At 27.0% G+C, this 57,671-nt stretch carries 58 protein-coding genes (1 of these 58 running past the window's edge); 34 read left to right on the forward strand and 24 right to left on the reverse strand.

Features of this window, described 5'->3' with window-relative positions; translation table 11 throughout:
* A partial coding sequence (gene fliS / locus GBG18_RS05150) for a flagellar export chaperone FliS (protein ID WP_152189014.1) occupies positions 1 to 296 on the forward strand: 296 nt, incomplete at its 5' end.
* Positions 272 to 541, forward strand: a complete 270-nt coding sequence (locus GBG18_RS05155) for a hypothetical protein (protein ID WP_152189016.1) — start codon at positions 272 to 274, stop codon at positions 539 to 541. The genes fliS and GBG18_RS05155, both read left to right, overlap by 25 nt.
* Here GBG18_RS05155 and tilS read toward each other — a convergent pair.
* From tilS to GBG18_RS05170, 3 genes are all read right to left on the reverse strand, one after another.
* Positions 530 to 1,510: a tRNA lysidine(34) synthetase TilS gene (gene tilS / locus GBG18_RS05160; protein WP_152189018.1), complete on the reverse strand. Its 981-nt coding sequence runs from the start codon at positions 1,508 to 1,510 to the stop codon at positions 530 to 532. The genes GBG18_RS05155 and tilS overlap by 12 nt on opposite strands.
* A gap of 11 nt (positions 1,511 to 1,521) precedes the next feature.
* Positions 1,522 to 2,871, reverse strand: a complete 1,350-nt coding sequence (gene rimO, locus GBG18_RS05165) for a 30S ribosomal protein S12 methylthiotransferase RimO (RefSeq protein WP_152189020.1) — start codon at positions 2,869 to 2,871, stop codon at positions 1,522 to 1,524.
* 99 nt (positions 2,872 to 2,970) lie between these two features.
* Positions 2,971 to 3,537: a YceI family protein gene (locus GBG18_RS05170; RefSeq protein ID WP_152189022.1), complete on the reverse strand. Its 567-nt coding sequence runs from the start codon at positions 3,535 to 3,537 to the stop codon at positions 2,971 to 2,973.
* A 112-nt stretch (positions 3,538 to 3,649) separates the two neighbouring features.
* Between GBG18_RS05170 and GBG18_RS05175 the strand changes: the two genes are divergently transcribed.
* Complete coding sequence (locus GBG18_RS05175) at positions 3,650 to 4,138, forward strand: MarR family winged helix-turn-helix transcriptional regulator (RefSeq protein WP_193311076.1); 489 nt, start codon at positions 3,650 to 3,652, stop codon at positions 4,136 to 4,138.
* Between the two features lie 16 nt (positions 4,139 to 4,154).
* Here GBG18_RS05175 and panC read toward each other — a convergent pair whose 3' ends face one another.
* The 6 genes from panC to GBG18_RS05205 form a co-directional block, all read right to left on the reverse strand.
* Complete coding sequence (gene panC / locus GBG18_RS05180; protein WP_152189024.1) at positions 4,155 to 4,973, reverse strand: pantoate--beta-alanine ligase; 819 nt, start codon at positions 4,971 to 4,973, stop codon at positions 4,155 to 4,157.
* A 32-nt stretch (positions 4,974 to 5,005) separates the two neighbouring features.
* Entirely contained in the window at positions 5,006 to 5,566 is a 561-nt protein-coding gene (locus tag GBG18_RS05185; protein WP_152189026.1) for a hypothetical protein, read from the reverse strand.
* Positions 5,553 to 6,512, reverse strand: coding sequence for an ABC transporter permease (locus GBG18_RS05190; protein ID WP_152189028.1), 960 nt, complete (start codon positions 6,510 to 6,512; stop codon positions 5,553 to 5,555). Before GBG18_RS05190 ends, GBG18_RS05185 begins: the two co-directional genes overlap by 14 nt.
* Positions 6,513 to 6,593: 81 nt before the next feature.
* Entirely contained in the window at positions 6,594 to 10,217 is a 3,624-nt protein-coding gene (locus GBG18_RS05195) for an ATP-binding protein (RefSeq protein WP_152189030.1), read from the reverse strand.
* A gap of 21 nt (positions 10,218 to 10,238) precedes the next feature.
* Positions 10,239 to 11,039 (reverse strand): HD-GYP domain-containing protein, encoded by an 801-nt coding sequence (locus GBG18_RS05200; RefSeq protein ID WP_152189032.1) that lies wholly within the window; start codon positions 11,037 to 11,039, stop codon positions 10,239 to 10,241.
* A 2-nt stretch (positions 11,040 to 11,041) separates the two neighbouring features.
* Complete coding sequence (locus tag GBG18_RS05205; RefSeq protein ID WP_152189034.1) at positions 11,042 to 11,281, reverse strand: response regulator; 240 nt, start codon at positions 11,279 to 11,281, stop codon at positions 11,042 to 11,044.
* A 121-nt stretch (positions 11,282 to 11,402) separates the two neighbouring features.
* Between GBG18_RS05205 and modA the strand changes: the two genes are divergently transcribed.
* The 3 genes from modA to acpS are packed head-to-tail and all read left to right on the forward strand — an operon-like array spanning position 11,403 to position 15,214.
* Entirely contained in the window at positions 11,403 to 12,206 is an 804-nt protein-coding gene (gene modA / locus GBG18_RS05210; protein WP_152189036.1) for a molybdate ABC transporter substrate-binding protein, read from the forward strand.
* Positions 12,193 to 14,850, forward strand: coding sequence for an ATP-binding protein (locus tag GBG18_RS05215; RefSeq protein WP_152189037.1), 2,658 nt, complete (start codon positions 12,193 to 12,195; stop codon positions 14,848 to 14,850). The genes modA and GBG18_RS05215 overlap by 14 nt, the downstream gene beginning before the upstream one ends.
* A gap of 13 nt (positions 14,851 to 14,863) precedes the next feature.
* On the forward strand, positions 14,864 to 15,214 hold the full coding sequence (gene acpS, locus GBG18_RS05220) for a holo-ACP synthase (protein WP_152189039.1): 351 nt from the start codon (positions 14,864 to 14,866) through the stop codon (positions 15,212 to 15,214).
* Between the two features lie 22 nt (positions 15,215 to 15,236).
* Here the strand turns inward: acpS and GBG18_RS05225 are convergent, their stop codons facing one another.
* On the reverse strand, positions 15,237 to 17,294 hold the full coding sequence (locus tag GBG18_RS05225; protein ID WP_152189041.1) for a TonB-dependent receptor plug domain-containing protein: 2,058 nt from the start codon (positions 17,292 to 17,294) through the stop codon (positions 15,237 to 15,239).
* Between the two features lie 145 nt (positions 17,295 to 17,439).
* Here GBG18_RS05225 and GBG18_RS05230 point away from each other — a divergent pair, with 145 nt between their 5' ends.
* From GBG18_RS05230 to GBG18_RS05250, 5 genes are all read left to right on the forward strand, one after another.
* Entirely contained in the window at positions 17,440 to 18,417 is a 978-nt protein-coding gene (locus tag GBG18_RS05230; RefSeq protein ID WP_152189043.1) for an ABC transporter substrate-binding protein, read from the forward strand.
* Positions 18,418 to 18,485: 68 nt separating this feature from the next.
* On the forward strand, positions 18,486 to 18,836 hold the full coding sequence (locus tag GBG18_RS05235) for a hypothetical protein (RefSeq protein ID WP_152189045.1): 351 nt from the start codon (positions 18,486 to 18,488) through the stop codon (positions 18,834 to 18,836).
* A gap of 117 nt (positions 18,837 to 18,953) precedes the next feature.
* The gene (locus GBG18_RS05240; protein ID WP_152189047.1) at positions 18,954 to 19,736 is read left to right on the forward strand and encodes an ABC transporter permease; all 783 of its coding nucleotides are present in this window, start codon (positions 18,954 to 18,956) and stop codon (positions 19,734 to 19,736) included.
* Entirely contained in the window at positions 19,724 to 20,521 is a 798-nt protein-coding gene (locus GBG18_RS05245; RefSeq protein WP_152189049.1) for an ATP-binding cassette domain-containing protein, read from the forward strand. Before GBG18_RS05240 ends, GBG18_RS05245 begins: the two co-directional genes overlap by 13 nt.
* Complete coding sequence (locus GBG18_RS05250) at positions 20,521 to 21,786, forward strand: NnrS family protein (protein ID WP_152189050.1); 1,266 nt, start codon at positions 20,521 to 20,523, stop codon at positions 21,784 to 21,786. Before GBG18_RS05245 ends, GBG18_RS05250 begins: the two co-directional genes overlap by 1 nt.
* An 8-nt stretch (positions 21,787 to 21,794) precedes the next feature.
* Here GBG18_RS05250 and ruvX read toward each other — a convergent pair whose 3' ends face one another.
* On the reverse strand, positions 21,795 to 22,175 hold the full coding sequence (gene ruvX, locus GBG18_RS05255; protein WP_152189052.1) for a Holliday junction resolvase RuvX: 381 nt from the start codon (positions 22,173 to 22,175) through the stop codon (positions 21,795 to 21,797).
* Positions 22,172 to 23,083: a methylenetetrahydrofolate reductase gene (locus GBG18_RS05260; protein ID WP_152189054.1), complete on the reverse strand. Its 912-nt coding sequence runs from the start codon at positions 23,081 to 23,083 to the stop codon at positions 22,172 to 22,174. Before GBG18_RS05260 ends, ruvX begins: the two co-directional genes overlap by 4 nt.
* A gap of 81 nt (positions 23,084 to 23,164) precedes the next feature.
* On the opposite strand from GBG18_RS05260, the gene serB reads away from it, so the two are divergent.
* The 3 genes from serB to GBG18_RS05275 all read left to right on the forward strand — a co-directional run bounded on the left by serB (position 23,165) and on the right by GBG18_RS05275 (position 26,256).
* Entirely contained in the window at positions 23,165 to 23,785 is a 621-nt protein-coding gene (serB, locus tag GBG18_RS05265; RefSeq protein WP_152189056.1) for a phosphoserine phosphatase SerB, read from the forward strand.
* 9 nt (positions 23,786 to 23,794) lie between these two features.
* Positions 23,795 to 24,787 carry a transaldolase gene (locus GBG18_RS05270; RefSeq protein WP_152189058.1) on the forward strand — a complete coding sequence of 331 codons (993 nt, stop codon included), beginning with the start codon at positions 23,795 to 23,797 and terminating at the stop codon, positions 24,785 to 24,787.
* A 104-nt stretch (positions 24,788 to 24,891) separates the two neighbouring features.
* Positions 24,892 to 26,256 (forward strand): class II 3-deoxy-7-phosphoheptulonate synthase, encoded by a 1,365-nt coding sequence (locus GBG18_RS05275; protein ID WP_152189060.1) that lies wholly within the window; start codon positions 24,892 to 24,894, stop codon positions 26,254 to 26,256.
* Positions 26,257 to 26,324: 68 nt separating this feature from the next.
* On the opposite strand, the gene GBG18_RS05280 is transcribed toward GBG18_RS05275, so the two are convergent.
* From GBG18_RS05280 to tgt, 3 genes are all read right to left on the reverse strand, one after another.
* Entirely contained in the window at positions 26,325 to 26,666 is a 342-nt protein-coding gene (locus GBG18_RS05280; protein WP_152189062.1) for an arsenate reductase family protein, read from the reverse strand.
* Positions 26,667 to 26,674: 8 nt separating this feature from the next.
* On the reverse strand, positions 26,675 to 26,965 hold the full coding sequence (gatC, locus tag GBG18_RS05285) for an Asp-tRNA(Asn)/Glu-tRNA(Gln) amidotransferase subunit GatC (protein ID WP_152189064.1): 291 nt from the start codon (positions 26,963 to 26,965) through the stop codon (positions 26,675 to 26,677).
* A gap of 64 nt (positions 26,966 to 27,029) precedes the next feature.
* The gene (tgt, locus tag GBG18_RS05290; protein ID WP_152189065.1) at positions 27,030 to 28,151 is read right to left on the reverse strand and encodes a tRNA guanosine(34) transglycosylase Tgt; all 1,122 of its coding nucleotides are present in this window, start codon (positions 28,149 to 28,151) and stop codon (positions 27,030 to 27,032) included.
* 324 nt (positions 28,152 to 28,475) lie between these two features.
* Between tgt and GBG18_RS05295 the strand changes: the two genes are divergently transcribed.
* The 7 genes from GBG18_RS05295 to nhaA all read left to right on the forward strand — a co-directional run bounded on the left by GBG18_RS05295 (position 28,476) and on the right by nhaA (position 36,981).
* The gene (locus GBG18_RS05295; RefSeq protein ID WP_079580386.1) at positions 28,476 to 29,651 is read left to right on the forward strand and encodes a transposase; all 1,176 of its coding nucleotides are present in this window, start codon (positions 28,476 to 28,478) and stop codon (positions 29,649 to 29,651) included.
* Positions 29,652 to 29,833: 182 nt separating this feature from the next.
* Positions 29,834 to 31,204, forward strand: a complete 1,371-nt coding sequence (locus GBG18_RS05300) for a TolC family protein (RefSeq protein WP_226898691.1) — start codon at positions 29,834 to 29,836, stop codon at positions 31,202 to 31,204.
* A 52-nt stretch (positions 31,205 to 31,256) separates the two neighbouring features.
* Positions 31,257 to 32,687, forward strand: a complete 1,431-nt coding sequence (locus GBG18_RS05305; RefSeq protein ID WP_152189068.1) for a COG3400 family protein — start codon at positions 31,257 to 31,259, stop codon at positions 32,685 to 32,687.
* 18 nt (positions 32,688 to 32,705) lie between these two features.
* Entirely contained in the window at positions 32,706 to 33,836 is a 1,131-nt protein-coding gene (locus tag GBG18_RS05310; protein ID WP_152189070.1) for a succinyldiaminopimelate transaminase, read from the forward strand.
* Entirely contained in the window at positions 33,829 to 34,410 is a 582-nt protein-coding gene (locus GBG18_RS05315) for a hypothetical protein (protein WP_152189072.1), read from the forward strand. Before GBG18_RS05310 ends, GBG18_RS05315 begins: the two co-directional genes overlap by 8 nt.
* On the forward strand, positions 34,410 to 35,714 hold the full coding sequence (murC, locus tag GBG18_RS05320) for a UDP-N-acetylmuramate--L-alanine ligase (protein ID WP_152189074.1): 1,305 nt from the start codon (positions 34,410 to 34,412) through the stop codon (positions 35,712 to 35,714). Before GBG18_RS05315 ends, murC begins: the two co-directional genes overlap by 1 nt.
* A 76-nt stretch (positions 35,715 to 35,790) precedes the next feature.
* Positions 35,791 to 36,981, forward strand: coding sequence for a Na+/H+ antiporter NhaA (gene nhaA / locus GBG18_RS05325; RefSeq protein ID WP_152189076.1), 1,191 nt, complete (start codon positions 35,791 to 35,793; stop codon positions 36,979 to 36,981).
* On the opposite strand, the gene GBG18_RS05330 is transcribed toward nhaA, so the two are convergent.
* A complete protein-coding gene (locus GBG18_RS05330) occupies positions 36,978 to 37,754 on the reverse strand; it encodes a DNA-processing protein DprA (RefSeq protein WP_152189078.1) in 777 nt (258 codons plus the stop codon). The two genes, nhaA and GBG18_RS05330, sit on opposite strands and share 4 nt — an antisense overlap.
* A 103-nt stretch (positions 37,755 to 37,857) precedes the next feature.
* Here GBG18_RS05330 and GBG18_RS05335 point away from each other — a divergent pair, with 103 nt between their 5' ends.
* From GBG18_RS05335 to GBG18_RS05345, 3 genes are read left to right on the forward strand one after another with little or no spacing between them, the layout of a single operon-like run.
* Positions 37,858 to 38,493, forward strand: coding sequence for an FIST N-terminal domain-containing protein (locus tag GBG18_RS05335; RefSeq protein ID WP_152189079.1), 636 nt, complete (start codon positions 37,858 to 37,860; stop codon positions 38,491 to 38,493).
* Complete coding sequence (locus GBG18_RS05340) at positions 38,493 to 38,969, forward strand: FIST C-terminal domain-containing protein (RefSeq protein WP_152189081.1); 477 nt, start codon at positions 38,493 to 38,495, stop codon at positions 38,967 to 38,969. Before GBG18_RS05335 ends, GBG18_RS05340 begins: the two co-directional genes overlap by 1 nt.
* Positions 38,959 to 40,137, forward strand: a complete 1,179-nt coding sequence (locus GBG18_RS05345; protein WP_152189082.1) for a sensor histidine kinase — start codon at positions 38,959 to 38,961, stop codon at positions 40,135 to 40,137. Before GBG18_RS05340 ends, GBG18_RS05345 begins: the two co-directional genes overlap by 11 nt.
* 3 nt (positions 40,138 to 40,140) lie before the next feature.
* Here GBG18_RS05345 and GBG18_RS05350 read toward each other — a convergent pair whose 3' ends face one another.
* Together GBG18_RS05350 and ilvC are read right to left on the reverse strand one after the other, a co-directional pair.
* On the reverse strand, positions 40,141 to 41,256 hold the full coding sequence (locus GBG18_RS05350; protein WP_193311078.1) for a divergent polysaccharide deacetylase family protein: 1,116 nt from the start codon (positions 41,254 to 41,256) through the stop codon (positions 40,141 to 40,143).
* A gap of 45 nt (positions 41,257 to 41,301) precedes the next feature.
* Positions 41,302 to 42,324 (reverse strand): ketol-acid reductoisomerase, encoded by a 1,023-nt coding sequence (gene ilvC, locus GBG18_RS05355; RefSeq protein ID WP_152189084.1) that lies wholly within the window; start codon positions 42,322 to 42,324, stop codon positions 41,302 to 41,304.
* Positions 42,325 to 42,457: 133 nt separating this feature from the next.
* On the opposite strand from ilvC, the gene GBG18_RS05360 reads away from it, so the two are divergent.
* Entirely contained in the window at positions 42,458 to 44,311 is a 1,854-nt protein-coding gene (locus GBG18_RS05360; RefSeq protein WP_152189086.1) for an RNB domain-containing ribonuclease, read from the forward strand.
* Between the two features lie 56 nt (positions 44,312 to 44,367).
* Here the strand turns inward: GBG18_RS05360 and GBG18_RS05365 are convergent, their stop codons facing one another.
* Together GBG18_RS05365 and fliW are read right to left on the reverse strand one after the other, a co-directional pair.
* On the reverse strand, positions 44,368 to 44,724 hold the full coding sequence (locus GBG18_RS05365) for a hypothetical protein (protein ID WP_152189088.1): 357 nt from the start codon (positions 44,722 to 44,724) through the stop codon (positions 44,368 to 44,370).
* Between the two features lie 123 nt (positions 44,725 to 44,847).
* Positions 44,848 to 45,225, reverse strand: a complete 378-nt coding sequence (gene fliW / locus GBG18_RS05370; RefSeq protein ID WP_152189090.1) for a flagellar assembly protein FliW — start codon at positions 45,223 to 45,225, stop codon at positions 44,848 to 44,850.
* A 61-nt stretch (positions 45,226 to 45,286) separates the two neighbouring features.
* On the opposite strand from fliW, the gene holA reads away from it, so the two are divergent.
* Positions 45,287 to 46,267 (forward strand): DNA polymerase III subunit delta, encoded by a 981-nt coding sequence (holA, locus tag GBG18_RS05375; protein WP_152189092.1) that lies wholly within the window; start codon positions 45,287 to 45,289, stop codon positions 46,265 to 46,267.
* A 6-nt stretch (positions 46,268 to 46,273) separates the two neighbouring features.
* Here the strand turns inward: holA and GBG18_RS05380 are convergent, their stop codons facing one another.
* Positions 46,274 to 47,371, reverse strand: coding sequence for an alkene reductase (locus tag GBG18_RS05380; RefSeq protein WP_152189094.1), 1,098 nt, complete (start codon positions 47,369 to 47,371; stop codon positions 46,274 to 46,276).
* A gap of 175 nt (positions 47,372 to 47,546) precedes the next feature.
* Between GBG18_RS05380 and GBG18_RS05385 the strand changes: the two genes are divergently transcribed.
* The 4 genes from GBG18_RS05385 to rpsR all read left to right on the forward strand — a co-directional run bounded on the left by GBG18_RS05385 (position 47,547) and on the right by rpsR (position 49,759).
* Positions 47,547 to 48,425 (forward strand): AraC family transcriptional regulator, encoded by an 879-nt coding sequence (locus tag GBG18_RS05385; protein ID WP_152189096.1) that lies wholly within the window; start codon positions 47,547 to 47,549, stop codon positions 48,423 to 48,425.
* A gap of 156 nt (positions 48,426 to 48,581) precedes the next feature.
* Positions 48,582 to 48,935, forward strand: coding sequence for a 30S ribosomal protein S6 (gene rpsF, locus GBG18_RS05390; RefSeq protein ID WP_152189097.1), 354 nt, complete (start codon positions 48,582 to 48,584; stop codon positions 48,933 to 48,935).
* Positions 48,936 to 48,956: 21 nt separating this feature from the next.
* Positions 48,957 to 49,484 (forward strand): single-stranded DNA-binding protein, encoded by a 528-nt coding sequence (locus GBG18_RS05395; protein WP_152189098.1) that lies wholly within the window; start codon positions 48,957 to 48,959, stop codon positions 49,482 to 49,484.
* A 17-nt stretch (positions 49,485 to 49,501) separates the two neighbouring features.
* Positions 49,502 to 49,759 carry a 30S ribosomal protein S18 gene (gene rpsR / locus GBG18_RS05400; protein WP_152189100.1) on the forward strand — a complete coding sequence of 86 codons (258 nt, stop codon included), beginning with the start codon at positions 49,502 to 49,504 and terminating at the stop codon, positions 49,757 to 49,759.
* Between the two features lie 52 nt (positions 49,760 to 49,811).
* On the opposite strand, the gene GBG18_RS05405 is transcribed toward rpsR, so the two are convergent.
* From GBG18_RS05405 to nusA, 3 genes are all read right to left on the reverse strand, one after another.
* Positions 49,812 to 51,542, reverse strand: coding sequence for a nitrite/sulfite reductase (locus GBG18_RS05405; RefSeq protein WP_152189102.1), 1,731 nt, complete (start codon positions 51,540 to 51,542; stop codon positions 49,812 to 49,814).
* An 87-nt stretch (positions 51,543 to 51,629) separates the two neighbouring features.
* Positions 51,630 to 53,033, reverse strand: a complete 1,404-nt coding sequence (gene cysS, locus GBG18_RS05410; RefSeq protein WP_152189103.1) for a cysteine--tRNA ligase — start codon at positions 53,031 to 53,033, stop codon at positions 51,630 to 51,632.
* Position 53,034: 1 nt separating this feature from the next.
* Positions 53,035 to 54,207: a transcription termination factor NusA gene (nusA, locus tag GBG18_RS05415; protein ID WP_152189105.1), complete on the reverse strand. Its 1,173-nt coding sequence runs from the start codon at positions 54,205 to 54,207 to the stop codon at positions 53,035 to 53,037.
* A 157-nt stretch (positions 54,208 to 54,364) separates the two neighbouring features.
* Here nusA and GBG18_RS05420 point away from each other — a divergent pair, with 157 nt between their 5' ends.
* The 4 genes in view from GBG18_RS05420 to GBG18_RS05435 are tightly spaced (at most 20 nt apart) and all read left to right on the forward strand, a layout consistent with a single transcriptional unit that may run on beyond the window.
* A complete protein-coding gene (locus GBG18_RS05420; RefSeq protein WP_152189107.1) occupies positions 54,365 to 54,610 on the forward strand; it encodes an HP0268 family nuclease in 246 nt (81 codons plus the stop codon).
* A 15-nt stretch (positions 54,611 to 54,625) separates the two neighbouring features.
* On the forward strand, positions 54,626 to 55,936 hold the full coding sequence (gene miaB, locus GBG18_RS05425) for a tRNA (N6-isopentenyl adenosine(37)-C2)-methylthiotransferase MiaB (RefSeq protein ID WP_152189109.1): 1,311 nt from the start codon (positions 54,626 to 54,628) through the stop codon (positions 55,934 to 55,936).
* Positions 55,936 to 56,550: a lysophospholipid acyltransferase family protein gene (locus GBG18_RS05430; protein ID WP_152189111.1), complete on the forward strand. Its 615-nt coding sequence runs from the start codon at positions 55,936 to 55,938 to the stop codon at positions 56,548 to 56,550. Before miaB ends, GBG18_RS05430 begins: the two co-directional genes overlap by 1 nt.
* Positions 56,551 to 56,570: 20 nt before the next feature.
* Positions 56,571 to 57,671: the 5' portion of a DUF8569 domain-containing protein gene (locus GBG18_RS05435; RefSeq protein ID WP_152189113.1), read on the forward strand. It continues 453 nt past the right edge of the window; only the first 1,101 of its 1,554 coding nucleotides appear in the window; the start codon lies at positions 56,571 to 56,573; the stop codon falls past the right edge of the window.

A 57,671-nucleotide genomic window follows, 5' to 3' on the forward strand; every position in this document is an offset into this window, starting at 1 on the left:
AAAAGCTTTACGAGGGAGTTATTAAATATTTATCTTTTGTAAAAAGTGCAATTGAAGATGAAAATATTGAAGCAAAATTTACATATATCAATAAAGCAATTGCAATATTTGATGAATTAAGAAATGTTCTTGATTTTGATGGTGGAGATGTTGCTTATTATTTAGATGGTTTATATTTATATCAAATAGAAACACTATTCTCTGCAGGAGTTGATGATAATGTTAACTCAATAAATCAAGTAATAAAAGTTACTCAAGGACTAATAGACGCATGGAAAGACGAGACTGGTCTGTAAAAGCTCTTAAAGAATTAATTTATATTGATTCTTTAGACTCTAAAGATAAAGCTGATTCTTTAGTAAGATGGCATACTAAGCACCTAGAAGAAAACACAATTGAAGATTTCGATTTAGAAATTGAAGATTTAAAATACTTAAAAGAACTTTTTTTTAAAAATATTAATTTTTTAAAAAACTATAAAGAAGAATCTAGATTAGAACTTATTAAAATGAAAAAAATAAAGAGATTTCTAAAGAACTAAATCTTTTAGCTCAATTTCTTTTTCTTTTATATACGCTCTAATATTTTTAGGTATTTTTTGTACTCTACACTTTTCCTTAAATTTTTTATCCATAATCTGCTGTGATTTTGGAGATATCCAAAGAAAATCTTTTTTTATACTAATACAAACTTTATCAGATATAGTAATTTCTTTTTGTCTTAAAACTTCATATCTTTGAGCTTGTGAAAGTAAAATTCCTCTTTTCTTTAAAGATAAATCAATAAGTCTTATATTTAAATTTTCATCATTTAAATTTTTATATATTTCTAATTGAAATATTTTATAAAGAGGTTTAATTGAAATATTTAATGAGTTTACATCTTTTTCTAAGTATTTAAAGGAATTTTTTACACCCTCTTTATACTCATCTAAAAATCTGTCTGAAAAATTATGTCTAAAATAGTTTCTTTTATATTTTTCATCATAATTACTTTTATCTATGAAATACTTAATGCTATTTTCTTTAAGAAAACTCTTTAGTTCATCTTTTGAAACATCAAGTAAGGGTTTGTATGAAATATAAGATTCTAGCTCTTCATATTCCTTAAAAGCAATAAGTTCAACTAATCCTGCACCTTTGCTTAGTTGCATTAAAAACCATTCTAGTTTATCATTGAGTTGATGAGCTGTTATTAAAGTGTTATAAGAGTTTGCCTTGATTACTTCTTTAAAGAAATTATATCGGATATCTCTTGCAGTTTTTTCAAAATTGGATTTTGATTCTAAGTGTACTTCCTTGTAAAATATTTCTTTATTATATTTTAAAGCTAAATCTTTTGCGTATTGAAGTTCTTCTTTTGATTCTTCTCTTAAGTTATAATTTACAATTACAATATCAAAATCAATATTTTCTTTTAATAGTAAAAAAAATAGTGCAGTAGAATCAATACCAGCAGAAAATGCTAGTAAATTTTTTGACTCTTTTATTACAGAAAAATCTAAGTTCATAAATCTATAATCTATTTAATTACTGTTGCTAGTAATTTATCTCCAGATAGCTCAGTAACTCTTACTGAATAAATTTTCCCAAACTCAAGTTGTTTAGGATTATTTTCATCATATAATTCATTATCATTTATATAAATCTCACCATCAATATCAGGAGCCCAAGTAGTTTTTCTAGCACTTAGTAAAAATTCATGCTCATCGCTTTCTCCATCAATATAAACTTCAAAAGTTTTTCCAACTTCAGCTTCAAGTGATTCTTGTGTAGTTTGTGCAATAATTTCACCAATTTCATCTGCTCTATTATCTATTACTTCTTGCTCAATTAGCATATCTGATTTAGCAGCTGTTGTTCCTTCTTCAGTTGAGTAAGAAAATACATTAGCTCTATCAAATTTATAGTTTTTAATATATTCACATAAAGCTTCATGGTCTTCTATTGTCTCTCCTGGGTGACCTGCAATAAATGTTGTTCTTACAAAAGAGTTTGGTTTTGATTTCATATGATCCATTAATTCAATTAACTTTTCAACACCTTTTCCTCTTTTCATGATTTTAAGCATTGAAGGAGTTATATGTTGAAGTGGCATATCAAAATAATTTTGGAAAACTTTTGAATCTGCAATTTTATCAATTAAATCTAAAGTTGTAGTTGATGGATAAAGATATAAAATTCTTGCAGTTTTAATACCTTCGATTTTTTCAACTTCAGATATAAGTTGTTCTAAGCCATCTTTTTGGTCTTGGTCTCTTAAAAACGATGAAGAGTCTTGAGAAATAAAAGTAAAGTCAGTATAACCTTTTGATACTAGTGAACTTACCTCTTTTACAAGTGATTGAAGTGTTCTAGAGTGAAGTTTACCTTTAAAACTAGGAATTGCACAGAATGAACATGCTTGATTACATCCTTCACTTAATTTTACATAAGCATGATAAGAAGAACCTGTTATTACTCTTTCATTTGTATCTGATGCTAAAAATACTTGATTTGTAAAAGCACTTCTTTTTTCATTTACAAGCTCATCAATTTTGTCATAATCCCCAACACCTGTAAAAATATCAACTTCAGGTATCTCTTTTTGTAACTCTTCTTGATATCTTTGTGTTAAACAACCAGCAACAACAAGAACTGATTCTTCTTTTCTTTGGTCATGTAAATCTAAAATAGTATTAATACTCTCTTCTTTAGCAGAGTCAATAAAACCACAAGTATTAACAATTAATACATCAGCACTTGTTGCATCATCGCTTATTTTATACTCTTTTAGTTTTCCTAGCATAATTTCAGAATCAACAAGATTTTTCGTACATCCAAGAGATACTAAATGTAAAGATTTTTCAGGATTTTGTGTAGTAAATTTCATATAAAGTAGTTACCTTAGTTTTTATGCAATTTTAACATAAAACTAATAATATAAGATAAAATAAAGAATAGAGCTTATCTATTCTTTATTTATAAAGTGTTATTTAGCTTGAATACCTTCAATTTCAATATCAAGTTTGATTTCGTTTCCAACAGTTAATCCACCAGCTTCTAATACTTTATTCCAAGTAATACCAAAGTCTGTTCTGTCTATTTTTCCACTTAAAGCAAATCCTGCTCTATTATTTCCCCATGGATCTTTAATCGTTCCACCATTATCAAACTCTAACTTGATGTTTTTTGTAACACCTTTCATTGTAAAGTCACCATAAACATCATCTCCATCAACTTTTGTTAATTTAAATGTAATTAATGGGAATTTAGCTGCATCAAATAATTCTGGTTCTTTTAAGTGTGCATCTCTTTTTGCATTGTCAGTATTAATTGAAGCTGTTTGAATCTCTCCATTTAAAGATACTAATTTTTTTGTTTTTTCATCATATTCAAATGAACCAGTAAAGTCATTGAAGTTTCCTTTTACATTTGAAATCATTAAGTGTTTAACTTTAAATCCCATATTTGAATGACTTTTATCTACATTATAAGTACCTGCAAATAATGTTGAAACTAATAGTGCTGAAACAAGTGTTAATTTTTTTAAATTCATATTTTTATCCTTAATTAAATTATTATAATTAAAAATATATCATAGAAAAACTTAAAAATATCTTTCTAGAAAGACACTTGTTATAATCTTATTTTTTATGTATAATAAATTTATGAAAATAGAAGAATTAGATAGTGATATTAAAAGACACAAAATTAAATCTCCAAATACTTATCATGATATTATAAATGTAACGGTTCCTTTTTATATGTTATATGGGAAACTTTTAAATGCAATTACATCAGTACAAGAACAGAAATTTAATATCTCAAATAGTGAATTAGATGTTTTAGGTTCTTTAAAAATGTCTGGAGGAGTTGATTGTACTTTAAGTCCTACTGCACTGTATGAAAGATTATTATTCTCTTCTGGTGGGATGACAAAGGTTCTAAAAAAGCTTGAAGAAAAAGGGTTTATTGAAAGAGTACATAACAGTAATGATAAAAGAAGCAAATTAGTTAAATTAACACAAAAAGGTGCTCTGATTTTAGATAAAACATTAAAAGCAGTTATTCAAGAAGAAAATAAAGTTTTTGCAAATTTAAATGATGAAGATAGAATAGTTTTCAAAAACCTTTTAGTAAAAGCACTAAAAGATTAAAAGAAAATATTGAAAACTAAAGCCAAATATTATCTAATAGTCTTGTTTTCCCAAATCTTACTACTATTAGAATAATACTATTTTTTAATTCAATTTCATTTATTTCATTAAACTCTCTATCTACGATAGCTACATATTCTACATCTAAGTTTTTCATAATCTCAAGTATTTTATTTTTTATAATAGTTGTATTTAATTCACCTTTAGCTACTAAAGCTCCTGCTGAATATAAAGATTTTGAGATTAATAATGCTTCACTTCTTTGTTCAGTACTTAAGTATACATTTCTAGAACTAAGTGCTAATCCGTCATTTTCTCTTACTATTTCACAAGGAACAATATTGATTGGAAGAAATAAATTTTTTACCATTTGAGAAATCAATGAAAGTTGTTGCGCATCTTTTTTACCAAAATATGCATTTGTAGCTTGAACAATTCCAAATAGTTTTAAAACAACTTGTAAGACACCATCAAAATGTCCAGGTCTAGTAAGTCCTTCTAAAATATAGCTTTTATTTGGAGCTTTAATTAAAACTTCTTCTTTTGAATACATAGTTGAAATTTCAGGCATAAATAAATAATCAACTTTACAAAGTTCACATATTCTTTTATCTGCTTCATCACGTCTAGGATATGCATCTAAATCTTCTCCTGGAAGAAACTGTGTAGGATTTACAAAAATTGAAACAATTACGATTTCATTTTCTAATCGGGCTTTTTTTATAAGTGAAATATGTCCATCATGTAAAGCTCCCATAGTTGGAACAAAACCAACATTTGAACTTATTGTTTTTCGTATATTTTGTAATTGTTCAATAGTTTTTAATATTTGCAAAAAATCATCCTTATTTTAGAATTGAGATTATATCAATTTTGAGTTTTACTTTCAATATTTTTTAATATACCTATTAATATGTATCCAAAACCAATTTCTATAATACAAAGTGTTTGACTAAAAAATCTAAGTTGTTCTGAATTTAGAAACATTGATAGAAACAATAAAAATATAGAAGTTAAAAATAATACATTTGCGTGTAGTTCATAAATTTTTGTTTTTATTAAGTACGAAAGAATTAATGAGAATATGGAAATTATAAAAATCCATAAAGTATAAACAAAACTATATTCATCAATTTTTAAAGATAAGATACTAAAAATACTCATAAAAATAAAAATACTAATAGCTATTTTAAAAATAAATATTTGCATGGAAGTAAAGTTTTTAATTTGCATTAATAGGTTTTGTTTTTTTGTTAATCTGTAATCAATAAAGAGTCCAAGAAAGATAAAAAGAGTTATAAATACAATACCAAAAACTAAAGAATAAGATAAAAGAGTTTGAGAAAATGTAAATAAAAAACTAGCAATTACTCCCCAAGTAATTAAAGCCCTATAATCATAGGGAATAAGATTCTTATTTCCCATCATAGTTTGGATTTAATTTAAGTAGAACTAAATCCGCAATCATATTTCCAATTAATGTTAAAAATGCTCCAATAATTAATATTCCCATAATGACTGGATAATCATGACTTAAGGCACTTTGAAAAAATAATAATCCCATTCCATCTATTGAAAAAATAGTTTCAAGTATTACTGAACCTCCAATAATTCCTGGAAGTGAAAGTCCTAAAAGTGTAATAACAGGAGGATATAAATTTGGTAAAATATAATATCTTAAAATTTGTTTATTGCTTAGACCACGAGAACGTGCAAAAAATATGTAATCAGATTTTAGTATTTCAATTGTAAGTGAACGAATATACAGAGTCAAACTACCAATTCCTCCAAAAACAATAATTGTAATTGGCAAAATTAAATGCCAAGCATAATCTAAATAGTAATTTAAACTTCCATCATCTGGAACTGAATGTAATCCTGCAATTGGTAAAACCTCAAAAGTTATTGAAAATATTAAAACAGCTAAAAGTGCAAGATAAAAAGAGGGCATTGAAAAACTAATAAGTGATAATTGACCTGTAAATTTATCAAAAAAACTGTTTTTATTTAAAGCTGCTTTAATTCCTAGGTATAAAGATAAGACAAAGATTAGAAGCATTGATATTATATTAATAATTAAAGTTATTGGTATTCGTGTTAATATCTCATCTTTTACCATTGAACCACTAGCAAAAGATATCCCAAAATCTAATTGGATTATTGCTATAACCCATGAGTAAAATTGCATATACAAGGGTTTATCAAGACCATAAATTGCTTTTAATTGTGCTACAGATTCTTCTGTTATGTTAGGGTTTAATGCACCACTTGCAAAAAAAGAGTTAGGAGCTAAATTAATTGCTAAAAAAGATATTAGGCTAATAATAAAAAGCATAACAAGTAAATATAAAATCTTTTTAAAAAATAATTTCAAGTACTTTTACTCTCCTGTAATATCTAGACTATATAAATATATATTTATAAGAAAGAGTATTCTACCATTTGTTATGTTATTTTATTCTAATAGGCTTTTTATTGAAGCTTTAATATATTTAAATAAAAGTTCTTTTTCTTTATGTTCTAACTTTTTATTCTCTAGTTTTTCTAAGGATTTACAAATATCATCTAATGATACATTTAAACAAGAGTTTTTAATATAGTGAGCTTTAAAAGATATATTCTCTACATCTTTTTTTTGTATATTCTCTTCTAATTCTTTAATATCTTTTTCAATATTCTCTTTGAATTTATTAATAATCAAACCAACAATACTTTCACTAATCCCAAGTTTATTGATAATTTTATTTTTATCAAAGGATGTTTTTTTAGTCAGTTTTGCTGATTCTTGCTTTAAGAATTTTTCAAATATATTTTTAAGCTCTTTTATCTTTATAGGTTTACTTAAATAATCATCCATCCCAATATTAAGAAACTTCTCTTTGTCTCCTTTAATTGCATTTGCAGTTAATGCAATTATTGGTGTAGTTTCAAGATTATTCTCTTTTTCATATAGTCTAATTTGTTTGAATGCTTCTATCCCATCCATAATTGGCATATTTATATCAGTTAATATAAGACTGTATTTACTTTTTTTGTACTCTTCTAAAGCTTCTAGTCCATTATCTTTTATATTAAATTCTAAACCAAAATCTTCAAGAATATATTTTATTAGTTCTTGATTTGCCAAATTATCTTCAGCAACAAGTATCTTTCCTTTGTACTGTTGTTTTTCAATAATTTCTTTATTTTCTAACTGTACTTTATTTTTTTTGCTAAGTAAATTTTGTAAGCAATCATTTAATTTTGATGGATAAAAAGGTAGTGATATAATCTCTTCATTTCTTAGTTTATTGATTTTTTGAATGCTATTTTCATTTTCTACAAGAATTAATAATGTATTATTTGGATGTTTTTCTCTAAGAGTATTTAACTTCTCTTCAGAAGTAAAGCAAGTAAGTAAGACATCAAAGTTTTTATCTTCATTATTTATGTTGCCAAATAAATCTATATATCTTTTTATATACTCAAATAACTTATCTTCTTTATTATCAATTTTAAATTTAATATTAGAGATAAACTCTTTTTGTGATAAATCACTATCTTCACAAACTTCAAAAGCTAAGGTGAAACTAAAAATTGAACCTTCATTTATTCTACTTTGAACTTCTATTTTTGAACCTAAAGAGTTAATAATATGATTAGAAATACTTAGTCCTAAGCCTGTTCCTGAGAATTTTTTATTTGAGTTATTATCTAATTGTATAAATGGATCAAAAATTGACTGTAGTTTTTCTTCTTTAATCCCAATTCCAGAGTCTTCAATTTTAAATTTTAAAGTAGCTATATTTTCTTCAAGTTTTTCTAGTAAAATACTAATATGTACAGTTCCTTCTTCAGGAGTAAATTTAATAGCATTACTAATTAAATTTGATAAAACTTGCTTTAATCTTAAGCCATCTGTCTTAATATATAAAGGAACCTCTTTATCTATATCAAAAACTAATTTAATATTTTTTTCATTAGCTCTTCTAGAAAACAACTCTATTACATGCTCACTAATAAAATAAATATCACTTTTTTCATAAGTAAGATTAAAATTACCACTTTTTATTTTTGATACATCTAAAATATCATTAATTATTACAAGCAGTGAATTTGCACTACTATTTATAATATCTGCTTGTTTCTGATTTTGATTGGCTAGTTGTTTTGAATTACTTAATAAATCAGAAAAACCAATTATTGCATTTAAAGGAGTTCTTATTTCATGTGACATATTAGCCAAGAAAGTTGATTTTGCCTCATCTGCTCTTTGTGCTTTTTCTAAGGCATTGTATTGAGTTTGTAATAAGGATTTTATACTACTTGCCATCTTATTAAAAGAGTTTTCTAGTTTTCCTATTTCATCATTTGAAGTTATAGGAATTCTATATTCAAAATCATTTTCTGAAAATTTCTTAGTACCTAGTAAAATATTTTCTAATTTTGAAGTAATATAATTAGAAATCCAAAGTGCAATTATAATTATTAGAATTATCATTATAAATGTAACTACTGATAATTCATTAATTAATGATTTAATAAATTGTTCAATTTCAATTTTATTATCATTTACAATCTCTTGCATTTGATTAGTTTGCTTATGTAAAATCTTTGTTACATTACTTTTTGTTTTATTTGCTGCTGCATGAAACTCATCAACATTCGCCCCAATTGTAACAAAACCAAAACCTCTTTTTGTTTTTCCATATTTGCCTGTATAGTATGGAATAGAAGCTGCAGTTGATAGTTTCCAAACTTTACTCCAATAGATAATAAAAGAGCCATATCCTCCATTTTGTGTTAATTCCATCCAGCCTTTACACTGAGGTGCAAAGTTTAAATAACGACAATCCAAGCCAACATTTCCATCTTTTAATAGTTGAGAAATATTTGGCTTTTTCTTTAAACTTTGTTCTTCAAATGTAGGATAGTCTTTTAGAAAATCATTTATCTCTTTATTAGAGTTTTCAAATTTTAAAGCTAAATCAGAACTTAGCCAAGGCATTTGTCTTTTTCCTGTTTCTTTATCAAACCCAGCTATAAAATAATCTCTTGGATGTGAAATATTTCTACCTTCAAAATCCCACATAAAAGCATAATTTCCTTTACTTGCATCAGAAATATTTTGTGTTGGATCTGCAGTTGTTGGATCTTTTGTATCTGTAAATTGCATTAAGTGTTCATGATCTAAGGCAAGTGAAATATATCCTACTTTTTTGTTCTCTTTAAATACTGGTGTAATAAATCTTACTATTGCTTCAAATTTTTTTCCATTAGGGTTTTCTTTTCCTGCGTAAGCATGATTCTGTGGATTAAAATCAATATTTAGTTTTTTTGCTTTTTCTTTTGTAAAGCTACCAATTACATTTGATTTTACATACTCTCCAATTACTTCAGAAACATATATTTCATCTTTTTTTAGTTTTTTAATTTCTTTAAAATAAGTCTCTGAATTAATATAAGTATTGTTTTTATTTGAAATATCTTTTAAGTTGTTATCAATTTGAGATATTTTATAAAGCTCTTTTCCTCTTAAATTAAAATATGAAACTTCTTTATAAATAGGAATTGATTTTTTTTGTAAAATAAGAGGATCTGTGAAGTTAAACTCTTTTTCATTATCTTTTAATACGGATTTTTCATTTTCTCTTTTTACCTTTTTAGGTACTTTTGAACTTATCCATTTACTATTTTTTTCATCATAAATATAATCTTCATGAATTATTATATCTCTATTTTTTGTTGTATAAAAGCTCTTAAGAATTTCATTATTTAGAGGGATTTTTGATAAAAATAGTATATCTTTATCTCTTTCATATAAAAAATCTGCAACTTTACTTGCAATTTCAAAGGATATTTTTTCTATAGCATATTGAGATTTTTTGTCTAAGTTTTTTATACTATCTTCAATAGATGCATTTGCAGTATTTAAAACAATTTCTTTATTTTTATTAAAAAGATAACGTGTACTATTTTGTACATATTTTTCAAGGTTAAGCACTCCAATATAAGCAATATATGCAATGAGAAGTAAAGGAATTATTTTTATAACAATAAAAAGTAAAATTAGCTTTATTTTAATACTTAAATTTTTCAAATAATATCCTAGTATATTTATTTATGCTTCTATAAATGAGTTATAAATTTTGCTAACTTCCTCTATGTTCTTTACAAATAAATCTACTAAATCAGGATCAAAATGCTTTGAACTCTCTTCTTGTAGAAACTCTAAGGCTTTTTCGAAATCCCAAGCTTTTTTATATGGTCTATGTGATGTTAGTGCATCAAAAACATCAGCAATCGCAACAATTCTTCCATAAATATGAATATCATCTGCTTTAGAACCTTTTGGATAACCTGAACCATCAAATTTTTCATGATGATGTAATGCAATAGTTGCACCTGCTTTTAAATAATCACTTTTAGAATCTTTTAAAATCTCATATCCGATTAAAGCATGAGTTTTCATTATTTCAAATTCATCTTCATCTAATCTACCAGGTTTTAAAAGAATTTTATCTTCAATTCCTACTTTTCCTAAATCATGAAATGGAGCTGCATGAAATATCAAATCTTGCTCTTTTTCGCTAAGTCCATACTCTTTTGCTAAAAGTTTTGAATAATGAGATACTCTAGCAACATGAGATGCAGTTTCTGGATCTTTATATTCAGCAGTTTTTCCTAAAATTTTTAGTGTTTCATGTTCTCTTTTTATAAGATCTTTTGTGGCTTTTTCAACTTCACTTTCTAAGAGTTTTGCTTTTGATTCTAATAATATTTTGTTTTGATAGTTTGATAATAAGTTTTCTACTCTTGCTTCAAAAACTAGAGCATTTACAGGTTTACTTAAAAAATCACTAACTCCTAAATCAAAAGCTTTTTTATGAATATTCTCGTCATCTCCTGCTGCTGTAATCATTATTATTGGTATATTTTTTTGTTTTTTCTAAACTCTTCAATAAATTCTAAACCATTAATATTTGGCATCATGTAATCTATCAATATCATGTCTACATTATTTTGTAAACAGTACATTAAAGCTTCAAGAGGTTCCATAAAACTTTTTACATTTAAATTCATATCATTACATATTATTTCAATAGAAAAAAGATTATTTTCATTATCATCGATTGAAACAATATTCATATTTTCAAAACTCACAAGAAAGCCTTTGTAGGTTATTTTTTATATATAATATAGTTTTTTCTTTTAAAATACAATATAACAACTGTTAACTTAACCTATAATTTGGTATAATTAGTTAAAAACTAAGGTTACATGTATGAGCTCATTTAAAGTTATTTTTGTTTTTATGATATTAATTTCTTCTTTTTCTTATGCAAAAGCAAAAACTGAACTTCTCTTTTATATAGGGATTACAATGGTTAATCCAATTAAAGAGTTATCAAATAATTTTGAAAAAAAATATGATTGTAAAATTAATATTCTTCAAGGTGGAAGTGAAGATTTATATAATAGTATAAAATCAAGTAATCAAGGTGATTTATATCTTCCTGGTTCTTTGTCATATAGAACTAAATATTTAAAAGAAAAGCTTTTATTAGATTCAAAATTTGTAGGTTTTAATAAACTTTCATTACTTGTAAAAAAAGGTAATCCAAAAAATATAAAAGCATCACTTAGTGAACTTACGAATGAAAATTTAAATGTAGTCTTAGGAAATGACCAAAGTAGCAGTGTAGGAAAAGCTTCTAAAAAAGTTTTAGTAAAAAATAAATTATATAAAAAAGCAATTTTAAATACTCTATTTTTGGCTTCTGATTCAAGAAATTTGATAAATTCTATTAAAGAAGGAAAAGCTGATTTAATTTTAAATTGGCATGCTACTACATTTTGGGATGGAAATAAAAACTTTGTTGAACCTTTAGTACTAGAAGATAAATATACAAATAAATCTGCACTTGTATTGAATCTTTTAGAAACTTCTACAAATAAAGAATTAACAAGAAAATTTATGGATTATGCTTCTTCACTTGAGGGAAGAAAAGTTTTTGAAAAATACGGTTTTCTTGATATTAATGATATAAATAACTTTGAAAAGATAGCTTTAGATGTTGAAAAATAATACAATATATCAAGGTTTAACGGCTTTAATAATAACTTTCTTTTTAGGGTATGTTGGAATTATCATAATTCATAATGTATTCTCAGATATTGTAAAAACACTTGATTATAATGTGAAAAATGAGTATTCAAGATATAAAATAGGTGAGTATGTTTTAAAAGAAATTGCTTCAATTGAAACTAATTATTATAAGATGGGACTTATTACAAAAATTAGAGCAATTAAGCCTATTCAAGAAAAAATTAATGATGAAATTGAAGATATAAAAAATGCAATAAGAGTTTTAGAAGTTGGTGGTACTCTTAATAATCATATAAAATTAAATCTACTAGAAGCCGAAATAGTTACAGATAGAGTATATTTTAATGTAGATAATTCAATAAAACATTATACTTTTGAATCAATAGATCTTCTTCCTAAACTTGATGAGCTAACTCTTAAACTTTCAAAAATGGAAGATATTATGAAGATCAAACTTGCATATACTTCAAATAAAAATATAGAAATATCAGAAGATGAGATATTTAAAGTAAAACTTTTTTTTAAACAATTACCTACTTTGTTTATTAGAATGAAAGAGAATGCAAGTAGACTTTTACATGATAGTAAAAAAAATATTGACCTACTTGAAAAAAATATAACTGAGGAAAAAGTTTATTATAGAAAGCTTGAATACTTATTTACTTTTTTTGTAATGACAATTGTTTTATTACTTGGAATTTTTGTTATAAAGCAAATTCTTAATAAAAGTAAAGAGTTAGAAGAAATTACAAAAAAGGCAAAATTATCAGAGCAAGAAGCTTTAAAAGCAAACCAATCAAAATCTCAATTTCTTGCAAATATGTCACATGAAATACGAACACCACTAAATGCGATTATAGGTTTTTCAAATATATTAGCAAAATCAGAATTAGAAAAAAAAGATAAAGAAAAAGCAAATATTATTTCAAAGAGTGCAACTGCATTATTAAATATAATAAATGATATTTTAGATATTTCAAAAGTTGAAAGTGGAAAATTTGAGATTTCAAAAACAGAATTTAATCTTAGAGATTTTTTAGAACAAATAGTACATTTATACTCTATTACTACAAAAGAAAAAAATATCAGATTTGTATATTTATTTGATAGTAAAATACCAAATTTTATAACAAGTGATGAAACAAAATTAAAGCAAGTACTTTCAAATATTTTAAGTAATGCAATAAAATTCACACCAAAAGATGGAAAAGTCTTATTTGAAGTAAAATTAATAAAATTAGAAGATGATATTGCAAAAATAGAATTTTCTGTTAAAGATGAGGGAATTGGTATATCTTTAGATGATCAAAAGAAAATTTTTGAGCCTTTTTCTCAAGCAGATGGATCAATTTCAAGAAAATTTGGTGGTACTGGTTTAGGTTTAGCAATTAGTTTAAGTATTGTAAAAATGCTTGGTTCTGAAATCAAACTTGAAAGCCAAATAGATGAAGGTAGTAGATTCTATTTTGATTTAGATCTTCAAGTATCAAAAGAAAATTTAGAAGAGAAAAAGTTAAAATATCATTTTGCACTATGTAATATTATTAACGATAAAGAAAATATTAGAAATCATTTAAAAGATGTTCTTAAAGAGTTTGGAGTAATTCATGATAATGATGAAGATATTGAAAAGAGTGAATATATTGATTTAATCTTTTGTTTTGGAGACCCACAGTTTTTTGAAAAACTTTCAAGAAGAAAAAAAAGATTTAATTGTCCTGTAGTATATGTAGGAAATATGGAAAAAATAGACAATAACAATATAATGAAACCTTTGATGGATTATTATTTAGATGTACCTATTTATGGCTCAAAAGTATTTAATATTTTAGCTGAAGCTAAATCAATAGAAAAAACAAAAGAGAAAGAAAATCAAGAGTATATTTTTAATGCAAAGGTTTTAGTTGCAGAAGATAATACAAATAATCAGTTATTAATAGAGTTGATACTTAAAGATTTAGGTTTAGATGTTTGTATTGTAGAAAATGGTAAGTTAGCTTATGAAAAATATAAAGAAGAAAAGTTTGACTTAGTTTTCTTAGATATAAATATGCCAATAATGGATGGCTTAGAATCTCTAAAATTAATAAGAGAGTATGAAAAAATCAATAAGAACTATACACCAATAATTGCACTAACTGCTAACTCAATAAAAGGTGATAAGCAAAAATACTTAAAAGCAGGAATGGATTTTTATTTAAGTAAGCCTATTGTAAATGAAGAACTTGTAAAGATTTTATCTACTTATTTAGAAAAAAAAGTGATTAAAGAAACAAAGGTGATAAGCAATGATATTGTAGAATATGCTATTACAGACATTAATATAGAACTTGTTGCAAAAAAGATTGGAATGAGTGAAAATATAGCAATAAAAATAATAGATAAATTCAAATCAAATATTGTAAAAGATATGAAGGATTTTGAAAATATTATTAAAAATGAAGATAAAAATGAGATATCACAAAAAGCACATTATTTAAAAAACTCATGTCTTAATGTTGCTTTAGATAATGCTTGTAAAATACTAGAGGAACTAGAAGCAGTAGAAATATCAAACTTATCAGTTATTCAAATAGAAGAGAAGTTTGAAAATTTAAAGACATTGCTTTTTAGCAATAAATAAAATTAGGTTAAAAATGACAGGTATCGATATAACTTCAATAAATAGAATTAAGAAAATGTATGAAAAGTTTGGTAGACGAGCTTATGAAAAATTTTTAAGTGAAGAAGAAATAGAATTAGTAAAAAGACCCGAAACTGCTGCTGGTTTTTGGGCTGCGAAAGAGGCTGCTAGTAAAGCAATTGGTACAGGAATTGGAGCTGATTGTTCTTTTCATGATATAAAAATTACAAAGACAGCTAAAGGTGCTCCAAAACTAAAGTATAAAAAAAAGGTACGTAAAAAGTTTAATATTAAAGAATCTCATGTTTCAATAACACATGATGAAGGATTTGCAATAGCTGTTGTAAATAACATCTTGAAATAATTCATCATGCTTTTTGGGAGTGTTAGAAAGTAGCTTTTAAACCTGTATAGAAATATGTTCCAATATTTGTACCTAAATCTTCATCAATTTGTTCATCAAAGATATTATCAATTCCTCCATATACTTGAACATGCTTATTGATTTTATAACTAGCACCTAGATCAACAAGATTATATGAATCTGCTTTTGTAGTATTTAAAGTATCAGTATATTGCTCCCCTATATATCTAAGCATTAAATTTGTTGCTAAGTTTTGAGTAATTTTATAGTTTGAATTTAAAGATGCAGAAATGTCTGGCGTGTATGTAAGCTCTTTAGAATTACTTTCATTTTCTGTTTTTAAATAAGTTAGATTAAATCCTATATCAAAATTATCACTAAAATCATATCCTAAAGCTAATTCTGTTCCTTTTATATCCACTTGTGAAAGATTCTCAGAAGTATAATATTTAGCTGCTCCTGAACCATAAGAAACTAATGAAATTTTGTCTTTTATTTTATTGTTAAATAATGTAAGCTCCGATGTGAATGAATTAAATCTATTAGATAATGAAACTTCAAAAGTCTCTGATTGCTCTGGTTTTAAATCATAAGCTGTAGTTTTTGGTCCAAAGATAACATCCGAACCAAATCTTTTACCGTCTTTAAACAAAGGAGAAACAACATATAGCTCCGCAATATCAGGTGATCTATATCCTTGTGCATAATTAACTCTTAAGTTTGTATTATCGTTTAAGTTTTTTATAATTCCTGCTTGGAACGTGATTTTATTTTCAGCATTTGAAATATTGTCATATCTTGCACCAATTGTGGCATTTAATGTATCAGAAAATTCAATTTCATCTTGTACAAAAAGAGATTTATACTCAATAGTTTTTGTAATAAATTCACTTGAAGCAGGATTTGGATTTATTGCTCCTGATTCTCTCTTTTCTTTTCTATATTCAATTCCTGATGTAATAAAGTTTGAATCATTTAAAGCATATTTTAAATTTGAATCAAGTGTATCTATTGTTACATTTGCACTAAACTTTTTATTTGTTGGACCAGAAAAATTAATAGGATCAGTTTCATTTCTTTTTTTATAATAAGATCTATATACTTTGGTATCTATAGATAAATCATCATTTATAATATAATCTAAATCAAAAGAAGCATCAATTCTTCTATTTTTATCTTTTGAATTTACAGGAGTATTTTTAATTAAAGCAAGACCACCACTTGTAGTTTTTGCATTTCCCATATATTGTCCTTCAGTATTTTCAATAAAATAGTTTAAATCCATTCCTATTTTTAAATCATCACTTAAATCTTTTTCTAATCTTGTACCAATTGTTTTAACAGTAGATTCATCTCTATAAGTGACAGCTTGTTTTCCTGCTATATTATCCAAAGCATGAGCATTATTAGCTGCACCACTTGTAGGATCTGTTGCTTGTTGTGAATAAGATTTTGATACTGTAAATGGACTTGTATCATTTATAGAACCATAAACTTTATATTTTATGCTTTCATTTTTACCCATCGTGTTAAAATTAATATTTTTATTTCTAGCTTCATTATTTTTATTTGCACCATATTTCATATCTATTGATGTAGTATTATGATCTATTTTCTTTGTGATGATATTTATTACACCACCAATTGCATCAGAACCATATAAAGTTGACATAGAACCTTTTACAATCTCAATTCTCTCTATCATAGAAGCAGAAATTCTTGTCATTTCATAAGGACTTTCAGTCTCTGCTGATAACCTTTTCCCATCAATTAAGATAAGTGTTCCATTAGCACCAACACCTCTTAGTGAAATAGAAGCTTTTGATTTTGCACTTGGATGTGGAAAGTTTCCAAATTGGGCATTTATAGAAGGTATTTTTTTAAGTACAGTATCTAGTGTTGAAGCACCTGTTTTTTCTATATCTTCTTTACTTATAACTATAATAGAAGCACTAACCCCATCTATAGATTTTTCTGTTTTTGTTGCAGTTGTAACTTTGATTTCTTCTAATTGTGCAGCGTAGGTATTAGTAAGTAAACTAAGACAAGTGATTGTTGAAAGTAATATTTTCTTATGCATTTTTTTCCTTTAATGTGATATTGATTATCAATGATGAATACTAGCAATAGTTTTCTTAAATTAATATAATTTCGATAATCATTATTATAATTAAATGTAATTTAAGATGTTTTGTATTAGTATTCAAAAAAACAAAGGATTGAAAATGTTAAAAAAGATAATTATATCATTTGCTTTACTTCTTGTAGTAAATATAAATGCAGACGAAAAACTAGAAAAAATAGTTTTAAGTGGTCCAGTTGCTTCTGTTTCTCATCCACTTATCCATATGGTAAAAACAGGTGCGTTAAATGACATTGCAAAAAATGTTGAATTTAAACTTTGGAAAAATCCAGATGAATTAAGAGCTTTAACTTTAAGAAATAGAGCAGACTTTATTGCAGTTCCTATAAATGTAGCAGCAAATCTTCATAATAAAGGTGTAGATATAAAACTTCTGAATGTTTCAGTTTGGGGGATATTAGGAATGATTACAAGAGATAAAACACTTAAAACTCTTGCAGACTTTAAAGGAAAAGAAATAGCAATGCCTTTTAGAGCTGATATGCCTGATATTATTTTTGAAGAACTTGTAAGAGCTCAAGGAATGGATCCTAAAAAAGATTTTAAACTCAAATATATGAGTAATCCTTTTGATGCTATGCAAAATTTAATTTTAAGACAAGTTGATCATGCACTTTTAGCAGAACCTGCAATTTCAATTGCTTTAAAGAAAACAGGTTCATTTCCTTTAAAACTAATTGCACCTGATTTATACAGAAGTGCTGATTTACAAGATGAGTGGGGGAAAGTTTTTAATGTAGAAGCAAAAGTTCCACAAGCGGGTATGTCTGTTATTGGAGATATGATTTTAAATAAAAAGGTAATAAAAAGATTTAATGAAGAGTATGAAAAATCATTAAACTGGTATAAAAACAATCCAAAAGAAGCTGCAAAAATGGTTGTTGAAGAAATGCCAATGCTTGATGAATTAGGAGTTGAAGAGAGTATTAAACATGTGCAACTAAATACAGTAAGCGCACAAGATTCAAAAGCTGATTTAGAGTTTTTCTATAAATTATTAGAAAAAAACAATCCTAAGACAATAGGTGGAAAACTACCTAGTGATAGTTTTTACTTCTAGTAATCATGACATTATTTATCACAGCAAAAATTATACATATTTTATCAGCGATTTTTTTTATAGGTGTTGTGAGTTTTAGAACATTCATAATGCCTGTATTAAAAAATACATATGATAAAAGTGCTTATCAAAAGATTGATATGATGATAGGAATAAGAGCTAGAAATATTATAAAAATTAATAATATATTTCTTATTATTAGTGGGCTTTACTTACTTAGTTTTCATTTAGATGCTTTTACAATATTATTATTTTTTAAAGCTCTTGTAGGTTTAATAGTAGCACTTGGCTTTTATTTTGTGCCTGTTATTATGAAGAGGTTTACGCATATAGTTTGGTTTTCTCCTTTCTTTCATTATCTATATTTTAGTTTGATGATTTGTGTTGTTATAATTTCTCAAATTGTGTTTTATATATAAACAATGTAAATATTGATATTAATCAAGGAAAGAATAAATATCTTTAGATAAGATTTTAAGAATGATTATCATTAACATATTTATCGTAATGATAAAACTACAGATTAAGGACTTTTAGTGAAATTTATTATAAAAATATTAAAAGATTTTCCCGCATATTTATGGAGTGGTTGGGGAGCAATTGCTGCAATATTTCTTTTCATTGCTTCATGGGATGTCGGAAATCAAGTTTATGGAAATCTTGTACTTCCCTCACCACTAGAAACTTTTCAAACTTTATATTTAATGCTTCAAGATGAATTAGTAATCCAAGAGATAAAAACTACTTTATATCGAGCAGGAGTTGGTTTTGGAAGTTCTTTAATTTTTGGTTCTATTTTAGGACTTCTTGCAGGTTTCTTTGCAACAGCTTCTATGATGAGTCGACCTATTGTTACTATTTTAATGGGAATGCCTCCAATTGCTTGGATTGTTTTAGCAATGATTTGGTTTGGAATGGGTGATGAAACGGTTATCTTTACAGTTATCATAGCTTCTTTTCCTATTATTTTTGTTGGAGCCTTACAAGGAACTAGAACTTTAGAGGGTGATTTAAAAGAGATGGCGGATAGCTTTAATCTGCCTTGGCATATGAAGTTTATGGATATTTATTTTCCACATATCTTTTCTTATATTTTCCCAGCTTGGGTAAGTGGTCTTGGAATGGCTTGGAAGATAGTTATTATGGCTGAATTACTTGCAACTTCAGATGGTATTGGAGCTTCACTTGCAGTTGCTAGAAGCCAACTTGACACTCCAACAGCTTTAGCACTGGTTACTATTATGATTAGCTCACTGATGTTTATTGAATATATTATTTTAGAACCAATTAAAAGAGAGGTTGAGTTATGGCGAAGCTAGAAGAAGCAAATAATCTAAATAATGCAATTAATAAAGAAGTGGAAAGCCTAGAAGTAGAAAGATTAAATCATAACTTTGGTTTTACACAAATACTAAAAGATATAAACTTTTCTATAAAAAAAGGCGAGGTTTTATCTGTAGTTGGACCCTCAGGTGGTGGAAAAACTACTTTGATGCACTTATGTGCAAATCTTCTTGATGTTGAAGAAGGAAGTATTAAAAACTCTTTTACAAGTTCAGCTTTTGCTTTTCAAGAGGCAAGACTGCTACCATGGAAAAATGTTATTGATAATATTTCACTTGGACTAATTGCAAAAGGTACTAAAGCCAATATTGCAAAGAAAATGTCTGAAGAAATAGCTTTAAAGTTTGGTTTAGAAGAAGAAGATTTTGATAAATTTCCAAAAGATTTAAGTGGAGGAATGAAACAAAGAGTCTCTTTTGCAAGAGCTTTAGTGGTTGAACCTTCATTGCTTTTTTTAGATGAACCTTTTTCAGCTTTAGATATAGGTTTAAAAATGGAATTGCAAGCACATTTAATCCAAATGGTAAAAGAGAAAAATTTAACTATTTTATTTATTACCCATGATTTAATGGAAGCAATTAGACTAAGTGATAAGATACTTTTACTAGAAGCTGATCCTGGGCATATAATAAAAGAATTTACTTATGATTTAGCACAAGAAAGTAGAGATGATAAATTTGTTTATAACCAAACTGCAAAAATATTGCAAGATGAGACTATTATAAATACTTTTGAACTACAAGGAATAGGATTTAAATAATGGCAAATGAATTAAATGAAAATAAATTAAATAAAGAGCAGCCTTTACATGCTACAAATCACTATTTGTATTATCCTGATGAAAAAAATATACCTCCTTATTTAGCATATGGATTTAGACCTGTATTTTTATTACTAGCTCCTTATATGGTAATTTCAATGATATTATGGGGATTAGTTTGGAGTGGAGTTTTAAGTATACCTTTTATGAATGACACTTTAACTTGGCATATTTATGAAATGTTATTTGGAATATTAACAGCTGGAGTTATGGCATTTTTAACAACAGGAATACCTGAACTTTTTCCAGGAATGGTTCCTTTTGTTGGACGAAGATTAAAAATTATAGTTGTTTTATGGATTTTAAGTCGTATTAGTTTTTGGACAATTGATATTACAGGTATTTATTTAGCTGCAATTTTAAATATTGGAATGCTTGTTTGGTTATTGTGGTTTGCAAAAGAAGCAGTTTTAGATCCACTTCAAAGACATGCAAGTTTAGGATATAGCTTAATAGTTATTTTAGCAATTGAAGTATGGTTTTTTTCATCAATGTTAGGCTTTGCAAGTACAAATGGACTTTCTATCTTAACTGTAGCAATTGGTGCAATTGTAATCCTAGTTTTACTTGCTTTAAGAAGAGTAAACATGGAAGCTGTAAATGAGTTGATGGAAGATAAGGGTATTGATGATATTTATATTTCAAGACCACCTTTAACAAATCTTGCTATTTTTTGTGTAGCTATTTTTACTATTGTAGAATTTTTATATCCACAAAATAGTGCTTTAGGATGGATAGGACTTGCAACTGCTGCTTCAATACTAGCTCTTACAAGTGATTATATTTTAAAAGATAAATTCATCTTAAATCAAGGCTATGTAATATATTTAGCACTAATTCCAATCTTACTAAGCATAGGATACGCTTTAATGGGATGGGATTTATTAAACGATGATTTCTATGCAATCAATCACTTTAGACACTTTATTACAAGTGGGGGAATTGGCTTGTCTTATTTAGTTATTATGATGATAATTGGATATATACACTCTGGAAGACACTTAACAGTAAATATTTATACAAATATGATGGTGTTTTTAATAGTATTAGCTACTTGTATGAGAAGTTTAATACCGTTTTTTGAAAACTATACACATGAAATGTATCTTTATTCTTCAATACTTTGGGCAATTCCCTTTGCTATTTATATGAAAGTATTTTATAGTTTTTTACTAAATCCAAGAGCGGATGGAATAAAAGGGTAAAAAAATATTTATTGTCTGCCAAGATATCTTTCTAAGATAATCTTAGCAGCAATAGAATCAATTCTTCCATCTCTTTTGTATTTAATATCACCTTTCATTAAATCTTCTGCTTCAATTGAACTCATATTTTCTTCTTGAAGTTCATATGGAATTTCTAACTCTAAAAGTGCTACAAAATGTTTTATTCTTTTTTGCATATCTTCACTTGAACTAGGATATCCAACTACAAGTTTTTTGATATCCCACTCTTTTAAAAAAGTATTTACATCTCGTGCAGCTTGATTTCTATTTTTTCTTAAAATTGCATCTTTTGGTGTTACAATATTTGAGCTAACACAAATAGCAACTCCAATTCTTTTAAGACCCACATCAATAGAAGCTAGACTCAAGAAATTACTTCATTTGCAACATCAAATCTATTAGCAGTCATTAAATGTATTTTTGGATGAATTTTTCTAATTTCTTTATAAATATCTTGGCTTAAACGCATTCCAACTTTATACTCTTCTTCTGGTGATATTTTATGAGCATTTTCAAGTTGGTCAATCCAGTATTGTGGCACATGAATACCTGGAACTTGTGCTTCTAAAAATAGCGCAGTTCTTAGTTTTGTAATAGGGAATAATCCAAAAATTAATTGAGATTTTTTCTTATCACCTTCGACATCAGCTTTTGCTTTATCAAATGACTCAAGTAATTTCTTTGCATTATCAATATCAAATACAGGTTGAGAAATAATTCCTAAAGAACCATTTTGTATTTTATTATGCATTTTCTTTTCTAGTGTTGCGAAGTTTTTTGCATAAGAGTTTACAACTGAAAAAGGAAATATTTGCTTTGGTTCAATTTTAAAAGGATGACCTGCAAAATCCATTCCATAGTTAAAAGATTTTATAATTTTTAAAAGCATTAATGAGTTTGATTCAAATACACCTTTTGAGTGTGGTTGATCACTCATTTTAGCAGGATCTCCAGTTAGTGCTAAAATAGCACGTACATCAAAATCACTAGCACCTAATAAATCAGATTGTAAAGCAATTTTATTTCTATCTCTCATACTCATAGTTGCAATAACAGGTTTTTCAAATTCCATTTGTAATTTAAGGGATGCAAATAGTGCATTATATTTTAATTTTGCAAGTGGATTATCTGTACAAGAAAACCCATCTACTTTATTTTGTAATTTAAATTTTTTAATTCTTTCAATAATATTATGCATAGATGGTTCATGTTGTGGTGTTGTTTCTAATGTTAAATAATTATCTTCTTGAAGTTTTTGTAGTAGTGTTTCAAACATAGTGAAAAACAATCCTTTTAGTATATTTAGTTTAATTTAGATAATATTATATCCTTAAAAGACTAAAACTAGGGAAAATTAATGAAATTAGCTGTTTTTGATTTTGATTCAACACTTATGGATGGAGAGACAATTGACTTTCTAGCAGATGAGTTAGGAATAGGGCAAGAAGTTGCACATATAACTGAAGAGGCAATGTCTGGACGACTTGATTTCTTTGAATCTTTAACTACAAGAGTAGGTTTATTAAAAGGCTTAGAGTATAAAAAAGCTGTTGATATTTGTAAAGAATTACCATTAATGAAAGGTGCAAAAGAATTAATTCCAGCATTAAAAGAAAAAGGCTACAAAGTAGTTTGTTTTTCAGGTGGATTTAGAATAGGAACTAGTCCTGCAAAAGACGTACTAGGACTTGATGCAGACTTTTCAAATGTTTTACATGAAAAAGATGGAATTTTAACAGGACTTGTTGGTGGAGATATGATGTTCTCTCACTCAAAGGGTGATATGATTCAAAGACTTCAATCACTTTTAGGAGTTACTCGTGCAGATACTTTAGTATGTGGTGATGGAGCTAATGATTTATCTATGTTTGCTCATGCTGATACAAGAATTGCATTTTGTGCAAGAGATGTATTAAAAAAAGAAGCAAATATTATCATAGATGAAAAAGATTTAACAAAAATTTTAGAAAAAATATAAGGAAAATAGATGAGTTTAAAAGAAGATATTAATTACTCTTTATGGTGTGATTTTATAGAAAGAGACTTTTTAGAAAATAGATTTCAAGAGATAATAAAAGATAAAACTATTCAAGGTGCTACATCAAATCCTGCAATTTTTGAATCATCAATTTCAAATTCTGTTGCATATAAACAACAACTTGATATGTTACAAGCAAATAATGCAAAAACAATTTATGAAGAGTTAGCACTAACTGATATTAAAAGAGCAGCTGAGTTACTTTCACCCTTACATAAAGAAGATGCAGATGATGGATTTATTTCTATTGAAGTTGACCCTTTATTATGTGATGATGCACAAGGAACTATTGAAGAGGGCTTAAGGTTACACTCTTCAATAAATGCTGATAATGTGATGATTAAAGTACCTGCAACTGATGCTGGTTATATTGCAATGAGAGAATTAACTTCAAGAGGTATTCACGTAAATGCAACATTAATTTTTTCTCCAAAGCAAGCTATTAAATGTGCACAAGCACTTAATGAAGGTATTATAGAATCAAATAAAGATATTAAAGCAGTTGTTTCTGTTTTTGTTTCTAGATTTGACAGAATGTGTGATGGTGAGTTTATTACAAAAAATTTAGAAGCATCTAAATTAGGTATTATAAATGCTACTAAGTGTTATCATGAAATTAATAAGTTTAAGAACTCAAATATTAGAACACTATTTGCAAGTACTGGTGTTAAGGGAAATGAATTAGCTCCAAGTTATTATATTGATAATCTAATCTTTCCAAACTCTGTAAATACTGCACCTTTATCAACTATTGAAGATTGGTTAAAAGATGGAGTTAAAGAAGAGACTGAAATTATAAGTGAAGAAGAGTGTAATGAATATTTTGAAGAAATAAAAAACAAAAAAGTTAATATGGAAAAAGTTTATACTGACCTTTTAACGCAAGGTTTAGATGCATTCAAAGTTTCATTTAAAGATTTATTAGCAAAGTTAATTAATTAAGTTAACATATTTATTAATCTAGATTACAAGTTAGTAACAAAAATATCTAATTTCATTAAGATATTTTTGGATAACATTTTAAAAATATAAGAAAAAGGCAAAAAATGAAGAAGTGGCAACCAAATAGCTGGAGAGATTTTCCAATAAAACAACAACCAACTTATACAGACTTAGAAAAGTTGAAAAAAGTTGAAAAAGAGTTAGGCTCATATCCTCCACTTATTTTTGCAGGTGAAGCTTTGAATTTAAAAAATCAATTAGCTGATGTTGTAAATGGTAAAGCATTTTTACTTCAAGGTGGAGATTGTGCTGAATCTTTTGCTTCATTTGATGCAAACAATATAAAAAACTTATTTAAAGTTATGATGCAAATGTCAGTTGTTTTGACATTTTCAGGTGGTTGTCCTGTTGTAAAAGTAGGACGAGTAGCTGGACAATTTGCAAAACCTAGATCTTCTGATTTTGAAGAAGTTAATGGAATTTCATTACCTTCATATAGAGGAGATATTGTAAATGATATTGAATTTTCTGAAAAAGCTAGAGGTTCAAAGCCAAAGAAATTATTAAAAGCATATAATCAAAGTGCTGCAACAATGAATTTACTTCGTGCATTTTCACGTGGTGGAATGGCTGATTTAAATCAAGTTCATTTATGGAATACAGATTTTGTAAAAGATAATACTTTAGGTGAAAAATATGATGAGGTATCTTCTAAAATTACAGAAGCTCTTAATTTCATGAAAGCTTGTGGAATTACAAGTGAGACTACACCAAACTTAGCACAAACTAATCTATTTACTTCACATGAAGCATTATTATTAAACTATGAGCAAGCTTTAACAAGAAAAGATTCAATAACAGGTGATTGGTATAACTGTGCTGCTCATATGTTGTGGATTGGTGATAGAACAAGAGATTTAAAAGATGCTCATATTGAATACTTTAGAGGTATTAAAAACCCTATTGGATGTAAAGTAGGACCATCTATGAAAGAAGATGAATTAATCCAATTAATTGATACTTTAAATCCAGAAAATGAAGCAGGAAGACTTAACTTAATTGTACGAATGGGTGCAAACAAAGTTGGGGATTTTTATCCAAAATTACTTGAAAGAGTAAAAAGAGAAGGTAAAAATGTATTATGGTCATGTGATCCAATGCATGGAAATACTATTAAAGCTGATAATGGTTATAAAACTAGAGATTTTGAAGCAATATTAAGTGAAGTTAAGCAATTTTTCCAAATCCATAAAGCTGAGGGAACTTATGCTGGTGGAATCCATCTAGAAATGACAGGTCAAGATGTAACAGAGTGTACAGGAAGTGCTAGTTCTGCTGTTACAACTGAGGGCTTAGCTTCTAGATATCATACTCAGTGTGATCCAAGATTAAATGCTGATCAAGCTTTAGAATTATCATTTATGATTGCTGATACACTTAAAGAAGCTAGAAAAGATTTAATTATATAAACATATATTTTATTAGATATAAAAAAAGGGAAGTTAGATAACTTCCCCTTTTTTATTGATTAAGTATTTTATAAAAAAGTTTCTTTATAAATATCTTCATTAAAAGCTACTAAAACTTTTCCATCATATTCAACTACCGGTCTTTTAAAAAGCATAGGCTCTTTTTTTAACCATTCTGTTTTTCCATCATCATCTAAATTTAACTCTTTTAATTTTAAAGTTCTATATTTAGTCCCTCTAGAATTAAATAGTAAGTTTAAATCAGATTTTTCTATCCATGTGTCTACTAGATCTGAGCTTGGTGATTCTTTTTTAAAATCAAAAAAATCAACTTCTATTTCGTTGTCCTTAAAAAACCTTAAGGCTTTTCTAACAGAGTCACAGGTTTTTATTCCATAAACCTTTAACATCTTTCTTCCTATTCTATAATTTTTGGTACTACAAAGTACCCATTTTCACTTTTTGGTGCATGTTTTAAAATGTGATTTGATAACTCTAAATCTTGACTAGCAACATCTTCTCGAAGTGGACTTCCACCTTCAATTGTACTAAATGTTGCTTCAATACCTGATACATCAATCTCTTTTAAATTCTCAACAAAATTAATAATATCAGCAAGTTCTGCTTTTAAATTCTCTTTTTTTGACTCATCTATTTCTAAACTAGATAGTTTTGATAGTTTTGTAATTAAGTTATCATCAACAGTCATATTCTTCCTTATAATTTCTAATATTTTTTCATTTTAACATAAAAATAAAAAATCTTCTTTTAATCTACGATCTTTTAGCGTAAAACTCTTTTTTAAACTCAATCCAGTTATCAGCTAAAATAGCTTCTCTAGCTTGTGTCATAAGATTTAAATAGTAGTGAATATTATGCATTGAACCTAATCTAAAGTATGTCATTTCACCAGCTCTATAAAGATGATTTAAATACCCTCTTGAGAAGTTTTTACATGTATAACAATCACATAAAGGATCAATAGGTCCCTCGTCTTCTTTAAATACGGCATTTCTTACATTTATTCTTCCAAATGATGTAAAAAGTGTTCCATTTCTAGCATTTCTTGTAGGCATTACACAATCAAACATATCAACACCACGTTCAATATTTTCAATTAAATCTTCAGGAGTTCCAACACCCATTAAATATCTAGGTTTATCTTTTGGCATAAAATCTGTAGTCCACTCAACCGTTTCATACATATCAGCATTAGGTTCCCCAACACTTAACCCACCAATTGCAAAACCATCATAGTCTTCCATTGCACATAATTGTGTAGCACTCATTTCTCTAAATTTTTTACTAGTTCCACCTTGGATAATTGCAAAAATATTTTGATTAACTCCAATACCTTTTGCTTGTTGCTCTTTGTGATAAGTAATTGCTTCTTGTGCCCAAGAAGTTGTTCTTTGAATTGATTTTTCAATTCTTTCATCTGTATTTGGTAAGGCTACTAAATCATCCAATATCATCATAATATCAGAACCTAAATCATACTGAGTATCAAGTACACTTTGTGGTGTAAAGAAGTGCTTACTTCCATCAATATGTGATTTAAACATAATTCCATCTTCATGTTGTTTCGTATTTTTACTAAGTGAGAAAGCTTGGAAGCCTCCTGAGTCTGTTAAAAAAGAGTTAGGAAATTTTGAAAAGCCATGAAGTCCTCCAAATTTTTTAACTATTTTACTTCCTGGTCTTAAGTATAAATGGTATGTATTTCCTAAGATGATTTTTGCACCCATTTCTAACATGTCATTTGCATCAAGAGTTTTAACTGTTCCTTGTGTTCCAACTGGCATAAATACTGGTGTTTGAATTGTACTATGAGCTGTTTTAATTGTACAAGCTCTAGTTTTGTGGTGTGATGTTGCGTCTATTTTAAATTCCATTAAATATAGTAACCTTTCTTTAAATTAAAAGAATTATATCTAAAGTTGATTAATATATAAATTTATAATTATTAATTTTATACATAGCTTCCTAAGTTGCTTTATTCTAATTATTTATTTCTTTGCATTTTTTAGTTATACTTTAATATTATAAATTTGACAAGGAAATAAATGAAATTATTATTATCTTTATTATTGAGCCACTTGCAGATTATAAAAAACAACCCGTAATTTAAGCTGATTTAAATTTTAAAAAGTTGAATTGAACTTCAGATAAGTTATAATTTTTTACTACAAAAATTTAACAGAAGAGCGATTCAACTTATGGAAACTATTTTACCAAAAATATCTTCAAGTCTATCTAAAATATGGACTAAGGTTTTAAATCTTGAAAACTCACTTTTTCCTGCTTTAAAAGAGGAACTTAGATTAGATGAGTTATCAAATAAAGAGCAAAAACTTATCAAGATATTAGATTTTGCACAAATTGAGAAAAATGTTATAGTAGTATCTCTCACAAATACTCCAAAGGATAGGGAAGAGATTGCGAGAGCTTTTATAGCAAAAAGTGTTTATAATCTCCAAACAACACGAGACCTTATAGATAGACTTCGTATTGACAGAACACTACGAGTATTGTGTGGATGGAGATATACAAATGATATTCCAAGTGAATCGAAATTTAGTAGAGTATTCAAAGAATTAAGTGATTTAAATATAGCTCAGAAGACTCATGAACAGTTTGTCAAAGAGTATCTAAGTCAAAAGACATTTTTTTATAATGCAACAGATGCCACAAAAATACCACTCAGAGAAAAAGCTGTAAAAAAAGAGAAAGTAAAAAAGGTCAAGAGAAAAGCTGGTCGTCCTAAAAAAGGCGAAGCAAGAGAAGCAATAAAACCAAAGATATTAGAACAACAAAAAGAAATGCAAACAGTAGAAGAGATGCTATGTTTAGTCTCTACAGAGTGCGGAGTTGGTATAAAACAAAATTCCAAAGGCAATAAAGAAGTATGGATAGGCGGTAAACTGCATATTAGTGCAGTAGATGGAGATATACCAATAATAGCATTTTATTCAGGTGCTAATGTACATGACTCATCAGTATCACTCCCTTTGATACAAGAAACAAGCAAAAGAGTGAACTATCTTTATGACTTACAAGATGCAGGATATGATGCAGATATTATTAGAGAGTTTTCAACTGCATTAGGACATCGTCCAATCATAGACATCAATCCTAAAAACTCGAAAGAACTCAAAGTAAAAATAGAAGTTCAAAAAGATGAACAAAAGAAGTTTGAAATGTTAAGCCTTGTTCAAAGTTCTGATACACATCACTATAACCAAAGAAGTATGGTTGAGCGAGTAAATAAATACCTCAAAGAAGATTTCGGGTGTAATACAATTTACTATCAAGGAGCTACAAAAGTAGCTTCCGTCCTAGCATTTGGAATACTTTCAGTTTGTATTCATCAGAGTTTGAAACTGGTGACATGACTTTTAGCTAAACACACTAAAATTAGCTCACTTTTACAACGCGACCATCAAGCACGCACCCAATAAAAGCTTTTAACTAAAATTGACCCATAAAGCAGTAAAATGATTAAAAGTTAAAAAGATCTGGTTGAGAAGTTCGGTAGTCTTACAAATTCACTAGTTTATGATGGTTGAATTTGCAAGTGGCTCTATTATGTTCAAGTATAATATTTGCTCAAACAAAAGAGTTTACATTAAAAGAAGCAATAAATATTGCTTTACAAAACAATCATCAAAGTAAGATTTCAAAAGTTGCTTTAGAAATTGCAAATGCCCAATATAATCAGGCACTTAGTGCAAATTACCCAGCTATAAATGCAATGGTTGTAGGACAAAGACTTAAAGAAGATGTTGTTTTTCAACAACGAGGTGAATTTGCACTTTCCCCAGAAATGGTTGGATTATTTAGTCAATTATCAGGAGGTGCTGTGAGTATTACAACTACACCAGCAAATATTGATACAACAGCATTAGGTCGAGATACAGTAAAGGGGTCATTAAACCTTTTATATCCTTTATTTACAGGTGGAAAGATATCTTCTGTTATTGAACAAGCTAAATTAAATAAATTATTAGCAATGAATACAATTAAAAGAAATGATTTAACAGTTGTTTATGATATTAAAAAATATTTTTATGGATATGTTTTAACAAATGAATTATACGAAATTGCAAAATCTACACTTGATAGAATGAATTATGTTTCTGATTTAACAAAGCAGTTTTATGAAAGTGGTAGTTCATTAAATGTAAAAAAAACTGATTATTTATCAATTCAAGTTACAGTTGCTCTAATTGAATCAATTGTTGCAAAAATTGAAGCAAATAGATTTATGGTAAAATCAGCATTAGCCAATGCTATGGGTTTAGCATGGGATAGTGAAATAAATCCAAAATATACAAATAACGAATTATTACCTCCAGAATACTCTTTATCAAAATTAGTTCAAGATGCATATAAAACAAATAGTGATATTAGAAAAATGGATATTGCTTTAAAAATATCAAAAGAACAAATAAAAGAACAAAAAGCTGGTCATTATCCAAGTGTTGCATTAATGGGTGAGCTTTCTCATACTTATAACTCTTATGAATTTGGATACTTATCTGATGATAAAGAGAACTCTTGGAATGTAGGATTTGCTGCTGAAATTCCACTTTTTGATGGTTTTAAAACAACAAATATGGTAAATGAAAAGAAGTTAGAAAAAAAGAAACTATATTTATTACAAGATATGTTAAAAGAGGGTGTTGCTCTACAAATTAAAAATGAACTTAATAATGCTCTTCTTGGTTTTAAACAAATCCAAACACTAAAAAAAGCTAAAAAACTAGCACGTGATAGTAGAGAATTGAATATAAGAGGTTATCAAATTGATGCTATTACTCCACAAAAAGTAATAGAATCACAATATATAGAATCTTATGTAAAAGCTGATTATTTAAAATATGTTCATGATTATTTATTATCATTAGCAAAAATTGATAACTTAATAGGTAAAGAAGTAAAGTGAAAAATTAGCTTTATTTCTGCTGTTATTAATTTAAAAAAGATATAATGTCCAAATGAAAAAAATCTTGATTATTTTAGACGGTATTGTTGCAAAAAAATTAATGCACAGAATCGTAGAAGCAAATACTGGCGATAATGCTTATGATATTATATACATGAGTGATGTTATCCTACCTGTTCAAAAACCTTCGAATTTTACATTTTATAAGTTTGATCCGACATCAAAATCAAAATTAGCAATGGTTTTAGATAAAAATATTCATACTGAAGTATTAATTGCTCTTAATTCAAAAGATGAGATGATTAATGTAACTAAGAATATTAGAAGTCATAAACAAAATTTACAAATGACTGTACTAGATTATTGGGGATTGGATTTTAAAGACCAATATATTAATGTTTATAAAGGTATCGAAGTTCTTGCAAATGGAATGGTTGAAAGACTTCCAAATATTCCTGTAGTTGCTCAAAATATTGGTTTAAAACAGGGTGAAATCATGGAGATTAGAGTTCCTTTTGGAAGCTCTTATGCTTACAGATATTTAGGCTCAATTGAACAAAAAGAGTGGAAAATATTTGCACTTTATAGAAATCAACAACTTGTAAATATCAAACCATCTTTAGTACTAAAACCAAATGATGTAATTTTAGTAGTTGGAAAACCTTATGTTTTAATGCAAGTATATAATGCAATTGGAAAAACACAAGGGCAATTTCCTATGCCTTTTGGACACAATATTTACTTATATTTAGATCTGTATTTACAAGATGAATTAAGTGTGAAAAAAGCTATTGATGAAGCAAAAACCTTAAATCAAAAATTAAAAAACAATAAATTAATTATTAGAATTACAAGACCTACAACACCTGCGATTATGAATTACATAAAAGAGAAATTAAAATATTTTGATAGCATTGTTGTAAGAATTGATTATTCAAGTAAGGGATTTAATAAAATTCTAAAAGAAGACTTTAGGAAATATGATATTGGAATGATGATTTTAACACAAGAAATGTTTAAAGAAAAAGACTCTCTAACAAAGATAATTGACTTTAAAGTTCCTATTTTTAAGCTAGGAAATGAAAGCTTAAAATCTATAAAACAAACTGTTGTTTTATTAAATGATACTCACTCTTATGAGCAAATATCTCCAATAGTATTTGATGTTGCAAGTCAGATAAAAACAAAAACAAGAATTTTTGATTTAGACCCAATTGGTGAAGAAGAAGATAAAACAAACCTTTTAGATCATTTTGAGAATTTAGCAAAAATATTTAATGAGAAAATTGAGATTGTTTCAAATAATCAAAATCCAATTAGAGAGTTAAAAAAAGAAAAAAACATGCTACAAATCTTACCTTTAAAACAAGAGATGCTTAAAAAAAGATTTTCATGGAAATTCTTCTATACAAATACTGATTTTATATCTTTTGATATGAATAAATATAATCAATTATTAGTTCCAATAGTTGAAGAACAATAGAAATCAAGGAAAAATTAAATGAATTTTGAAAAATACCCTTTTGAAAGATTAGCAGAAACTTTAGCTGATATTACACCAAATGAAAAGTATGAATTATCAGCTTTAACTATTGGTGAACCAAAGTTTGAGACACCAGACTTTATTCAAGAAGAGTTGCAAAAGTCTACTTCTTTATTGAAAAAATATCCAGCATCAGCAGGAATCCCTGAATTAAAAGATGCAATGATAAACTTTGTAAATAAAAGATTTAATCTTACTTTAGACTATACACAAATTATTCCAACTTTTGGAACAAGAGAAGTATTATTTAACTTTCCTCAATTTGCTTTATTTGATAAGAAAAATCCTACTATTGCTTTTACAAATCCTTTTTATCAAATTTATGAAGGTGCTGCAATAGCTAGTAGGGCAGAAGTTATTCATATTGATTTAACAAAAGAGAATGATTTTAAAGCAGAACTTAGCGTTGAGCAATTAAAAAAATGTGATTTAGTTGTACTTAACTTTCCAAATAACCCAACATCTGCATCTATGAGTAAAGAAGAGTTAGGGGAATGGGTTGAAAAAGCATTAAAATATGATTTTATTTTAATAAATGATGAGTGTTATTCTGAAATCTATTTTGATGAGAATAATAAACCAGCTTCACTTTTAGAAGCTAGTATTTTAGTTGGAAATGATAAGTTTAAAAATGTTTTAGTGATGAACTCAATTTCAAAAAGAAGTAGTGCACCTGGTTTACGAAGTGGATTTATCGCAGGTGATGCAAAAATACTTAAAAGTTATATGCAATATAGAACTTATGTAGGTTGTGCATCTCCTGTTCCTTTACAACAAGCAGCTGCAGCTGCTTGGAATGAAGAGAGTCATGTAGAATATTTTAGAAGTATTTATAAGAAAAATTTTGAATTAGCACGTGACATTTTAGGAGTACAAACTCCACAAGCAACATTTTATATTTGGCTAGAAGTTGATGATGAAATAGAGTTTACAAGAGAATTATACAGACAAAAAAACATTAAAGTATTACCAGGGTCTTTTTTAGGTAGAGAAGGTATTGGAAAAGGTTATGTAAGAATTGCACTAGTTGAAAATGCAGCAAAAACAGAAGAAGTATTAAAAAGATTAAAGGATTTTATTGATGGATAAAGAGCAATTAAATGATGCAAGAACAAATCCAGACTTTCTAAAGTATTTAGAAGAGGCTAGAGTTAAATCTATTGCAGAAAAGAATATAAATGTAATGTATGAAACATTAGATTCAATGTTAATTTTAGATTTAGATGAAGAAAAAATTAATAAACTTTATGAAGAGATTTTAAAAACTTCTTTTGAAAATGTTGAAAAAATAGTAAATAAGAATGAAAAACTAAAACTAGAAAATGAAAACTTACTTTATGTAAGAGCATTTTATGAACATGCAATTGAAAAATGGTCATATGATAATTTTGATGGTGCAAAAGAGCTAGTTTTTGTTTTAGCAAATATTACTGATGATGAACCATTAGAAAAAGCTTTAAATGTCTTATTAATCGTTTTATCAACAAGAAATCAATTAGACTTTTTCTATGATACAAGTGTTGACCATGAAAAAGAGAGTAGTGAAGAAAAATATGGTTACTTTATTATGAATTTCAAATTCAATACAGATGAATTTTTAAATGATAATAAAGAAACATTAGAAAAAGAGTATAAAAATTTAAAACACTTATTGGATAGCTAATGAAAGTACATTTTATAGGAATAGGTGGAATTGGACTTTCTGCCTTAGCACGATTTTTAAATAATGATGGTCATGAAATATCTGGTTCTGATATGAAAGATTCACCTATTACAAAAGAGCTTCAAAATGAAGGTATAAAAGTTTCTTGTCCTCAAGAAGCAAAGAACATAAAAGATGATTTTGATTTAGTAATATACTCAGCTGCAGTTACAGATGAAAACCCTGAATTAATTCAAGCTAGACTTAATCAAATTAGGACACTTTCTAGAAAAGAAGCACTACCAATTGTCTTAGGAGATAAGAAAAACTATTGTGTTGCTGGTGCTCATGGTAAATCAACTACAACAGCGATTTTAGCTTCGATTTTACAAAGCTCAGCTTTAATTGGTGCAATTTCAAAAGATTTTGGTTCAAATTTTAGATATGTAAATGATTTAGTTGCTTTTGAAGCGGATGAATCTGATGCTTCTTTTTTACTTTCAAATCCATACTGTGCAATTGTTACAAATGCAGAGCCTGAGCATATGGAATATTATCATTATGATTATGATAAGTTTTATTCAGCTTATGAAAGTTTTATTGCACTTGCTAAAAAAAGAGTATTAAATGGTGAAGATAAAGATATTGCTAAATTGAAAATAGAAGAAGCTACTTATTTATATCCAAGTGTTGATATTAAAAATTTATCATATACATTAAAAGATAAAGAGCCTTGTACTAGATTTGATTTAAAAGATTTAGGTACTTTTGAAGTTTGGGGCTTTGGATATCATATCGCAGTTGATGCATCTTTAGCAATAATGGCTGCTTTAAATGAACTTGATGTTGAAAGTATAAGAACTAACCTTTTAAAATATAAAGGTATTAAAAAAAGATTTGATGTTGTTCAAGCAAATGATAAGTTTGTTGTAATTGATGACTATGCTCATCATCCAACTGAAATTGAAGTAACTATGAAATCAGTTGAGTTATATGATAACTTAACAAATTTAAATAATAGAATTGTATTATGGCAACCACATAAATATTCAAGAACAAGTGATAATCTTGAAGGTTTTAAGAAATGTTTTAGAAGATGTGATGAGTTAATTATCCTTCCTATTTGGACAATTCCTGGTGAGCAAAAAATAGATATTGACTTTGAAAAAGAATTTGCCTCATATAATCCAATTTTTGCTGATAGAATCTCTTCAACAAATGGAAGAATAGATTTAATAAAAGATGAAAAGATTATAAAAAGTTATGATGAGGGAATATTCTTAGGCGTTGGTGCTGGAGATATTACTTATCAACTTAGACACTAATTTTTTAAACTGCTTTAATATTTAATAAAGCAGTTTATACTAAAATTATATATCAAGCTTTAAAAAGGCAGGTATTATGAAAGTTTTAGTTAGAAAATTTTTACAAAAAGAATCAACATCAGGCATTATCTTAATGGCTGTTACTGTTCTTGCTTTAATATTTAGTAATACATTTTTATCAGAATTTTATACAAACTTTTTACATACAAATATTGAATTTAAAATAGGAAGTATTTTAGAAATATCAAAACCTTTAATCCTATGGGTAAATGATGGTTTGATGGCTATTTTCTTTCTTCTTATTGGTTTAGAGATAAAAAGAGAACTCTTACTTGGACATCTTTCTACTTTCTCAAAGATTGCTCTTCCTGCAATTGCTGCAGTTGGTGGAATGCTAATTCCCGCTTTAATCTACGTTTTTTTTAATTATAATGATGAGTTTGCTTTAAGAGGTTGGGCAATTCCAACTGCAACTGATATTGCTTTTGCTTTAGGTATTGTTTCTCTTTTAGGAAAAAGAGTACCCGTTTCACTTAAAATATTTTTAATGGCTTTAGCAATTTTTGATGATTTAGGAGCTATTTTAATTATTGCGTTTTTCTATACTTCAAGCTTATCTCTTAGCTCTTTATTCTTTGCATTAATTTGTATAATAATATTAATTACAATGAATAAAATGCAAATAACTCTAGTAAGTGCTTATGCTTTAGTTGGCTTAGTTTTATGGGTTTTTGTACTTAAATCTGGTGTTCATGCAACTTTAGCTGGAATTATACTAGCTTTTACAATTCCTCTTAATGCAATTAATGAAAGAAGAAAACGTGTATCCCCTGTAAAAAGTTTACAACACTATATACATTTTTGGGTTGCATTTTATATTTTGCCAATCTTTGCATTTGTGAATGCAGGAATAGATTTAAGAACATTAGAAATGAGTCAAGTTTTTAATCCTGTATCTTTAGGAATTATCTTAGGACTTTTTGTAGGTAAGCAAGTTGGTGTAATGCTATTTGTTTATTTAGCGGTTAAGTTTAATTTTGCAAAATTACCTAGATGTACAACTTGGGCTCAAATATATGGAATAAGTGTACTTACTGGTATTGGATTTACTATGAGTTTATTTGTAGATTCACTAGCTTTTGAAGACTCATCCCAGTTTTTTTATACAGATAAATTAGCTATTTTAATAGGCTCAATATTATCAGGTCTTGTGGGCTATTTAGTTTTATTAAAATCAAAAGGGAAAAAGCATTGCTCTATTTCTTAACTTAGAGAAACTCTTGCATTGTTAATTACTATTTTTCCCTCTAGTTCATATTCAAGTACTCTATTTCCAAATTTTAAAATAGCTTCTTCATAACTTGGGCTACTTTCACAAAAAAGTAGAAATTCATCTTTTGTTTTTTCAATCTTATTAGTATTTGTAACTTGTGATATGAACTCATCTATATCATATATAGGTTCAATTAAACCTTTTTTCACAAGCTCTTGTGTTCCTAAACTCTCACCAATTCTGTGTGGTAAAGTATAGATTTTTTTCTTCATTTTTAAGGCATATTGTACAGAGGTAAGACTTCCTGAGTTTAAATCAGCCTGTGTTACTATTAAAATATCTCCTAAAGCAACTACTATTTCATTTCTTAAAACAAAGGTATAGTTTCTGGCTTTTTCACCCTCTTTATATGCAGATAATACTAAACCTTTTTGTTCTATATTTGAAATAAGATTTTTATTTACACTTGGATATCTTATATCTAAGCCATTTGCTACAACAGCGATTGTATTTTCAGGCTTTGCTGCAAGATGAGATATTGCATCTACACCCATTGCAGCTCCACTTACAATACAAATATCTAATGAAGAAAGCTTATGTGCTAACTTATGAGTAAACTCTTTTGTATATGAGTTTGGTCTTCTTGTTCCAATAATTGATATTTTTTTCTTTTTTAAAAGTTCCTTTTTCCCAATATAAAAAAGTTCACTAGGATATTTTTTCATATTTTCTAACTCTTCAATTTTAAAGTTTACTTTATTTATCATGATACTTCTTTGCTTATAAAATAATAATTAATATTATAACTTTAAAAGCTTAAATAAAAGGTTTTATTATATAATAAAATAATAGGAAGATAAAGGTGTTGTATTGAAGATTATTTTTACACAAAGTGATAGTATAGATGAATTTAAAAGACAATTAGAAGAGATAATAAAAGGTTCAAAATCAATATTAATACTTTCATGTGATGAAAATAATTATAATTTAGAATTAATGAATAATATATTGTCTAAATATAATACTCCAATATTTGGTGGAATTTTTCCTCAAATAATATACAAAAATAAAGCATATAAAAAAGGTGTTATTTTTATATCTTTAGATGATGAAATAGATGTTTTTTATATAGAGAATTACTCTAAAAAACATATAAATGAATTAAATTACTTAATAGAAGAAAATTATGGTTTTTTAGAAGAGATAAAAACAATGTTTGTATTTATTGATGGTTTAAGTAAAAGCATAGATAAGATACTAATTTCACTTTTTGATAACTTTGGATTAACAATTAATTATATTGGAGCAGGAACAGGAAGTTTAAGTTTCGAACAAAAACCTTCAGTTTTTACAAATAAAGGTTTACTTTATGATGCCATGTTATTAGCAACAAGTAAATTAGATAGTTCTTTAAGTGTAAAGCATGGCTGGGATACTATTTCTTCCCCTTTAAAAATCACTTACTCAAGTGATAATATTATACATGAAATGAGTATGAAAATGTAGTGAAAAAATATAAGAGTATAGTTGAAACTTTATGTGGGAAAACAATAAATAGTAATAATTTTTATGAAATATCACAGTATTATCCTTTTGGAATAAATAAACTCTCTGGAGAAGTAATTGTAAGAGATTTAATAAAAATTGAAGATAATAATATTATTACAGTAGGAAATATATCTGAAAATTGTTTTATTTCTATTTTAAATAGTGATGAAGAAAAATTAATAAAAGCTGCAAAAATTGCTAAAAATGAAGTATCTATGGAAAAAGATAATTTTACTTTTGTAATTGATTGTATATCAAGAGCTTTAATATTAGAGGATAGTTTTCAAAAAGAGTTAGATATTTTATATGAAAAAGGCGAAGTTTTAGTAGGTGCTCTAACTTTAGGTGAAATTGCTAATAATAAGAACAAATATTTAGAATTCTATAATAAGACGATAGTCGTATCAAAAATAGAGAAAAAAAATGACAAATAACCAATTACATAATGCACTCTTTGAATTATTACTAAATATTGGAACATCTTTTGATTTTAAGGAATCTGCAAATAACGCTTTACTTAGTTATATTCAGCAATTAGATTGTGCAGGAATAATTTTATATGAAAAAAATGATAAAGAATATAATCCTATAGTATATAAACCAAAAGTTTTACAAAGAGATATTTTTCATAAAAAAGTTTTTGAAATATTTATAAAAAAGTTAGATACTGAAAGTGATTTATTCAAAGATAATTTACCTTTTATAATAAATAAAAATAAAACAAATTATTATATCTACAAATTAGAAAATTTCGGATTTTTACTATTTATAAAGAATGCAATAGCTTTTGAAAACCACATTATTAAAGCATTAAGAACTGTAAATGATAAGTTTGCTAAATCATTAGAATCTTGCAGAAACCTAGAGCAAATTAGGCAAAAAGATAAAATGATATTTAGACAATCAAAGATGGCAGCAATGGGTGAGGTTATTGAAAATATAACTCACCAATGGAGACAACCTTTATCTTTAATATCATCAACTGCAAGTGGAATAAATATTTTGATGGATTATGGTAAGTTTGATGAAAAAGAACTAAAACCATTACTTAATGATATAGTTGATAAAACAAGCTATTTATCTCAGACAATTGAAGATTTTAAATCATATTTTAATAATGATGTATCAAAATCAAATTTCTTTATAAACTCGCTTTTTATAAAGACTTCAAATTTTTTGTATTCAAGACTAAAAAAAGCAAATATAGAATTTATACTAAATAATACAAATGATATAGAAATCTATTCATATAAGAACCAATTAATGCAAATTATTATGAATATTCTTAATAATGCAATCGATGAATTAGAAAAATTAGATTTAGAAAGAAAACTTATCATAATAGATATTACTAATGAAGAGGGTTTTGCTGTTGTCTCAATAAAAGATAATGCTTTTGGAATTCCATCTTCTTTATTAAATAAAGTTTTTAATCCTTATTTTACTCGCAAAGAAAAAGGTACAGGATTAGGTCTTTCAATGTCAAAAGAGATTTTAGAAAAATATATAAAAGGAACAATAATTGTAAGTAATCTTGATTTTGTATTTGATGAAAAAGAATATAAAGGTGCTAACTTTACTCTTAAAATACCTATAAACTAAATATTATAGATATGGAAGTTTATTTATAAAGATTGGTTCAATACCTTTTAATAGATGTTTTGATTCTTTTAATACTTTTATTGTCATTGAATAAGGATGTCCAATTGCAATAGCATAACCTCTTTTTCTTGCAATTTTTATAGCTTTTTTTAATTGGTTTTGAATATATTCAAAATTTCTTTCATTATCAAGAAATGTATTTCTTACAATATATGGCATTCCATATTTTTTAGCATATTTTTTAGCAACACTTTTAGCAGTTGTTCTACTATCTACAAAGACAAAATTATATTTTTTTAAAGCTCGAAATAGTTTATCCATAGCATCATCATTTTGTGTAAATACTGAACCTGTATGGTTATTTGTATATTTTGCTTTTGGATATTGTTGTCTTAATTTTTTTACAATACCTTCAATTTTTGCATAAGAATCATTAATAGTTAGTGTAATCTTCTCTTTAGATTTAAATTTAGGTGAAGCTTGCATTGGAAAATGAATCATATGAACAGGCAAGTCTTGTGCAATTTTAGCAGATTGAGAATGACCTTTTTGTGGAGGAAGAAAAGCCATAGTAACATCATATCCAATATCTAAGATGGCTTGTTTTTGTCTATTGCTACTTACATCATCAATTATTATTGCAAGCTTTGGTTTAGTTTGATTGTTATATTTATATAAATCTTTTTTGCTTTTTATATTATTTGTTTGTTTTGCTTCTTCTTTTTTAACTTTTGTAATTTCTTTTTTTATTTTTTCTTTCTTAGTATCTTTAGTTTGAGGTTTTTCTTCTTCATCTATATGAACTTTTTCAAACTCTTCTGTTTGCTCTTCAAACTTCTCTTTTGAAGGTTCAATTTTATCAAAGTATTCATCTAGTTTTTCATTTTGGAATTTTTTTAGGTCATTTATTGCAGGTGTAGTTTTTTGCAGTTTTTCTTTTTTAAGAATATCATTAATATTTTTATTTGAATTTTCATTAGGGTTTTCATTTTTCATTATAAAATAGCTCAAGCCACTAGCTATAAATGCAAATAAAAATATTAGTAGAAAGATTTTTACTAATTTAGATTTAGGAATTGATGATGATTGTTTTTTTCTTTTAGTTTGTTTTTTACTCATAATTTAAAAGTAAATAAGAAGAGAAATTCTCTTCTTATTTTAATATTAGTTTTTGTCTTGTTGTACGATTTTATTCGCAGCAATCCAAGGCATCATTTCTCTTAGTTCAACACCAGTTTTTTCAATTAGTGTTTCTCTTTGATTATTTCTTTCAGCATTCATTCTTGGGTATCCAGATTGACCTTCTAAGATAAAGTCTTTAGCAAATCTACCATCTTGAATTTCTTTTAATAATTCTCTCATAGCTGCTTTTGACTCATCATTAATGATTCTCTTACCAGCAATATAGTCACCATATTCAGCAGTATTTGAAATAGAATATCTCATATCTGCAATTCCACCTTCAAACATTAAGTCAACGATTAATTTTAACTCATGTAAACACTCAAAGTATGCCATTTGTGGATCATATCCAGCTTCAGTTAATGTTTCAAAACCAGCTTGAACTAATGCAGTAGCTCCACCACATAATACAGCTTGCTCTCCGAATAAATCAGTTTCAGTTTCATCTTTGAAAGTTGTTTCAATAATTGCAGTTCTTCCACCACCAATTGCTGAAGCATAAGATAATGCTAATTCTTTTGTGTTTCCAGTTGCATCTTGGTGAATTGCAATTAAATCTGGAATTCCTCCACCTTTTACAAACTCAGATCTTACAGTATGACCTGGAGCTTTTGGAGCTACCATCATTACGTTGATATTTGCAGCTGGTGCAATTCTTCCATAGTGAATGTTAAATCCGTGTCCAAATGCTACAGTAGCACCATCTTTTAAGTTTGCTGCAATTTCATTTGCATAAATATCAGCTTGGTTTTCATCTGGTAATAAAATCATTACGATGTCTGCAACAGCAGATGCTTCAGCAACAGTTTTAACTTCAAAACCTTTAGCTTCAGCTTTAGCCCATGAAGAACCATTTTTTCTTAAACCAACAACAACTTCAACACCAGAATCTCTTAAGTTTTCTGCGTGTGCGTGACCTTGTGATCCAAAACCAATCATTGCTACTTTTTTTGATTTAACTAAATCAATATTACAATCTTTATCATAGTATACGTCTAATGCCATTATTATGTCCCTCTTAGTAAAATTTTAGAGATTATACTGAAAAAAAGTTAAAAACTTGGTAATTCATTATAAAAAAGAGTAATACTCAAGATATTTTAGCTAGGATTACAAGATATATATACAAGGAATAAAATTGCTAAAAGAGCTTTTTACAAAGATACAAACACAAAATAATAGCTATAGTAAAATTGAATTAATTGAAATTGAGAAATTTATAAAAAAAGGTATTATTATAAAATTAGATAATGATTTCTATGAACTTAATTCAAAATATAAAGTTGCAATTGTTAATGTAGGAAAAAACTTAGTAATACTAGAAGATTTAGTAAGTGAACACAAAAATATTAAAATAGAGTTTGATAATTTAAATGGTGCATACAATGGAGATTTAGTATTAGCTAAAAGAGTTTTTAATCCAAGGTCAAGAATCAAAGCTAATATTATTGAAATCTTAGATGGTAAAAAAAATGATATTTTAGTTTATATAAAAGATAAATCTTTTTATACAGTAAAAGAGAATATAAAATTAGAAAACAAAGGTGCATTACAATATAAAGAAGGAGATGTTCTTCTTGTTGTTAATCAATCTTTAGATTTAGTAAAAAACTTAGGAAATATAGAAGATCCTAAAGTCGATGAGTTAATATCGTTACACTTATACCATGAAGAGATAAGATTAGAAAAACCTTTAGAAGTTGATGCGAAAATGGATGATAAAAATCAAAGAGTTGATTTAACACATCTTCCTTTTTGTACAATTGACCCAAACTCTGCAAAAGATCACGATGATGCGATTTATTATGATGAGGAAGAAAAAGTATTATATGTAGCTATTGCTGATGTATCTTATTTTGTAAAAGAGGGAACTGCTCTTGATAGACTTGCATTTTTAAAATCTACTTCAGTTTATCTACCAGGAAAAGTATTACCAATGCTTCCAAATGAATTAAGTGAAGATATGTGTTCTTTAAAAGAAGGCGTAAATAGGTACTCTTTTGTATTTAAAATATATTTAGATTTACAAAATAAAAAAGCAAAAAAAGCACAACTTTTTGAAGCAATTATAAATTCACATAAAAAATTCTCTTATGGAAGAATTGATAGGGTATTAGAAGGACATTTAGACCAGTATTCAAGTGTTGATAAAACAATTTTTGATTATTTACTTCCTTTATATGAAATTACAAAAAGTTTTAGAGCTAAGAGATTAGAAAAAGGCTATGATTTTAGAACAACAGAATTACGGCAAAAACTAAAGAATTTTAAAATAGTTGCAGTTGAAAGTGAAAGTTCAACTGCTTCTCATCAACTAATTGAAGAGTGTATGCTTTTAGCAAATATAGAAGCTAGTAAAAAAGTAAATACAGTTGGAATTTATAGAATACATGAAGAACCATCTTTAAAATCAATTTCAAGACTAGTTGATGATGTAAATATTTTAGGTGTAAAAGTTAAAATACAAAGTGATGTTCATGATACAATTACTCATATTCAAAAGAAAGCAAAAGCTTCTATGATGAGTGAAGAGATTGATGAACTTATTATTCAATCACAAACTCAAGCTAAATATTCTTCAAAAAACTTAGGACATTTTGGTTTAGGATTTTCTTCATATTCTCATTTTACATCTCCTATTAGAAGATATTCAGATTTAGTGTTACATAGAATGCTAAAATCAAAACAAACACCTAAAGATATTGATGATATTTGTTCTCATATTTCACTAAATGAAAGAAAAGTTGATCAACTTGTTTGGGATTTTGAAGATAGAAAATATGCGCGATGGGCCAATGATAATATTGGAGCAATGATAAAAGTAAAAATCGTAGATACTGAAAGAAGTAGAGCAGTTTCTTATGATGCTATTTCTGGATTAAAAGTAACTATTGATAATATAAAAGGTCAAAAACTTTTTACAAAATTAAAAGTTAAAATTAAAGAAGTAGATATAGTTACAAAACAAATTATTGCAAGTATTAAGTATTAAAAAAGGGAAGATATTTATTATCTTCCCTTTTTTTTAATCTTTAATCTTCTAAGTGATTAACAAGAAGTTTGAACTCTAGTATCTACATTTTCTTCTGGATAAAAAGCAGTTAAAGTACAATGTTCAATTGAACTTTTTGCAAGTGTTTGAAAAACTTCACCTTTGTTATCACTAAAGCTTGCTAAATAATCTGGTGTATCATTGTTTTCAAGTGGATAAAAAGATGCAAATGTATTATCTTGTGTTGATGCTTTTGATAATGTTTGATAAGCTTCTACTTTGCTATTATCTAATAAATAAGATGGAGTATCGTTATTCTCAAGAGGGTAAAAACTTGAGAAATTATCATTTGCACTTAATGCACTACCTACTACTAAACTTAATCCTATAATTGTTGTTGTTAATTTTTTCATTTTTAAAATCCTTAATTTTATATTGTTTTATATTTTGTAGTTGAATTATAGGATTTCTTTGTGAAGCTTACGTAAAGGGTTCGTTTACTCTTTGTGTAGTAGAAGAAATGATTGTTAGTATAATTAAATACTAACTTCACTTAATGTTGTAAGTAATCTAGGGATTCTATCTTTTATAACATATTGTCCAATTAATTTATCTTTTTCATTTATTAAAACAGGAGCTGCAAGATTTACAATAGAATCTTCAATTGGCTTTTGCATAACAACACAGAAAAATATTTTGAAATCTTCTAAGTTTTTAATATTCATTATTTCTAAAGTTTCATCATCAATATTAAAATTAAATTTTGCTTCTTTAAAATAGTTTATACTTACAAGGTTAATATTTAAACTTTTCTCATTATTTAACTCTAGTGTAACAAAATTATCATCAACAGATTTAATATCTAACTCTTTTATATCCTCAAAACCAAGTAGTGGAAGTTCTATTTTATACATAAATAACCTTTCATTGTTAGATGAATTTTATTGAAAGATAACTTAGGATAAGATATACCCTATGTATAAAAACGAATTTGATAATCATTTAAGACAAAATAAAAAATTTAATGCTTATATGTTCTATGGACAATCAACATTTTTAGTTGAGCATTATTCTAATATGGTAATAGCTTCTCTTGGTCAAAAAGATGAAATTGAAAAGTTGTATTTTGATGAATATGATTTTAAATATGCAAAAGATAAATTACTTCAATCTTCACTATTTTCATCGAATAATATTTTATTAATAAAATGTGATAAAAAAATACCTAAAAAAGAAGTGGATATTTTAGTTGAGGCTTGTAATACAAATCCTGATAGCACAGTTGTGTTTTCATGTATTGGTGATACAGATTTTAGGTCAATGGAAAAAAGTTTTACTGCTAAAACAAACTCAGCTGTTGTAAGAATGTTCTCTCCAAATGATAATGAAGCAGTTAGAATAATTGAAAATGAAGCTAAAAAACTAAATATTAATTATGAACTCTCAGCACTAAACCACTTATATTTTATGCATAAAAATGACTTGTCTTTATGTATTAATGATTTATCTAAACTATCTATTTTAGATGAAAAAATAAGTTCAAATACAATAAATGCCCATTGCTTTGGAATAGGGGCTGTTTCTTTTGAGGACTTTTTACATAACTTATTAAGTGGAAAAGATATTTCAAATGATTTAACACTTCTTTTAGAAGAGGGAGTTAATGAAATATTTTTAATAAATCAAGTAACTTCTTTTATTCAACAACTGTTTATGATATCTTCATATGCAAGAGCAATAGGAGCTCCAAATCCTAAAGAGATATTAGGATTTATTCCTCCTAAAAATATTTGGGAAAAGAAATCAAAATTAGCAATTAATATTAAACCGGAAAAATTTCAAGAAATGCTAGAATATTTATTAAGTATCGAGCTAGAACTCAAATCTTCAAAAATTGATAACTCAAATCTATATTTACAAGCAACTCTAAGAAAGTTTACAGTTTTATTTGGATGATATTTTTTAATTATAACTTGGGTAATCAGTATAACCAACTTCATCTCTTCCTCCAAATAGAGTATGAGAATCTTTAATTTCAGTTAAAGGCCAGTTGTTTTTAAATCTTTCAACTAAATCAGGATTTGAAATATAATATCTACCAAAACCTACAATATCAACTAAATCTTTATTTATAACTTCATTTGCTTTCTTAAGAGTATATCCACCTGTAGCTATAATAGTATTTTTGAATTTTTTTCTTAATACTTTTCTAAAGTCTTCAGGTATCTGCGGAGCATCATCCCAATCAGCTTCACATAGATGGATATATGCAATGTCAAGTTGATTTAACTCTTTGGCTAGAATCATAAAAGTATCAAGAATTTCAGGGTCTTTCATATCTTTAAACTTGATAAAAGGTGAAAGCCTAATTCCTGTTTTATCCGCACCAATTTCTTCTATTACTTTTTTTGTTATTTCTAATAAGAGTTTGATTCTATTTTCTTTACTTCCTCCATAACTATCTTCTCTTTTATTTGAATTACTTCTTAAAAATTGATCAAGTAGATATCCATTTACTGCATGTATTTCAACACCATCAAATCCAGTATCAATTGCATTTCTTGATGCTTGTTTAAATTCTTTAATAACCTGTAATAAATCATCCTTATTCATGGCTCTTGGACTTTCTACTGGTATCATAGTTGCATCTTTACTTGTTGGTGTATTAAAGACATAAACTTTTGTATCTTTTGCAATCAGTGCAGATGGAGCGATAGGTTGTAATCCATTGACTTTTGAACTTGAAACTCTTCCCACATGCCAAAGTTGTAAGATGATTTTCCCACCTTTTTCATGAACAGCTTTTGTAACTAGTTTCCAACTATTTATTTGATCTTCTGAATAGATACCCGGTGTATTAGAATATCCCTGTCCTTGTAATGATATCTGAGTTGCTTCAGATATTATAAGGCCAGCAGTAGCTCTTTGTTCATAATAATTTGTGATTATGTTATTAACTATACTATTTCCCCCACTTCTGGATCTTGTCATAGGTGCCATTAAAACTCTGTTTTTTAAAGAGATGTTTTTCATTTTATATTTATCAAAAATATTTTTCATATATTTATCCTTTTAATTTTAAAATAGAAATCAAAGTTGATTCTATAATGTTATTTGATATAAAAAAATAGATATCTTGTGAACTTTATATATCATTTGTGCTATTTTGATGATCAAGCATATTCTTCTTTTTAATTTTAAGCTTATAATTTTTTATATAGATGTATAATTGATTATGAAAAAAGCAATGACTACAAAATCACACTTTGAACAAATTAATCTTGCATTAGTGTATGTACAAAATAATTTTAACTCAATTATTACTGTTGAAGAATTAGCGAAAATTAGTGCTTATTCAGTATTTCATTTTCATAGAATATTTAAAGAGGTTACAGGACAGAGTGTAAATAACTATATACGGAATACAAGATTAGAGAAAGCATCAAATTTATTACTTTATAATAATCATAAAAGTATTCAAATGATTGCATTAGAATGTGGCTTTTCAACTGCAACTAGTTTTACTCAAGCTTTTAAAAAAATGTTTTCAATGACTCCAAAAGATTGGAAAAAGGGAGGATATACTCAAAAAAATTCAAAAAAAACTTTTTCAATGATAGAGGCTGATGAATCAATTATTATTAATCCTCCTGAAATAGTTAATAGTGAAAATATTCCTATTTTATACACTAGAGTATATAAATATGAAAATGATATAAGTTTAATTTGGCATGAAATGCATGAGTGGTGTGAAGCTATGAATATTTTAGAAAAACCACATAAGTATATAGGGCTTTTTCATAATCACCCATCTTTTCTTTCTTATAATACGATGAGATATTCAGCTTGTATACGAACGGATGAAGACATAAATCCTTCAGGAAAAGTTGGGAGATGTAATTTAAGTTGTGGAAAATTTGCAAAATTTAAATTTAATTGTTCTCACCAAGAATTATATAAAATGATGCATTTGGCTTATATAAATTGGTTGCAAGGTTCTAAATATGAAGTAAGAAATTTTCCAGCTTATGTAGAGTACAAAAATCCAGAATATCTTATGTGTAATGGAGTTTTAGAAGTAGATTTCTATCTACCAATTCAAATAATTTTATAAAATATTTTTGTAGCTTACTAAATTTTTAAGAACAAAAAGATAATTATAAGAAAGTTTACAGTTTTATTTGGATAAAATCCATGACTTTATAAAAAAGTACCCTTGCTGATATTAGTGAAAACTAGAATACCGGCATAATCTAAAAGGAGAAAATAGATGAGTAAATTAAGACATTATGAAACAATGTTTATTATTAAGCCTACGTTAACTGAAGAAGAAACTGTAGCTCAAATTGATGCTGTTAAAGCAACAATTGAAAAGAATGGTGGAGAAATTGTTGCATGCGACAATATGGGTTCAAGACAGTTAGCTTACGAAATTGAAAAGCACAAAAGAGGTTACTACTTCTTAGCATATTTCAAAGGTGAACCTGCAGGAATTGCTGAAATCGAAAGAAATTACAGAATCAATGAAAATATCATTAGATTCATTTTCATTAAATATGAAAATAAAAAAGAGATTGCAGCATGGACATATATGAGTAACGAAGCGGCTAAAAAAGCTAACTAATTAAAAGTATAGGGATTTAGTATGTATAATAAAGTAATTATGGTAGGAAATTTAACAAGAGATATTGAGCTAAGATATTTACCATCTGGTGCAGCAATAGCAAAATCTGCAATTGCAACATCATTTAAGTTTAAATCTGCAGCTGGAGAACAAAAAGATGAAGTTTGTTTTTTAGATTTTAATATGTTTGGAAGATCTGCTGAGGTTGCTAATCAATACTTACGAAAAGGTTCTAAAGTTTTATTAGAAGGTAGACTTGTATTTGAACAATGGACAGCACAAGATGGAACTAACAGAAATAGACACTCATTAAGAGTTGAAACTATGAAAATGTTAGATTCAAAAAGTGATTCAATGAACAATAATGCTGGGGACAACCAAGGTTATAATCCTCAAGGATCGTATAATCAACCAGCACAAAATCAATACAATAATACTTCGAATACTCAAAATGCTCAAAGTAACTATGGTGGTAATAATCAAGCAGCAAAAATGCCTGAACAAAAGATACCTGAAATAGATATAGACGAAGACGAAATACCGTTTTAGAAATAAAGGAAAACGACATGGCTGAAAGAAGAAAATACGGAAAAAAATATTGTAAATATACTGAAATGAAAGTTACTTTCATTGATTATAAAAACTCTGATTTATTAAAGATTTCTATGAGTGAAAGAGGTAAAATTATGCCTAGAAGACTTACAGGAAACTCTAAAAACTCTCAAGAGATGGTTGAAACTGCAATCAAAAGAGCTAGACATATGGCACTAGTTCCATACATTGTTAACACTAAAAATGTTACTGATGCAGCTTTTGCTAGATAATCTCTAGATAAAGTTAATAAAAAAGGGAAGAAGTTTTACTTCTTCCCTTTTTTTATGCTTGCATAATATAAGTTTTATTTAAAAGAGCATCTTCTTTTGATTCTTTTTTATTCCAAAGTGAAGATGATAAAAATTTTATTGCTTCTTCAAAATCCTCTTCAATATAATCCATAAAACTTTCATTTACAAAATTATTTTCTAAAAGTTCTTTATAATCTTCAGTATCTAAATATATTGTTTTTTTAGTATAGTATTTTGCAAGAAACCAAAGATTTAAAAAACTATCACTAAATTTATGTAAAACTTCTCTTGCAAAACTTTCAAAAGTTTTATAGCCACTATTTTCAAACTCATCTATAATAATTTCAAGTATCTTTTTTAAACTATTTATTGGCACTGCATTAAATACTTTTTTTGCAGTTTTTTCTCCCTTTGTATATAAAGCACCTAGATAAATTCTTGCAGTTTTTTCTCTTTGTCCATAAATATTAGACTTTAAACCCACTAATCCTATATCACTATGTTGGTGTTTTGCACAGCCTTTTAGACATCCTGAAAAGCCAAGTATAAGATTATGCTCTTCAATTTTTTCTAGAGGTAAAAAGGATATTTCATCTTTTATATTCCAATAAGCATAAGGGCAATATTCACTTCCTGCACAAGCTATTATTGTTCTATTTTCATTATAGTTATCTAATGAAATATTTCTTTCTTTTAGGTTTAAAAGATATATTTGCTGGTCTGTTCCTATTCTTACTTCTAAATCTTCTCTACTTGCATATTGTGAAATATTTAATAATTCATCACTATTTATTCTTGCAAATTCAGTACGATAGCAAAAGCTAAAAGTCCCATTATTTAGTTCTTCATATTCATCAAAAGAGACCTTTTCTAGTAAAGTTTCTCCTTTTGTAGAAATTTTTTTTTCATACTTATCTTGTAAATAAGTTCTAAATTGTGTAATCCCAATATCTTCTAATAGATGAAAAAGTCTTGTTCTTTCTCTATCTAATCTTAATCCATATTTATTAAATACATTTATGATAATTTTAAAAATATCTAAAACTTCATTTTCTTTTATAAATATATTTGCACATTTAGCTAATTCGCTATTTTTCCCACCTAAATATAAGTTAAACCCATATATATCATTTTTCTTTGCTAAGGCAAAATATATATCACTTGCAAAAAATGAAGATGAGTTTCCATATGAACCTGATATTGCTGTTGAAAGTCTTCTTGGCAGTAATCCAACCAACTCTTCATTTTTTAGAATATATTTTTGCATTTGTTGAATATATGGATAAACTTCAATAATATTATATTTTCCTATCCCATCAAAAATATCTGTAGTAATATTTCTAATATTATCTCCAAAACTTTGCCATGTATTTATTCCAATAGTTTCTAAAGTCTTAAATACTTCTAATATATTTGTTGAATCTAGTTTATGTAATTGTATTCCAGCACGAGCAGTTAAAATTATGTCAAGATTATATTTTTTACAAATTAAACTAAGAGTTCTAAGCTCTAAATTAGTGATTCTTCCTGCAGGAAATCGAAGCCTTAGCATAAATTCATCGTCATTTAATTCATTATTATAAATACCAAAATCTTGTAATAATAGAATATCACTTAGGCATAAATTGTCAAAATCTAAACTGGAGATAGTTTTGTAATAATCATAAGGTCTAATTGCTTTTTTAAGTTTTTCACGAATATTAAAGGATTCAAAATCTTCTTTAGTATTCATTTCAACTGAGTTTACTTCTACTTTACTCATTTAAAATACCTTAAATTTTTATGGAAGTATATCTTAAGTAAAGCTTTTTTTTATAGACTTGTATCAATTTTATTTGGTAAAAAGTATTTAAACTTTTTCCCAAACAACACCTGCTGGTGTATCCATTATTGAAATTCCAAGAGCAGTGATTTCATCTCTTACTTTATCAGCAGCTTCGAAATTTTTAGCTTTTTTAGCTTCAGTTCTTTTTTCAAGTAGTTTTTCAATAGTAGTTTTTTCTTCTTCGCTTATTCCAAATTGGAAATAAGAATAGGCATCAGAAGAACCAATTCCTAGAATATCAGAGATAAACTCTATATTTGAAACTAGTTCTTTTTTTAATGCTTTATCTTTTGGGTTAATATCAAGTTTATCATTTGCACTTGAAATCATCTCATCAATATACGAAATAGCTTTTGATGTATTTATATCATCATTTAAAGAAGTAAATATCTTTTCTTTAAACTCTTTATTTACCAGTGATGCTGCGCCACCATAAACCCTTTTTTTAACTCTATAAAGTTTGTCTAATCGTTTTTTTGAAGATAATAAATCTTCTTCATTAAAGTTAAAATCAGTTCTATAATGAGCTGTTAATAAATAAAATCTAATAACTTCTCCACTATAAGATTTTAGAACATCTTTTAGGAAAAATGAATTTCCTAAAGATTTACTCATCTTTTCTCCATCAATATTTACAAAACCATTGTGCATCCAATATTTTGCAATTTCTTGGTTTGAAGAACATCTTGTTTGTGCTGCTTCATTCTCATGATGTGGAAAAAGTAAATCAGCTCCTCCTCCATGAATATCTATTTGATAAGGTGAGTCTTTATATGCTAAATGTTTTTCTATCATAGCTGAACACTCTATATGCCAACCAGGACGACCGTTACCAAAATTTGCTTCAAAAATAACATCTTCATCTTTTGCAAATTTCCATAATGCAAAATCTGATGAGTTTCTTTTTTCATTATTTACTTCAACTCTAGCTTGTGAATTTTCATCACTTGCCCTATTTGAAATAGAACCATAAGTATTATCTTTTGATGTATCAAAATATACACCATTTGAAATTACATAAGCCATATCTTTAGAGATTAGGTTATTAATCATCTCTTTCATAACTTCAAGATTTTCAGTGGCTTTTGGTTCTATTGTATTATCTAAAACATTTAAAGCTTTCATATCAGCTTTGTATGTATTGATATATTCACTTGTAATATCTTCAAGTGTTCTTGACGTTTCATACATTTTTTTTATGATTTTATCATCTATATCAGTGAAATTTTTTGTCATTGTTACTTCATAGTCGTTCATTTTTAGAATTCTATGAAGTAAGTCAAAGGCAATAGCTGATCTTGCATGACCTAGGTGTGAATCATCATATACTGTTGGTCCACACACATAAATCTTTGCTTTTTTTTCTTCAATTGATTCGAATAAAACTTTCTCTTTTTTTACTGAATCATAAATATATAGTTCTTTCATCTTATTTAAATAAAGCTTCTAATGATGATGTATCAGTTGTTTTCTCTTCTCGTCTTTCGTTATTACCTTCAACAGTAGGAGCAGAACCTTCAATTTCAATTAATTCAATTTCGTATTTAGTAAGCATTGATGCAAGTCTAATATTTAAACCAGCTTTTCCAATTGCTTTTGATTTTTGATCACTTGGAATTGTTACAGTTGCTTTACCTTTGTCATTAAAAGTTGGTGCTTGTGTAATTTCAACTTTTGAAATAATTGCAGGTGATAAAGCACGAGATATAAACATTTCAGGAATTGCTGAATATTCAACACAATCAATATTCTCTCCACTTAACTGAAAAGATACTGCAGAAATTCTAATACCTTTAACACCAACAACTGCACCAATTGGATCAATTTGTGGGTCAATACTTGTTAATGCAATTTTAGCTCTAGATCCTGGAATTCTTGCACTTGCTTCAATAATTACTTTTTCATCTTTAAGCTCTGGAACTTCAAGTGCTAATAAACACTCTAAGAATTTTGGACTAGTTCTTGAAATATCAATAATTAAACCATTCGTTTTATCAATGTTAACTCCACGAACAACTGCTTTTACAGTATCTCCAACTTTAAAAGTTTCACCTTTAATTCTACTTTTTCGCTGTAACATACCTTTTACTTCACCAATTTCGATGTAAGTATTTTCTTGCCTATCAACTCTAGTAACTACTCCAGATACAACTTTTCCAATTTTATCTTTGTATTTACCAAGTAGGTTTTCTTCTATAAATCTTTGTATTTTATATTCAAAATTATTATGTAAAATTGTTGCAGCATTTCTTCCCATATTTTCAAATTCAAGATCATAATCAATAAAATCTCCAATCTCTAAATCTTCATCAATCTCTTTTGCTTCATCTAAATCTATAAAGTTTTCGGCATTAATTTCATTTCCATATTCATCTTCAACTTCACCAGTTAATCTTTCATCTCCAACTGCTAAAACTTCTATTTTCTGTGATAATTGTAATTTTTTATTTTCTCTATCAATATTTGCATCAAATCTTAATGTTTCATCTACCATTTTTTCTGCTGTTTTGATTAATGCTTCTTTTAATGCATTTTCAACATTTTCTATTTGTAGACCTTTTTCATATGCAATTGAGTCTAAAATATCTATAATTTTGTCCATTAATAACCTTTAATAATCTTTTATTTGTTGACATTGAAATGTAATGTTATGAATTCAATGTAGTGTAGACAGATATTATATCTAAAACTCCTTTTATGAAAATAAAAGTAATTTTAAGATAGAATATTTAGCTAATTAAAAAGAAAAGGTTTACTATATGGAATTATTAATTGCAAGAGAAGAATTAAGCAAAAAACCAAAAAAAATGCAACTAGATAAGATTAAAGAAGAATTAAAAAAAGGTTCAAATGCAGAACTATTGTATTTTGACAGAGACAACTCACATAAAGATATGATGGCATTAGTTGATGCACTTGAAGATGATGACTATAATGTTTACTTTAGAGAAGTAAAATATGGTTTAGCAGATGATGAGTATATGTATGAGGTTCATGCACTTTAATCAAGTGATAAAGCTATGAGTTCAAATAAAAAACTATTTATTCAAACACTTGGTTGTCAGATGAATGACACAGATAGTCAACATATCGCAGCTGAGTTAGAAAAACATAAAGATTATTCACAAACTGATGTTATGGAAGATGCTGATTTAATTATTATTAACACATGTTCTGTAAGAGAAAAACCTGTTCAGAAGCTATTTTCTGAAATTGGTCAGTTTAATAAAAAGAAAAAAGATGGCGCTAAAATTGGTGTTTGTGGATGTACTGCATCGCATTTAGGAAAAGATATTATTAAAAGAGCACCTTATGTTGATTTTGTTGTAGGTGCAAGAAATATATCTAAAATAAAAGATGTTGTAGATATTAAAGGTTCAGTTGAAATTTCAATTGATAATGATGATTCTATGTATGAATTTGCAACAGCTAAAACAAACCAATATAGAGCAAGTGTAAATATTTCTGTTGGATGTGATAAGAAATGTACTTATTGTATCGTACCAAGTACTAGAGGAGAAGAGCTTTCAATTCCTGTTGAAATGATTGTTGACCAAGTTCAAAAATCAGTTGATCAAGGTGCAGTTGAAGTAATGCTTTTAGGGCAAAATGTTAACTCTTATGGTAGAAGATTCTCTGATGGTAGAGAAAAGTCTACTTTTACAAAACTTTTACAAGAAGTTTCAAAAGTAGAAGGTTTAGAGAGAATTAGATTTACCTCTCCTCATCCTTTACATATGGATGATGAATTCATTGAAGAGTTTGCAAAAAATAAAAAAATATCAAGATGTATTCATATGCCTTTACAAAGTGGTTCAACATCAATTTTAAAAGCAATGAAAAGAGGATATACAAAAGAATGGTTCTTAAACAGAACAGAAAAAATAAGATCATTAGTACCTGATTTAAGAATTACTACTGATATTATTGTTGCATTTCCAGGTGAGTCTGAAGAAGATTATTTAGATACTTTAGATGTAGTAAAACAAGCAAAATTTGATCAAATATTTAACTTTAAGTACTCTCCAAGACCTGGAACAGAAGCTTTAAATATGGAAGATTTAGCAGTGCCAGATAAAATTGGAAGTGCTAGATTAATTGAATTAATCGAACTACACAAAAGACATTTAGAAGCTATTATGCCTACATATGTTGGACAAACTTTTTCTGTATTAGTTGAGAGTTTAAAAGCAAATGGAGAAGTTTGTGGTTTCACTGATAATTATTTACAAGTATTTACAAAAGGAAGTGATGAACTTCTTGGTAAATTTGTAAATGTTAAAATTACTAGTAATTCAAGAACATCGTTAAAAGGTGAAATAGTTCAGTAATGAAAAAATATTTTAAGACAAATATTTTACCTTACATATTATATTTTCTTGTAAAATTTATTTATTTTACAAACAAAAAAGTTTTTCATCACTCTAAAATTAGCAGTGATGAATCTTTTATCTTTGTTGCATGGCACGGAGATTTACTAGCTCAACCTACTAATTATTTTAAATTCAGACCAAATGGCACTGTAAAAGCAATGATAAGTCATAATAAAGATGGTGAAATTATTGCAAAAATTTATGCTCTTTTAGGAACAGGATTAATAAGAGGTTCTTCTTCTAAAGGTGCAGCTAAAGCTTTAATTAGTACAATTAAAGAAATCAAAGCAGGTTCAGACGTAGCCTTAACACCAGATGGTCCTAGAGGTCCAAGATTTAGTGTTGCTCCTGGGGTTGTTGCAATTGCTCAAAAGAGTAATGCAAAGATTATTGTTTTAAATTCAAAGCCATCTAAATATTGGCAGTTTAGTTCATGGGATAAATTTATTTTGCCAAAGCCTTTTGGAAAAATAGATTTTTATTTATCGCAGCCTTTTAGTATTGAAGGCTTAGAATTAGAAGAGGCAAAAGAGCTTATCAAAGATAAAATGATGGCTCATTCAATGCCTTAAAAAGTTTAAATAGGAAGTATATGTTTACTAAAGAGTCTTTATATATTAATGCTATTAAATATGACACGCAATTAAAACTTGATTATAAAAAACTAAGTGATAATGAAATCACTGAAGCTAATAATTCTGTTTTTTTAGTTGATGATGAAATTTTAGCACATGATATTGCTCATAAATTAAATACTTCACAAAAAGAGATTAATAACACTTATATCTCAACACTTTTAATTAGTGATACAACTAAGTTAGTTCCAAAATCAATATCTTCAAAATTAAAAGATTGTGAAATTGCTGAACTTAATAGTGAATTTGATATTGCTGTTTTAAAAACAACTCTTTTTGAAACTAAAAACTATTTTGATAAAACAGGTGTTGATTTTATCTATTCTGCTTTTCATATATTAAATTTACATATTGAACAAAATATTTGTAAAAATCAATTATTGATTTTTCTATTTAATAATAAAGCATTTATTCTAATTTTAGGAGATGATGCTTCTATTGTATTTAATAAAACAGTAGATTTACCAACTTTTGAATCGATTAAAAAAACACATTTTTATGAAGATGATATTGCAGGACAAAAACTTTTTGATGAAATTTATTATTTAGAATTAAATGAAATAATTCATAATAATCTTAATGAATTTTATGAGAAATCTAAAAATGTATTTGTAGAAAAAATTGTAATTTTATATGCAATAAAAGAGCTATCAAATGAGCAAATTGAACAATTAAGTGATGAATTACTAGTACCAATTGATTATCATCCCATAAATATTGATGAAGAGATTTTTGAACTATCAAAAGATAAGCATTTAAAAAAGAGTTTTATCAAACCTAGAAAAAAAGCTAAAAAAACTAATTTTAACAATCTGTTCATTTTAATATTTTTCTTAGCTGCTTTTTTTGGTATTTATAAATTATTTATAAATATGGAAGAGAAACAAGAAGTAGAAAAGCAAGAAATCAAAAAGTTTGTAAAGCTACCAGATCATATAAATATAAATGATAAAATTGATAAGCGTATAAAATCAGTTTTTAAAAGAATACCTTATGATATTGTTGTAAAAAACTTAAAACTTGAAAAAGATAGCTTAGAAATTAATGCAACACTATTA

Source organism: Poseidonibacter ostreae, from assembly GCF_009208075.1.
GTDB lineage: Bacteria > Campylobacterota > Campylobacteria > Campylobacterales > Arcobacteraceae > Poseidonibacter > Poseidonibacter ostreae.

Coding starts and splice junctions, on each gene's coding strand:
- nhaA (WP_152189076.1), top strand. CDS start 35,791: ATGAAAGTTTTAGTTAGAAAATTTTTACAAAAAGAATCAACATCAGGC.
- miaB (WP_152189109.1), top strand. CDS start 54,626: ATGAGTTCAAATAAAAAACTATTTATTCAAACACTTGGTTGTCAGATG.
- tgt (WP_152189065.1), bottom strand. CDS start 28,151: ATGGAATTTAAAATAGACGCAACATCACACCACAAAACTAGAGCTTGT.
- GBG18_RS05175 (WP_193311076.1), top strand. CDS start 3,650: ATGAAAATAGAAGAATTAGATAGTGATATTAAAAGACACAAAATTAAA.
- rpsF (WP_152189097.1), top strand. CDS start 48,582: ATGAGTAAATTAAGACATTATGAAACAATGTTTATTATTAAGCCTACG.
- GBG18_RS05395 (WP_152189098.1), top strand. CDS start 48,957: ATGTATAATAAAGTAATTATGGTAGGAAATTTAACAAGAGATATTGAG.
- GBG18_RS05170 (WP_152189022.1), bottom strand. CDS start 3,537: ATGAATTTAAAAAAATTAACACTTGTTTCAGCACTATTAGTTTCAACA.
- rimO (WP_152189020.1), bottom strand. CDS start 2,871: ATGAAATTTACTACACAAAATCCTGAAAAATCTTTACATTTAGTATCT.
- GBG18_RS05405 (WP_152189102.1), bottom strand. CDS start 51,542: ATGAGTAAAGTAGAAGTAAACTCAGTTGAAATGAATACTAAAGAAGAT.
- GBG18_RS05380 (WP_152189094.1), bottom strand. CDS start 47,371: ATGAAAAATATTTTTGATAAATATAAAATGAAAAACATCTCTTTAAAA.
- GBG18_RS05310 (WP_152189070.1), top strand. CDS start 32,706: ATGAATTTTGAAAAATACCCTTTTGAAAGATTAGCAGAAACTTTAGCT.
- GBG18_RS05200 (WP_152189032.1), bottom strand. CDS start 11,039: ATGATTACAGCAGCAGGAGATGACGAGAATATTCATAAAAAAGCTTTT.
- GBG18_RS05365 (WP_152189088.1), bottom strand. CDS start 44,724: ATGAAAAAATTAACAACAACAATTATAGGATTAAGTTTAGTAGTAGGT.
- GBG18_RS05215 (WP_152189037.1), top strand. CDS start 12,193: ATGTTGAAAAATAATACAATATATCAAGGTTTAACGGCTTTAATAATA.
- nusA (WP_152189105.1), bottom strand. CDS start 54,207: ATGGACAAAATTATAGATATTTTAGACTCAATTGCATATGAAAAAGGT.
- GBG18_RS05295 (WP_079580386.1), top strand. CDS start 28,476: ATGGAAACTATTTTACCAAAAATATCTTCAAGTCTATCTAAAATATGG.
- GBG18_RS05345 (WP_152189082.1), top strand. CDS start 38,959: ATGACAAATAACCAATTACATAATGCACTCTTTGAATTATTACTAAAT.
- ilvC (WP_152189084.1), bottom strand. CDS start 42,324: ATGGCATTAGACGTATACTATGATAAAGATTGTAATATTGATTTAGTT.
- fliW (WP_152189090.1), bottom strand. CDS start 45,225: ATGTATAAAATAGAACTTCCACTACTTGGTTTTGAGGATATAAAAGAG.
- GBG18_RS05350 (WP_193311078.1), bottom strand. CDS start 41,256: ATGAGTAAAAAACAAACTAAAAGAAAAAAACAATCATCATCAATTCCT.
- GBG18_RS05275 (WP_152189060.1), top strand. CDS start 24,892: ATGAAGAAGTGGCAACCAAATAGCTGGAGAGATTTTCCAATAAAACAA.
- rpsR (WP_152189100.1), top strand. CDS start 49,502: ATGGCTGAAAGAAGAAAATACGGAAAAAAATATTGTAAATATACTGAA.
- GBG18_RS05260 (WP_152189054.1), bottom strand. CDS start 23,083: ATGTTTGAAACACTACTACAAAAACTTCAAGAAGATAATTATTTAACA.
- GBG18_RS05225 (WP_152189041.1), bottom strand. CDS start 17,294: ATGCATAAGAAAATATTACTTTCAACAATCACTTGTCTTAGTTTACTT.
- holA (WP_152189092.1), top strand. CDS start 45,287: ATGTATAAAAACGAATTTGATAATCATTTAAGACAAAATAAAAAATTT.
- modA (WP_152189036.1), top strand. CDS start 11,403: ATGAGCTCATTTAAAGTTATTTTTGTTTTTATGATATTAATTTCTTCT.
- gatC (WP_152189064.1), bottom strand. CDS start 26,965: ATGACTGTTGATGATAACTTAATTACAAAACTATCAAAACTATCTAGT.
- GBG18_RS05330 (WP_152189078.1), bottom strand. CDS start 37,754: ATGATAAATAAAGTAAACTTTAAAATTGAAGAGTTAGAAAATATGAAA.
- GBG18_RS05315 (WP_152189072.1), top strand. CDS start 33,829: ATGGATAAAGAGCAATTAAATGATGCAAGAACAAATCCAGACTTTCTA.
- murC (WP_152189074.1), top strand. CDS start 34,410: ATGAAAGTACATTTTATAGGAATAGGTGGAATTGGACTTTCTGCCTTA.
- tilS (WP_152189018.1), bottom strand. CDS start 1,510: ATGAACTTAGATTTTTCTGTAATAAAAGAGTCAAAAAATTTACTAGCA.
- acpS (WP_152189039.1), top strand. CDS start 14,864: ATGACAGGTATCGATATAACTTCAATAAATAGAATTAAGAAAATGTAT.
- GBG18_RS05250 (WP_152189050.1), top strand. CDS start 20,521: ATGGCAAATGAATTAAATGAAAATAAATTAAATAAAGAGCAGCCTTTA.
- GBG18_RS05245 (WP_152189049.1), top strand. CDS start 19,724: ATGGCGAAGCTAGAAGAAGCAAATAATCTAAATAATGCAATTAATAAA.
- GBG18_RS05230 (WP_152189043.1), top strand. CDS start 17,440: ATGTTAAAAAAGATAATTATATCATTTGCTTTACTTCTTGTAGTAAAT.
- GBG18_RS05305 (WP_152189068.1), top strand. CDS start 31,257: ATGAAAAAAATCTTGATTATTTTAGACGGTATTGTTGCAAAAAAATTA.
- GBG18_RS05430 (WP_152189111.1), top strand. CDS start 55,936: ATGAAAAAATATTTTAAGACAAATATTTTACCTTACATATTATATTTT.
- GBG18_RS05385 (WP_152189096.1), top strand. CDS start 47,547: ATGAAAAAAGCAATGACTACAAAATCACACTTTGAACAAATTAATCTT.
- cysS (WP_152189103.1), bottom strand. CDS start 53,033: ATGAAAGAACTATATATTTATGATTCAGTAAAAAAAGAGAAAGTTTTA.
- GBG18_RS05155 (WP_152189016.1), top strand. CDS start 272: ATGGAAAGACGAGACTGGTCTGTAAAAGCTCTTAAAGAATTAATTTAT.
- GBG18_RS05280 (WP_152189062.1), bottom strand. CDS start 26,666: ATGTTAAAGGTTTATGGAATAAAAACCTGTGACTCTGTTAGAAAAGCC.
- GBG18_RS05185 (WP_152189026.1), bottom strand. CDS start 5,566: ATGATGGGAAATAAGAATCTTATTCCCTATGATTATAGGGCTTTAATT.
- GBG18_RS05270 (WP_152189058.1), top strand. CDS start 23,795: ATGAGTTTAAAAGAAGATATTAATTACTCTTTATGGTGTGATTTTATA.
- serB (WP_152189056.1), top strand. CDS start 23,165: ATGAAATTAGCTGTTTTTGATTTTGATTCAACACTTATGGATGGAGAG.
- GBG18_RS05420 (WP_152189107.1), top strand. CDS start 54,365: ATGGAATTATTAATTGCAAGAGAAGAATTAAGCAAAAAACCAAAAAAA.